The sequence below is a fragment of the Mycobacterium sp. E802 genome, assembly GCF_001666875.1.
In the GTDB taxonomy this organism is placed as follows: Bacteria; Actinomycetota; Actinomycetes; order Mycobacteriales; family Mycobacteriaceae; genus Mycobacterium.
In genome coordinates, this window is sequence record NZ_LZJD01000046.1 from 115343 (window position 1) to 166144 (window position 50802).

Here is a 50802-nt window from a genome sequence, read left to right on the forward strand (position 1 = left end):
CGGAGCCATTCTCGTCACCGCAATCGCACATCGGCGCGGGATGGAACCCGCACTGATCATCGTGGTGATCGGCAGCGCGGTATCGTTCCTCCCCGGCTTCGAACCCCCCGAACTGGATTCGCACATCCTGCTGACGGTGGTGCTGCCACCGCTGCTGTATTCGGCGGCGCTGGACTTCTCGTTCCCCACCTTCTTCCGCAACATCCGCCCGATCCTGGGTCTCGGTGTCGGCTTGGTCGTCGTGACGGCCTTCGCGGTGGCCGCGGTGTCGTCGTGGTTGGTGTTGGTGCCGTTGACGTTCGGGTTGGCGTTGGTGCTGGGCGCCATCGTGGCGCCACCCGACGCCGTCACCGCCGTCGCGGTGGGACGCAAGCTCGGCCTGCCCAAGCGGGTCATGGCCATCCTCACCGGCGAGAGCCTGATCAACGACGCGGCCGCGCTGACCCTGTTCTCCATCGCCGTAGCCCAAGTGGCCGGCAGCCACACTTTCATCGAGAATCCGTTTCTGTTGTTCGGGTATAGCGCCACGGTCGGGCCGTTGGTCGGTGCGCTGTTGGGCTATGTGACGTTGTGGATCCGCAAGCACCTGGACAACCCGGGACTGGAAACCGTGCAGGGACTGGTGGTTCCGTTCGCCGCGTTCATCACCGCCGAGGAGTTCCATGCCTCCGGTGTGCTGGCAGTGGTGGTGGCGGGCTTCGTCGTGGGCAACGGGGCGATGGGTGCCGGCTACCAGACGCGCCTGCAGGAACGCTATGTCTGGAATTCGGTGGACGTGCTGCTGGAAGCGTTCGTGTTCGCCTACATCGGGCTGCATCTGCGTTTCGTGCTGCAGGATCTCAACGAGGCCCACGAATCGTTGGCGGTGGTCGCCGTGGCCTCGATCATCGTCCTGCTGATCGTGTTGGTGATCCGCCCGCTGTCGGTGTTCCTGATGTTCGGACGCAACAAGCTGTCCAGCCACGTGGAGAGCAAGTTCTCCACCCCCGGTACGCGTACGCGAAAACCCAAGGCGCGCTGGCGCAGAATGATCGACCGCCGCTCGCTCAGCTGGCGGGAGAACGTCGTGGTGTCCTGGACCGGGATGCGCGGCGTGGTGACCCTGGCCGCGGCTGCCGCGATCCCGGTCACCACCGCCTCAGGCGAACCGTTTCCCGAACGCGCCACGATCCAGGCCATCGCCTTCGCGGTGAGCGTGGGCACCCTGTTGATCCAGGGCTGGACACTGCCGTTGCTGATCCGTCAGCTCAACCTGTCGCGGTTCTGTGACGACCACGCCGCGGACCGGGCAGAGGAGATCAAGGCCGAGCAAGTGGTACATGACGCGGCCGACGAGGTGCTCGACGCGTTCGAGGCCGACCCTCCCGAAGGCCTGGATCCCGGTGTGGTGACCGAGATTCGCGCGGTGATCGCACGGCATTCCCAGGACGCCGACGAGATGCCCGATCCTGAAGCACTGACCAAACGGGCCGCGGTGTTCTCGGGTCTCTATCGCGATGTACTCGCGGCCCAACGGGGCGCGTTGATCGCCGAGCGTGACGAGGGCCGGATCGAGGATGAGGCGGTGCGGGCCATGTTGGAGCGTCTCGATCTGCAGGAGGCCGGCGTGTCGGCGCGACTGGAGAGCCGCCTCTAGCCCTCACGCGAACAGACGCAAACCGGTACCTGTTCGCATGAAAATGTCAGGGTTTGCGTCTGCTCGGCAGGGGTCAGAAGCCGCCGAAATCTCCACCGAAATCGCCGAAACCACCGTCGTCGAACCCGCCGCCGTCCCAGCCGCCGGCGTCGGTACCACCCCAGTCGCCGCCGGCGTCACCGCCGTCCTGGCCCGCGGCGAAACCGTCGGAATAGCCGTCACCGTAACCACTTTCGAAGCCCTGGGCGCCGTAGTCGACTCCGTGCATGCCCGAGAACAACGCGTCGAACAGCAGCACTGAACCCAGGCCCCACGCGCCGGCCACCAGAGCCGGCTTCCACCATGGTTCGGAATACCAGCCGGCGGGCACCGGCCGTCCGGCCACCCGGCCGCCGGGGTAGTAGTTCGGCGTGCGTTGCGAGGGCGTGGGGGAGGCCTCGATCTCGCGGCCCTCGAAGTTGATCCGCCGGTCCTCGGTGACGGCGCCGGCCGAGCGCTGCCCGCTCAACGACTCCAGCTCCGGACCCGGATCCATGCCCATCGCGGTGCGGGCCGCGCGCACGTAGTACAGCCCCTCGATGGCGCTCTCCTTGGCCAGCGCAGCCTGCTTGACCGTGGTGGCCTGATCGATCTGCGACGACGCTGCGGTGTAGCGCTCGGAGGCATCGGCCATGGCCTGCTTGGACGCATCGTCGGAGCCGGTGAGGTTGAGCACCTGCCCGCCGAGACGCTCGATCAGCCGGCGGGCATCAGCTTTGGCGTCGGCCAGTGACTCCGCGGAACGGCGGCTGTTCGCCTGCGACGAGCTGTAGACAGCGAACGCGATCGCGGCGATGACGAGGACGATGAGGACCAGCAAGACGCCGTTCATGGGACCCAGCGTACCGACGGGAAATGCCGAAACCCGGTCTGAAGAGCGAACTCAAATTACGCCGAGAGCGGAGTAAACCTCATTGGACAACGCGACGGTCCGCGGGTCGGCGTTGCACTTGGTGGCGTCGAAATAGTTCATCACGTACGCGTAGCCGATCCGGTGCTCCAGGTCGACGAACGCGAACGAACCACCCGAACCGCCGTGCCCGAACGTGCCGGTGTTGGGTCCGGCCACGCCTCGCTGATTGAGCATGTAGCCCAGGCCCCAACCGTGATCGGCCACTCGTGGGCCGAGGACCACGTCGGCGTCGTAGCCGCCCTGAGAGACCCGGCACCGTTCCATGTGCTCGCGGCTGAGCAGTTTCTCTTGAGCCAGAGCGTTGTAGAACGTCGCCATGCCGAGCGCGGACACATGTGCGTTGGTGCTCGGGAACTCCGCTGCGCGCCAGGCATCAATGGCGTGCACACCCAACTCATCGTCGGGCACGAAGTCCATCGACACCGCCCAGCCGGCCATCGGATGGTCACCGAGCGAGCCCGGCGGTTCGTTGACCCCGTTGTCGGCCAGCAGGCTGCGCACCGACGGTTTGTTCACCATCTCCGCGCACCGATGATGTTCGGCCGCCGGTAGCCCGATGTGGATGTCGGCGCCCAGCGGCTCGGCGATCTCGGTGCGTAGGTACTGGCCCATCGTGCGGCCGGTGACGCGACGCACCACCTCGCCGAGGATGAACCCGAACGTCACCACCTGGTAGCCCTGTGCGCTGCCCGGTGGCCACCAGGGCGTCGCGGCCGCGATCCGCGTGCAGACCGCGTCCCAGTCGGTCACCTGCTGCCAGTCCATCGGTTCGCGCGGGCCGATCACACCCGAACGGTGGCCCAGCACCATCGCAATCGTGATGGTCTGCTTTCCGGCTTGGCCGAACTCGGGCCAGTACCGGGCCACCGGGGCGTTCAGGTCGATCTCACCGCGGTCGGCCAGCAGGTGGATGCAGGTGCTCGCCAGGCCCTTCGATCCGGAATACACGCTGGCCAAGGTGTCGTGCTGCCAGGGCCGGGTGCCGGCGGCGTCGGCCGATCCGCCCCACAGGTTGACCACCAGATCGCCCTCGACGAAGACCGCGACCGCGGCACCGACCTCACTGCGCTCGACGAAGTTCGATTCGAAGGCCTGCCGGACGCCGTCGAACTCCGGTGCGCACGTGCCGGCGATGCGGCTCATTACGGGCATACGGCTCCTGCACAGGTGCGGCATTACGGCGGCGATGCGCGAAACTCGACGCGCCTCATGTTCAAGATCGGCTGGTGGACCCCACCCGTTACTCACGGTAGGCCGACCGCAACCAATGAGCATCCCCCACGGCATGGATCGCAAGCCATTCGAGATGGGGCCGTGATGGTTGCCGTTTGTGTTTGCCGTTATCGGCGCCGTTTGCCGCGCCGACTTCTACGCCAGGGTCGTCGATCTCGTCGGACCACGGCCCTCAGGTAGAAATCGGCGTGGCGATGTGCGGTGGTTGCGTACCTTTACGCCGATTTCGACGCCAGGGTTGTTGATCTTGTCGAACCACGACCCTGAGGTGGAAATCGGCGCGGCGACGTGCAGCGGTTGCGTACCTTTACGCCGACTTCTACGCCAGGGTCGTCGATCTCGTCGGACCACGACCCTCAGGTGGAAATCGGCGTGGTCATCGCCGACAGAGGTCGGCCAGACCCGGCCCGGACAGCTCGGCGGCAACAGCCTGGGCGCGGCCGGTCATCGCCAGGAGCAACGCCTCTCCCGGACCGTGGACCTCAGGCCCGCGGCCGGCTGACCAGTCGAGGTCGGTCGCGATCAGCCGCACACCTCTGGTGCGCCAGGCACCGCCGATCACCGGGCTGACCCGCGCGTAGGTCAGTGATGCGAACAGCGCTTCTGTGGAAAGCACGCGAGGCAACCCAAGCGGATGCCGGATGTCCTGTTGATGAATCAGGCATTCGATGAGCGCGACCCGGCAGCCGTATAGCGCGCCCGCGCCCGACGGCTCGGCACCCGATCTCATGCGCGCGCGCAGTTCGTCGGGCCCGGATGCGGCGGCCAGCAGCGCACGGTCGTTGAGTCGGTCGACCCGCCCGCGAGCGGCCAGCATCGCGGCAGTCAGGCTCAGCCGGCTCTGCCCGAGGTAGGCGACGGTGTGGGCGACGACGTCGCGGACGGTCCAGCCCGCGCACAATGTCGGTGCCTGCCATTGTTGGGGAGTCAGGCCGTCGAGCAGGTCGGCGAACTGCAGGCGTTCTCGGAGGGCGAGTGCGCGGACGTTGAGCCTCATCCCCAGCCCTGACCGCCCTGCGGATAGTTCATGCGCGCCCCCCGTCGCTGAAAACCTGACCCGATCACACGATCTAAGCAGGCAAGGAGAGCACGCCCGGCAGTCGCCGCGGGGAAAAGGCAGAAGACAGCTCCGCCGATCGAGGGGTGGATCGGCGGAGCCTGTATCTCCTACTCAGTGACCGACGGGAGTGCCGCGTCGCCCCGTGAGGCCGGTGTAGACCGCGATCAACACGATCGCCACCACAACGCCGACCACGAACGGGATGATCTGGAACCCGCCGTTGGAGTTGCTGTACCCGAAGGCAGAAGTGAGCCAGGAACCGAGCAACGCTCCGGCGATGCCGAGCAGCACCGTCATGATTGCGCTCACGTTCTGTCTACCGGGCATGATGAGCCGCGCAACGATGCCGATAATCGCTCCGACGACGATTGCGCTGATAATTGCACCGATCATCTCGTTGCCTTTCCTTCAGACCGATTTGCTTGTCATCGGTGTGATGTACCCCACTTTCCTCCAAATCTGCACTTTCGCCCAGTGGCGAGATGTAGGCGATGCACAGCAGTGGCCTACTCGTGAGCCGGCTCGAAACGGATGTGGAAAGCGGCGACCGCGGGATAATCGGCATCATGTCCGCCGTCCTCTGGGTGCTTGTCGGCGTGTTCGCCGTCGGGGTCATCGCCGGCGGGTTGTTACGGATTCGTGCCTGGCTGGCCAAGCCGGTGCCGCCCGAAGTGATCGAGGCGGCACATCGCGATGACGACAAAGACGGCTGACGCCATGAAATCCATGCTCGTCGGGATTCTGGCGGCAGGCGCTCTGTGGGGCGCGGCGCCGGCCGCTCATGCCGATCGAGTGCTGGCGCCCGTCGAGCCGCCACCAGGCGGCTCTCCATAGCCGCTGGGAAAACAAAAGAACCGCCCATCAGGGCGGTTCTCGTGGAGCGGGCGACGGGAATCGAACCCGCGTAGCTAGTTTGGCCACTCTGGGGTTATGGACGTTCAAAGTCGTTCATAAAAGTGTTGTGCAGCAACAGGTCTCGCGGTTACCCGATACGGGTTGATACAGATAAGTTCACAACGATTTGGAGAGGTTTTTGCGGGGAAAATACGGAGTAGCCGCAACCGCTTCGGCATGCCAAAGTGAGCACGTGAGCGATAGCCGTTTCTGGGGTGACCTTCATCTGGTGCCGGTCGACCAGTACGTCCCGGCGACGGTGCAGGCCCTGCTACGGCACCTGCACCTCGACACGGCCGCCGCTGCCGACCAGGAGGCCGGGATCCGCGACTGGCTGGCCACGCACCCACCCGGGCCGATGATGACCTACTCGCTCCGTGACTCCGGGTTGGGGCATCTACTCAGCTGAGACAGGCTCGCACGGGTCCCAGTTGCCGCTGAATCGCAGCTCGGTGGTCAGCCCGGGGGCGTCGACCCAGCGGTCACGCTTGGCGTTGTACGTCTGGACCTGGGCGCTCGAGAATGCCGGTCCGAACGGGGCGTCGGTGTGCACCCGGGCATAGTGGCCGGCGCCATCGGTGAAGTACCGCATCACATCCCCAATCAGTCGGGGGTTCCCCCTCTGGAAGACGACGTGTCAAGGTCTCTTCCAGTGTCGCACCACGCAGACGAGCAGGGCGTTGACCCCGCCCGTTCAGACGTCCTGTTATTTCAAGGATGAGGCGGGAGCGCCCTGCTCCACTCGAAGACTACTCTCGGGCGGGCAATTACCCGCCCGACCTTGACCAGCCACGTTGTCGGCGCCGACAAGCTGGCTGACCTGACTTTTTGACTGTTGACCCTGAAAACTCAGTCGGGTGGTTCGCACGGCCGCACGGTGTCATCCGGTCGGATCTCGAACCACTCGAACGCCTGGTCTCGGCGCAACTCCAACCACGGCCGCAACCGCCGGCCCTCCAGCCGCACCGGCTCGCCAGCCTCCAACGCTTCGAGCAGCTTCCCGGACCGAGCCCCGGTCTGCACCACGGTCAGCTCACCGGTGGTGGCCTTGTTGAACCGCTCCATCGTCCGCGGATCAATCCTTGAGCAGTAGGCCCGCTCACGCTCAAATATGGCCGCGTACAGGCCCGCCGTGCTGCTGACAGGGTCGCGTTCGTCGTCACTGAACCACGGCATCTACGAACTCATCCCCCAACGAGTGTTGGCGGCCTTCGCAGCTTTCTTGCTCCGGGTGCTCGGCTCCACAGGCATGTCCACCTTGATGTGTCGCAGCATCCGATCGATGGACGCGGCCAGGAGCCGGATCTCAGCCGACAGGCTCAACTGCTCACGCAACGTCAGCTCATCGGGCTTGGCGAGGATGCGTTTTAGGCGTGCTTTCTCGTCGATTTGATCCAGAATTTGCCCCAAAAGCTGCGCTTCTGCAGGGGTGAAATCGACCTTCCGGCCATGACGGCGAGACGCCGCCGCGAGGTATTCGTCATAGCGGGCCAACAACTTTCGCGCTTCAGCCGAACGCGCCACGTCTGGGCCTCCTATCAGATCGGGTCGAAACTGTGCGTTTATGCGTGCACAGATGGGAATTTGCAGTGCGTTGCGTGTGTTGGCTGAGGGCCCGGGGGGAGGGTGGACGGCCTGGGGTCATCGACGTCGTGCTGGTTGTCGGTCTTCGGTGCGGCCTTTGTGTTCGTTGCAGGGGCGGCAGGCTGCGCGGAGGTTGTCGGGGTCGAGTGCGAGGTCTGGTCGTCGGGCTGCGGGTTGGATCTTGTCGACTGTGGTGGCGCGGCCGGTGCAGCGGCCTGGGTATTGGATCTGGCATTGGTGGCCGTCGCGGTCGAGCACCTCGAGTCGCAGCTTCCGCCACTGTGAGGTGTTGACCACACCTGAGCTGGCTGTGCGGGGTCCGGACCAGCTCGGTGTGTGGTCTTCGCAGTAGCGTTGGGCGCCGCGGATGAGGTTGTCGCAGTCGGCTGCTGGGCATTGGCGTGGCGCTCTGGGCATGGATCAGGGGGTTTCGAGTGCGATGACTCTGGTTTCGAGTGCGTGGATGGCGTCGAGCAGCGCGGCTTCTCGGGGGCTGATGGATGGCTGGTGGCCGTACCGGCTGGCGGATGGGCCGTAGGTTTCCACGATGGCCCTGGTGAGTGGTGGCAGTGTTGCGGGGTCCTGCTGGTAGGTGTTGGCCATGTTCAGTTCCTTTCTGGCGGTGATGGTTTAGACGTAGTCCACCATCGTTTGGGAGCGTTGCTGCTCGTAGAGGCGTTGCTTTTCGACGAAGTCGCGCGGGTCGTTGGCTGACACGTCACCGAACATGGTGCGGGCGTCGATCGAGCGGGCGGGCTGCGGCGGTGCGGATAGCAGCGGGGCGCCGTATGCGCCGGATGTGGTGTTGTCGCCGAGGTTGCCGACTAGCGCCGAGGAGAAGACGTTGACGACGTTCTTGCCGATCTTCCCGACTTGCTGGAACAGGCCAGCCACCATCGACGAGGCGAGCGCACCGCCAGCGCCGCCACCCATCCCGGCAGTTCCCCCGGCCGCGCCCATCGACATCGCGGTGGCCGCGATGTTGCCGAGAGTGGATGCAGTGGAGTCGATCGCGGTGTCAATCCAGGGCAGGTTGTGGTTGAGCTGTGACGGCGCCGAACCGGGTCCAGGTCCGCCGATCCGCGACTGGAGCGGCGCGCCTTGCTGCTGTGCCGGTTCGCCGGGTTGCGGTGCGGGGGGTGCGGCTGGCGCAGGCCCTTGCGCCACGGGTGCCGGCCGGGGTGCAAGCTGTGCTGGTGCGGCGCCCGCGGCAGGGCGGGGGGTCATCGGCTTGATGTCGGGGATCTGCGGCCGCGGCGGTGTGGGGTTGCGCAGCAGCGCCATGGCCGGGTCGCCGCCGTTGAGGAACTGCGGCAACGAGCCCGGGTCGACCGCCCCCTGATTCAGGGCGTGCAGGAACGAATCTGGCACGGTGGCGCGGCCGCGCGCGGAGATGACGAACTCATCGCCGTGCAGGATGGCCGGGTAGGCGGTCGAGCGGCCGGGTGGGGTGGGCCCACCGGCGTAGTAGCCCACACCGCGGCCGATCTGCAGCGGTGCCCCAGAGGAGTCGGTGCCGTATTTCTTTGCGACGTAGGGGATCATCGCGGCGATCTGCGCGTAGGGGTCGAGGTAGTCGCCGCCGGTGATGTTGTTGGCGTCGAACGTCGAGCGCAGGAATTGCCCGATGCCTTGCACGACCTGGCGGCCGCCGCGGCCGTTGCTGTCGTTGCCGTTGTAGGCGCCCGGGTCGCCGCCGCTCTCGGTGGCCAGTTGGCGGACCATGGCGTCTTCCCACGCGGAGACGTTGGTGATGCCGAACTGTGGCCCGTAGGTGGCCAGGGCCTGCCGCACGGCCGGCCGCCACCGCTCCACACCGGTGCCCGCGGGGGCGGACATCCCGGTCTGATAGGCGCCCGCGGATTGGGTGGCGCCACTGAACAGGGTGGTGAGGTCGGAACGGGCCTGTGCGGCTTCGCGTTCGGCCTTGGCCAGTGCGTTCTGTCGGGTGGTGCGGGTGGATTCGCTGGCGTTGGCGGGCAGTTCGGCCAGGCGTTGCTTCTGCTCGGCGACCGCCGCGTCCTTGTCGCTGACCTTGTCCTGCGCCTCCCGAATCTTCTTCGGGTCCATGGTCTTCCGGCTGTCTGAATCTGCCGCGCCAGCACCTGGGTTGGCGCCGAGCAGCTTGCCGAGCGGGCCATCGCTTCCGAACGCGAACTGACCGACGGACTGGCCAGCCAGGTTCCACGGGTTGTCCGGCGACAGAATCGAGTTCTCCAGACCGAAGATCCCCAGAGCGCCCTTCCACAGCGACGTCGCGAAGCTGCCGACGGTGCGGGCGGTGAAGTTGCCCAGCCACTGCCCGGTCTGCTCACCCCACGCCATCAGGTTCTTGCCGGGATCGGAACTGGCCATCGAGCCGACCAGACCCCACAGGCCGGGGATCCCCGCGGCACGGTCCGCCAGCGACAGCGGCGCGGCGCCGCCGGGCAGGATCGTGCCAGCACCGTGCTGCGTCTGCAGACCGGGAATCGCGCCTTCCGCGCCGGCCTGGCTACCCAGGTTCGCCAGACTGGCGCCCAGTGCGATCGGACCCTGCAGGCCAGACACCAGTGGACCGAAGATCCCCGCTATGCCGCCGCCTTGGTACGGGTTGGGTGCGATCGATGGCGCCGCGGCGCCCGGGCCGGGCGCGGCGCCGGGGGTCACCGGGTTGCCGTACGGGTCGATGTAGCCGCCCTGATCGAACTTGCGGCCCTTGGTGAGTGCCCACAGTGCCTGGTCGCCGACGGCGGCGCGCGCGTGCGCGGGTAGAACCCATTCGTCGCCGTGGACCTCGGCCAGCCAGCCGCCCGTGGGGCCGGGGCCGCGGCCGGCCGGTGTCGGACCTCCGGCACGCTTGGGGCCTTGGTATCCGGGGATCAGCGTGTACGGGTCCTGGGGTGGCGCGGCCGGCTGCTGTGGGCCAGCGTCGGTGGGCAGCGCGCCGCCGGTGGGATCCTTGACCGGCCCGCGACCATGCGGCCCGTTGCCGGTGCCGAACGGTCCGCCCTTGGGAATGGCCGGCGGTTTCTCGTTGATGCCCAGCGGGTCGCCCGGGAGGACGGGGAGAGCGGCGTTGCCCGAACGACTCCGGTCGGTGGGAGCTACTGGCAGGCCCCGTTTCTCCAGCTCCTGGTTGATGGAATCGTCGGTCTTGTACATCAACCAGGTCAGCCATGCCGGGACAGCGACGCGGGCCAGCGCGGCGCTAATACCGGACGCACCGGTATTGGCGGCGCCCGGCAGATCGACGCCGAGCATGGTCTTCACAGTGCCCAGCGACCCCAGCAGGCTCGTGATGCCGTCGATCGTCTTCCACGCGAGGAACATCTCAGCGACGGCCTGGATCAGGTGTGGGTGATCAGCGAGCACACCAGTGATGGCCTGCAGTGGGGGTAGCAGGGCGTCGGTCCACTGTTTGGATGCTTCGTAGATGCTGCCGAAGATCGGCACGAGGTTCTGCAGGATCGGCAGCCACTGGCTGAGCTGTTGCTTGCCCTCGTTGAAGAACCGGGTCAGTTTCTCCTGTCCCCCAGCGGAATTCACGAATGCCGACAGCTTCGCGGCGCCCTGATCGAGCATCGCCAGCAAGCCTTCGCCGCCGCCGGCTGCCTTCGTGATGCCGGCGAATGTCTTGCCGAGGTCGAGCACGATCGAGCCGAGGTGTTCGACACCCTTGATGCCGTCGTCGATCCACTTATCGAGTCGACCGTCAGCGTCGGCGGTGGTGATGAACTGGTTGAACCGGTCGGCCAGGGCGCCGACGCCATCGGCCATCGTGGGCAGGGTGTCGGAGCCGGCCGCGGTGAGCGTACCCAGCGCGTGCACCAGCGGGTCGATGGCCTTGGTCAACCGGGATTGTGCGTCACCGGTGTTGCCCAAGATCCGGCCGAGCAAGCCTTGCGACGACTCCGACCCGGCCGACGCCGCCAGTTGCCGCAGGTTCTGATTCAGCGCCGTGGAGATGCCACCGAGCCCGGCCTTCAGCGTGGGGAGTTGCTTGCCGGTCAGATCCTTGATGCTGTCGTCAAGGCCGGCGAAGAAGTTGTTCTGCACCGTGCCCTGGAGATCGTCGAACTCGGGCTTGAGCCCGGCCAGGGCGGTGACGAACGCGCGGGCATTGGGCGCCAACTGCGCCATGGCGGCGTTGGCCTTCTCGATGCTGGCCGCCGAACCGTCCGACGACTCCACGACGGCCTTGAACGCATCCGACACCCCGGACACTGCGAGCTTGGCGGTACCCGCTGACGAGAGGACCCCGGCGAACACCCCGGGCATCACCAGCCCGGCCTGACTGACCTGCTGCAGCGATCCCGCGACAGCGGCCAGCGCCGTGCCCATCGCCGGGAGGCTGCCGATACCGAGTGCCCCGGCGTTCCACTTCAGCGCAGAGAGTGCCTTGCCACCGGCGCCGGCCAACGAGTTGAGTTCGCGCGTGGCCCGGGAGACAGAGTTGGTGTCGACGTTGACCGGGATGTCGATCGAATTGCGCTCTTCCTGCGCCCGCCATCGGGCCAGATCGGCTTGCGCCTGAGCGAGATTCGGATGGACCGCGACACCGAGCTGGGCATCGATCTTCTTCAGATCAGCTTCCAGCTCGGCGACGAACCCCTTCAGGCTCGGCCGAATGTTGATCGAGGCATCACCAGCGTCGTACGTCGCCATGACAGTCCCTTCCTGCTACCACCCCGCCTGGGCCGGGTTAGCTCACTCGGTTGCCGCGCACGCTGGCCTGCTTGCGCCGCTCCTCGATGCGCGCCTGCGTCAGTGTGTTCAGTTGGTCCGGAGTGGGAATCCACGGCCGGGCGCCGCTCGTTGCCGCCCAGATCAGTTGCTCCACCTCGTCGGCCGGCCATGGCTCGGCGCGGCCCGCACCGGGATCCGGCCGAGCTGCGTTCCTGTTCGTGCAGCCGGGCCACACCTGATCCAGGTTGGACAGGTAGCAGTCGCTGGCCGGGGCCTCGATCGACCACGCCGAACTGTGTGCGGCCAGAAGATCCTGATACGAGTTGGCCATGACTTTTTTCTGAGCTGACCTGATCACTTTGTGGCGCTCGTTGAGGCTCTGAAGGTCCGCCCACGCGGCTGTGGTGCCGTTGGCGATCGCCTCCCCCGCACTGCGAGCCCCCTTCAGATCGGCAGCCGTGGCACGAACCTCCTCGAGCAATCCGGCAAGGTCTACCGCGAACGTGCGGAGAAGCACATCGCCGTTGAGCTCGACAACATCGACGGCTTCCGATTGCGCCTGTTCGATCAGGGTTTCCAGGATCCGTTGGCGCCGTCGCAGCTCACCAACGGCCAGCTCTTGTTCGACCGCAGCGTCGAGCCATTCCATCGTCACCCGGCCGGTAGCCAGCGGTGAATCAACGGGTTTCGTTGAGGCGGTCAGATCCTTGAGCAGTGCCTTGGCCTGGGCAGCGACGTCGATGCACCGGGTCAGACCATCGAGGCCACGCAGCGCGTCAGCGAGGTATCCACCGGCGTCCATGACGTCGGTGAGTGCGCGGGGGTTCATCATCGGTTGTTGCCTCCATGCGTCGGTCGGCCGTCCTGGTCGATGAAGCCACGGCGGTATGCCTCTTCCTGGCCGGCGTTCTTGAACCGGCGCTTGCCGGTTTCGATCTCGTCTGCGCGCTTCTGCTGCTGGGCGTAGGTGTCAGGCGGAGGTGCTTTGGTGCGCACCCGCGACGAGAGTGCTTCCCATTCGGAATCGCTCAGACTCCGCAGATGCTGCTCGAATGCTTCGGATAGTTCACCGGCCATGTCGTCGCTCCTGTGCGTATTCGGTAACGGTGGACCGTTTGAAAACGATTCGGCCACTGATGTTTTCGCCGTCCAGGTCGGCGGTGAGGCGGCGAACTTGTCTGGTCGACAGGCCCAGCAGGTCCGCCGCCTCGTTGGTGCCAATCAAGGACGACTCCAATGCTGAACTACCACTGTCAGATTCATGTCCCGTAGGGGACATTCCGCTGGTCAGAGACGTGAGGTTGAATCTGTTGGCGAGTGGAATCATCCACGGCAGTATCGGCATGTGGTGGCGTTGTCGGAATGAAAGGGCCTCGTTCACTGCGAACAGCAGGTGCTCGATATCGTCGTCGGACAAGCGCACTGATCAACCGCCATCCGGATTCTCCGCAGCGGCGCGTGCGGCAGCGAGCTCCAGTTCCAGCGCCATCACCGCGTCCGGCACATGGGTTTTGAAGAGGTCCGCAGCCCCGCCGGCCACCGCGCACAGCGTCGTCGCAAGGCACTGCTGGCAGCCCGCCATCTCAGCGATTACCGCGGCGCCGGCCGCGCCGTCGCCTTTCAGGCCCGCCAACACCAGTGCCAGCACGCGGGACTCGGTCACCGGGCCGATACCGCCTGTGTCCGACAGATCCGGATCGCACCGATGCGCGCTCACCATGGTTCATCTTCCGTGTGGCGGCGGGGCTCGGCGAAGTCCACCGGATCTGGGCAGTCGGTGCGCAGTGGGATCACTGGGGCGACTGCTGCTGTCGGCCGGTGGACACATGGCACTCGGCGGACCCGGCCAGTGATCGGATTGGTGCACCACGTGTTCGGCGCAGCCTTGCATTCTGGGCATGGCTTGGACATGTCGCAGTCGGCGTAGGCGTCCCAGATCGCGCGGCCTTTCACGACGCCTCCGGCAGCGGTCTCAAGGTCCAGACGACGTCACGTAGTGATCCGGTCGCACCCTGTTGGACACCGACGCGGGGATGAGCTCGGATCGCTTTCCGGAGGTTGTCCCAGGAGTAGCCAGCGGCTTCACCCCTGGCCCGGAAGTCGGCCTTGTCAACGTCGGCGCGGTCGCCTGACAGGCTGTCGATGTAGTTCGCTACCCAGGCGCTGGCAGGTTGGTACTCGACCTGCTGGTTGGGGTCGATGGACCAGGTGACTCCGGTCGGGCCGCGGCTGACGATCCGTAGGTCTGGGTGTCGTGACGCGGCAGCGACGATCGCGGTTCTGGTGTAGCACGCGGCTTCGGCGGCGGTGTACACAGCAAACGAGTCAGCGGTGAGTTTCCCGGCCTGGCGTAGCTCATTGATGTGCCGATCGAGCCATTCCGGACATGACTGCCTCGGTTCGGTCGAACTGGGAGTATCTGAGTCTGTGACGATATGAACGCGGTCAGGGTGACCTACCGGGTCGGGGTCTTTGACCTGCGAATATATACCCTGACCATCGTGGTCACCCTGACCACTCAGCCGATACCGGACACCCCGCTGCGAACCGGGCGCCGACGACACCAAACCTTCGTCCTCCAGCAAACCAATTGCTTGCTCGAAGAGCTCCCGCTTCTCCTTGCGTCCAAGTCGGGACCGGAGCACATTGCCCTGCTGCTCGCCATCGCGGTCAAGCATCCTGATGATGCTGCGCTTCACCGTTTCAAGTCGGCTGGAGTCGTAGAACTCCTCGCCAGCGGCGCGGGCTGCAGCCCGTTCCTTGATCTTCGCTCGAGCGGCTTGCTGGGCTTGCTGCACCAGCCAGTTCCGGGTGCGATCGGACACTGCCATGACGGTCTCGGATAGTTGCCAGTCCAGGTCGGAGACGACCGTGCGGTGATGCATGATCGCGATGGCCGCGGCAGTCTTGAGCCGGGTCAACATCCAGTGGCCGTCGAGGGCCTTGCCTTCGCCGCGTTGGCGGGCCAGGTGCGCGGCAATGATTTCCTTCCGGATTTCGTCGGGTCCGTAGACGATCTCGGTGATGATGTCGGGGTCGTCGTGGCGGCGGGTCAGCAGACCGGGCAGTGCGTGGTTGAGCGGTTCGGGGTCAGCGACGGGGTTGTCGGGCATGTCTGGGTCGATGGTCAGCGCCCACAGGAACCGTTGGGGCGTGCCGCCGGTCGCATCGTTGAAGATGACTCCGGTGTGGCCCGGTTGGGCGCTCACCGATAGGCAGCCGCGGTAGGAGTGGGCGGGCACGTTGCGGGAGTTGGCCTTGGACGCGTTGGTGGAGCCGAGTTGTTCGCCCATTGCGAAGGCCTTCAATGTGCCCAGGATCGTTGATCCTTGGCGTGATTCGAGGCCGGTCAGAATGTCGATCTCGGGGCAGTTGAAGATGGCGTTGGTGATCCGCTCGTTGTCTTCGGATTCCTTGCCGCGCATGGTGAATGTTTCGGCGATGCCCTCACCGGATCCGATCGGTAGTTCCTTGATGCTGGCCGGCCAGGCCAGGCGGGCTACCTTCTCGCTGATCCCTTTGCCGCCACCGGATGGGGCGACGAACGCGCACAGCAGGTTCAGTGATGCGCGGCCGCCGATCACACCAGGCAGTTGCACGTGCGGGCCGGTGCTGGCCGCCACGCGGAGCAGGACGGCGAAGAACACGGCCCAGGGTGCGGCGTAGCGGGCGCGGGCCCACTGGTGGATCTGGGCGAGTTCGTCGGTGGTTGACCAGAAATCGGATTCGTCGATCAAGATGCTCTCCGGGGGATGTAGGCGCGGCCGCGGCCCTGGGCGATGCGGCGAGCGAGGGCGGACCAGTCGGCGCTGGTAGCGATCTTCTTGCTGGCGTCGGCAAGATGTTCTTGCGCGGCATCGTGATTGAGTGCTTCGCGGACTCCGCCGAGGACCAGGGCGAGGAGCTTGCGGGCGTCGTCGTCGTCCATGCCGCACCATGCCGGGGTGCCGGGCAGGGGCAGATGGTCGAGGCCGACATCGTGGCTGGTGGCCAGTCGTTCAGCGAAGCGGTACACCTCGAACCACGAAACTTGGCGAGACTGCGGAGAACCCGCCCCGATGGTGTCGGGGCGGGCCTCCACGTTCCGATCACCGGTCATATGCCGGATTTCGGTCGACCGATGATGCGACCGCCACGCACGCCGTAGTCGAGCGTGGCCTCGTTGACGGCCGCTTCGGCGTTCTCCTCGGCGGTCTGGCAATCCGGGCAGATCAATCCGATGATGCGCCCGGACTCGAGGATTACGTTCCAGTCGTGTGCAGATGAGACGCTGCGCAGCCGACTCCCACACCGGGAGCAGGGCTTGAATCGCCGCTTGGCCACTACGCACCGCCGATCAGGTCGACCGCGGCACGTAGGGCGTTGATCAAATCGGCAGCCTCGCTGGGGTATAGCGAGATTTCCGCGATGTCGGGCAGCGGGTCGTTGTCCGCGTATTTGCGGGTAGCAACACCGATCGTCGGTATGCCGTCGCCGTCGATTTTCGTGCGGACACAGACACTGGCAGGGACCAGAGTCTCCCCGTCGAGATCGCGGCCGCGCGAGCGTCGCGATGCCACGTGCACCCAGTTGGATCTGTAGTACGAATTCGCCGGGCTGGTGCCGATGAAGTCGTTGTTCGGGGGAGCCCACGGCGGTCGCGGAAGCTTGATCACCTTCTCGACGTCGCCGAAGTGATCGATCCCGTGGTACCGATGGGTGAGTTCTCTCCACCGGACCAGGGCAGGGTCGGGTGGATCCAGTTCGACCGGTGTCGAGTCGACTACCGCGTACTCGACGCCGTCGATCGTCTTGTTCTCGCTCACTTGGTCACCGCCTGGGTGTCGTCAGTCAGGCGGCAGTGCGGTGCGTGGCTACCGATCGACATGCAGCACGGGTAGACGGTGGAATCGACTTTCTGGGCCCAGGCGGGTAGCTCGATGGACAGTGACAGCTGATTGAGATCCGCAACCGCAAGCTGGTCGGTGACCTTGTCGACCAGGGCCACGGCCTTGCGTAGGTGGCCGATTGCACGCACCAGGTCAACGTGCACCCACAGTGAAGTCGCATCGGGCAGTTGAGGCATGAGCTGGGAGAGATCACCGCGGGCCAGGCTGGCCATGTTGACGCACGTGTCGAGCATCAAGGCGATGTCCGAGAGCTGGGGTACCCCTGAGGGGGTGTTGATGGGTACAGTCACGTTCTAGAACTCCTGTCTTGTGATGAGTGGGTTGTTCGGATCGGTCCCCGCCAGGTGTTGGCGCACCTGGGGTTCGGGGGCCGATTTGCGTAAGTCCTCGGTGCGGTCCTGGTCGGGCACGATGCCCAGATCCGCGTGCTGTTCCTGCGGCAGAGACCGCATTAGGCGGCACTTTCTTCTTCAAGCCGCTTGATGTAGTCCTCGATCTGCCTATCGGTGCTGAACCGGCGACCGCCGATCTTCACCGAACCCAGCTCACCGGTCTTCCAGAGCCGGAACACCACCGTCCGGCCGACACCACCGAGCTTCCCGCCCGTGGCCTTGTAATCGTTCACGTTCATAACCCTCCTGTTGTGTCTCGGACGCGACATTTTTGGTGTACGTCCTGTCGCGTCTGAGACATTAACACGTACTGATGCGCACGCAACAGGACGACATGCGAAAATGTCGCTATGTCGACAGCATGGAGCCGCCAAATAGGCGTGGCGATCAAGGCAGCGAGAGAGAGCGCCGGCCTCAAGTGGGTTGGGCTCGACACGAAAACCAGGGACCTGGGTGTACCCGTTCACCGGGTTGCGTTGCGCAACATCGAGGACGGGCAGCGGGACATAACTGTCAGTGAATTGGTTGCTGTCGCTGCGGCGTTGAACGTTCCACCGATGCGGCTACTGTTCCCGAATATCCTTGAGCTGGTGGAGGTTTTGCCTGATGTCGAGCTGACAGGCGTGGACGCATTGGCGGCGTTCATCGGGATTTCGGCTAGCCCGGATTCTCGGGCATTGTTCGGAGAGGGTGACGACGCGATGGTGATCGCGATCGAAATCGTCGAGATTCTGAAATCGGTACGGACACAACTCGATAACCGTGCACGCAACCAAAGGGCGCTGGAGCTCGAAGAAGCATCTGGATCCTTGTCCGCTGCAAAGCGCAAGCATCGAACCGACACGATCGATCATTACCGGAGGCAGATCGACCTGCTGATAGAGGAACTCAACCGCCTGGCAGCCGTCTATCAGGAGCAGGTCAGGACCCAGTCGTACACGGGCGAGCCGGACCTTTACGAGCTGGTGGACGGGCAACTCAGGCGGCTGGACGACGACGATCCGCGGCGTCAACAGATTGAGAAGGACGACGATGCCTAGGCAGCGGTTGGCGCCCGGTGAGCACGGGAAGATCACGGATGCCCGACGCGGTGAACTCTTCTACGCCACAACGTATGTGCGCTTGCACAGCGGCAAGCTGCGCGAGCGTGAAGCGTCGTCGCGGAAGTCGGCCGAGGATGCCCGGCGCGAGTTGAAACGGCGGATCACGGCTGAGTTGGATGCAGGGGAACCGACCGGCGTGATCACATCCAAGACGACGCTGGCGGAGCTTTTCGGGGTGTGGCTGCCGGCCAAAGTCGCCGAGGATCGGATAGGGGACCGGACCGCGACCCTGTACCGCGACACTTGGCGACTGCACGGAGAGCAACAGTTGGGCGCGCTGCGCATTACAGAGCTTGTGACTAGCAGGGCAGACGGCCATCTGAAGGCGCTGCCGCCGTCGGCCGCCGTCTACATGCGCATCATCCTGACAGGCATGTACAGCCTCGCGGCCCGGTTCGACGTCGTGAAGCACAACCCGATGCGGGAGACCAAGACAGCCAAGGTCGAACGCAAGGCTGCGCGTGCACTCACCTCCATGGAGTTCGAGCGGGTACGGCGGGCCGTCGAGACGTTCTGTAGCCGCAAGGGACCGGGACCGCGGCGGGGCCTGATGCTGCCCGCGTTTGTCGAACTCTTGGCGGCTACCGGCGTGCGGCCGGGTGAGGTGCTCGCGATCCAATGGCCGGACGTCGACCTGCTCGGCAAGCCGCCGACCGTGACCGTCACCGGCACCGTTGTGGACTCCGGTCGGATTACCGGCAAGCCTCTGCATCGGCAGGATGAGCGCAAGGGGCGCGCGCCCGCGCACACGGTCACGCTGCCTCGGTTCGGAGTCCAGGTGCTCACAGAGCTCTACGGAATGACGGGTCCTGACGGCACGGTGCTGAAGAACCGGGACGGCGGTCTGGTGAGCCTGTCGAATATCCGGTCATCGCTGCGGGAGGCGCTTGCGCCGCACGAGGATCTCCGATGGATCACACCGCACAGCTTCCGGCGCACCACAGGAACGGTTGTCAGGGACGGGCTCGGCGTCGAGGCGGCGCAGCAGCAGCTCGGACACGCGCAGCTCGCGACGACAGAGGGGCACTACGTGCAGCGAGTGACTGCAGGTCCGGATACCCGCGCTGTGCTGGACAAATGGGCCAGCAATGAGGCTGGCTGAACCAATTTACGGGGAAAGTACGGAAAAGAGCCGCATCGAGTTTGCTCGCAAACGTCGATACGGCCCTGACCTGCTTGTTTGGAGCGGGCGACGGGAATCGAACCCGCGTAGCTAGTTTGGAAGACTAGGGCTCTACCATTGAGCTACGCCCGCAAGTGCAGCACCAGCACTGTACCGGTGAGTCCCCGGTCAAATCCAATTGGAGCCTTCAGGCGGTCAGGCCGTAGTATCTCGCGTGGTCCTTTCGCACATCGCCGTCTGCGGATCGATCAGCACACGGGGTGTAGCGCAGCTTGGTAGCGCATCCGCTTTGGGAGCGGAAGGCCGCAGGTTCAAATCCTGTCACCCCGACCACCTCGACGAAGGCCGCCATGACCCATCACGCCCGCGGCGTCGGCCTGTCGGTACTGGCCAGCGGTCTGTTCGGATTGATCTTCTACCTCTCGGGTGTTGTCGACGCCTCGCCCGAGGCGGTGTTCGGCTGGCGCATGCTCATCATGACGGCGTGCTATTGCCTGACGCTGGCCAGCCGGGCCGGACGTCGTTTACTCGCCGAACTGTGGCGCACGCTGACCCGGGCGTGGTGGTTGCCGCTCGTGTTCGTCGCGACGAGTTTCCTTGTCGCAGCCCAGATGTGGTTGTTCAGCTGGGCTCCGGTTCACGGGCGCGCGCTCGACGCGTCGCTGGGTTATCTACTGCTCCCGATCGTGCTGGTGCTGGTCGGTCGCATCATCTTCAAGGAGTCGGTGACGGGTTTGCAGTGGGCGGCAGCGGCACTGGCAGTGGCCGCGGTGGCCCTGAAAATCGTTGCCACCGCAGCGATTTCGTGGGTCACGTTCACCATCTGCCTCGGCTACGCGCTGTATTTCGCCCTCCGTCGACGCTACGGTTTGGACAACCCCGCCGCCTTCCCGGTCGAGGTGACGCTCACGGTTCCGGTGTCGGTGTGGTTCGTCATCGTGTGCCAGGGCCCGTCGTCGTTCAGCGGCTACACGGCCGTGCTGGTCGTGGGCCTGGCCGGCGCGGTGGCGATGGCCGCCTACGTCGCGGCCTCCAGCTTGCTGAGCATGCCGGTCTTCGGACTGCTGACCTACGTCGAACCGGTGCTGTTGTTCGGCGTGGCACTGCTGCTCGGCGAGCGGTTGACGGGGCTCGACGTGGTGGTCTACGCACTGCTGGCGGTTTCGCTGGTGGTCCTGGCCGTCGGCGGCTTCCGGCGCGGAGGCGAAAACCCGTCCCACCGGTGGACGGCGACGACGGTAACGAGGAAGGATGCCGATTACGGGGGGTCGCGCCGAGTCAACTACCCTGGTCGCGAACTACGGGCGTCGTTAGAGAGAACCAATCGTGTCTCTCCGACTCGACCGCCGGTACGACAAAGACATCCAGAGAAAGATATCTAGGAGCACAAGAGTGAAGAGCACGGTCGAGCAGTTGAGCCCCACCCGGGTGCGCATCAATGTGGAGGTGCCCTTCACCGAGCTTGAGCCCGATTTCGATCGCGCCTTCAAGGCGCTGGCCCAGCAGGTCCGTCTGCCCGGCTTCCGTCCCGGCAAGGCCCCGCGCAAGCTGCTGGAGGCCCGCATCGGCCGCGGCGCGGTCCTGGAGCAGGTCGTCAACGACGCGCTTCCGAGCCGCTACAGCGAGGCCGTCACCGCCTCGGACGTCAAGCCGTTGGGTCAGCCCGAGATCGAGGTGACCAAGCTGGAGGACGGTCAGGAGCTGGCCTTCACCGCTGAAGTGGACGTGCGCCCGGAGATCACCCTGCCCGACTTCGAAGCACTGAAGATCACGGTCGACCCGATCGAGGTCAAGGACGAGGAGGTCGACGCCGAGCTGCAGTCGCTGCGGGCCCGCTTCGGCACCCTGACCGGGGTCGAGCGCGGTGCCCAGGAGGGTGACTTCGTCTCGATCGACCTGTCGGCCACCGTCGACGGCACCGAGGTGCCCGAGGCTGCCACCGAGGGTCTGTCGCACGAGGTCGGTTCCGGTCAGCTGATCGAAGGCCTCGACGAGGCCATCACCGGTCTGAAGGCCGGCGAGTCCAAGGTCTTCACCACCAAGCTGGCGGCCGGCGAGCATGCCGGCAAGGACGCCGAGGTGACGGTGACCGTGAAGTCCGTCAAGGAGCGCGAACTTCCCGAGGCTGATGACGACTTCGCCCAGCTGGCAAGCGAATTCGACACCATCGACGAGCTCAAGGAGAGCCTCGTCGAGCAGGTGAAGCGGGTCAAGAGCGTGCAGCAGGCCGAGCAGATCCGCGACAAGGCGATCGAGGCACTGCTGGAGCAGACCGAGGTTCCGTTGCCGGAGAACATCGTTCAGGCTCAGGTCGACGATGTGCTGCACAACGCGATCCACGGTCTCGATCACGACGAGGACAAGTTCGCCGAGCAGCTGGCCGAACAGGGCAGCAGCCGTGAGGAATTCGACGCCGACACCCGCAGCAATGCCGAGAAGGCCGTCAAGACCCAGCTGCTGATGGATGCCGTCGCCGACAAGCTCGACATCCAGGTCGGTCAGAACGACCTCACCGAGCGCCTGGTGCTGATGTCGCGTCAGTACGGCATCGAGCCGCAGCAGCTGATCCAGATCCTGCAGCAGAACAACCAGCTGCCGGCCATATTCGCCGACGTGCGTCGCGGGCTGACCATCGCCGCCGTGGTGCACGCCGCCACCGTCACCGACACCGACGGCACCGTGGTCGACACCACGGAGTTCTTCGGTCCGGCCGAGACACAGCAGGCCGAGGGCGACGACGCGGCTGCTGACGAGTCCGCCGACGCCGACGCCGAGAAGGGCGCTGACACCGCCGAGTGACGCTGTGAGCGAACGCGCCCCCGTACGGGAGTGCGTGACGCCCCAGTTTCGTTAGTGTCGTCAGTGCCAATGCGTTTATCAAAGACGTGGAAGAAAGCAGGTATCCAGTCGTGACTGACATGCGTTCGAACGGGAGCGGGTTCAGCCTCGTCGACTCCGTCTATGAGCGCTTGCTCGCCGAGCGCATCATCTTCCTGGGGTCACAGGTCGACGACGACATCGCGAACAAGCTCTGCGCGCAGATTCTTCTGCTTTCGGCGGAGGATCCGACCAAGGACATCCACCTCTACATCAACTCGCCCGGCGGGTCGATCAGTGCCGGGATGGCCATCTACGACACGATGGTGTTGGCGCCGTGCGACGTCGCCACCTACGCCATGGGCATGGCGGCCTCGATGGGTGAGTTCCTGCTCGCCGCGGGCACCAAGGGCAAGCGTCACGCCTTGCCGCACGCCCGGGTTCTGATGCACCAGCCGCTCGGCGGTGTCACCGGTAGCGCCGCGGACATCGCCATCCAGGCCGAGCAGTTCCATGTCATCAAGAAGGAAATGTTCCGGCTGAACGCCGAGTTCACCGGCAAGTCCATCGAGCAGATCGAGGCCGACTCCGACCGCGATCGCTGGTTCACCGCGCAGGAGGCACTGGAGTACGGGTTCGTCGACCACATCATCACCAGCGCCAACATCAACGGCGCCGGACCGGGAGCAGGACTAGACAAATGACCGAGAACATTCATCCGGCATTGGACGCCCGCGTGCAGCCGCAGGCCCGCTACATCCTTCCGTCGTTCATCGAGCACTCCAGCTTCGGTGTCAAGGAATCCAACCCGTACAACAAGCTGTTCGAGGAACGCATCATCTTCCTCGGCGTGCAGGTGGACGATGCCTCGGCCAACGACATCATGGCCCAGCTGCTGGTGCTGGAGTCGTTGGATCCCGATCGCGACATCACGATGTACATCAACTCGCCCGGTGGCTCGTTCACCTCGTTGATGGCGATCTACGACACCATGCAGTACGTGCGCGCCGACATCCAGACGGTGTGCCTGGGGCAGGCCGCATCGGCCGCAGCCGTGCTGCTGGCTGCCGGAACCCCCGGCAAGCGCCTGGCCCTGCCCAACGCCCGGGTCCTGATCCATCAGCCGTCGCTGGGCGGCGTGATCCAGGGCCAGTTCTCCGACCTGGAGATCCAGGCCGCCGAGATCGAGCGGATGCGCACCCTGATGGAGACCACCCTGGCCCGTCATACCGGTAAGGACCCCGAGGTCATCCGCAAGGACACTGACCGCGACAAAATCCTCACCGCCGAGCAGGCCAAGGATTACGGGATCATCGACACCGTCCTGGAATACCGGAAACTGTCCGCGCAGAACAGCTGACGTCGCCTTCCAGCGACAACCCAAGTTCGATGGCACACGCCCTGCCCGGCCTCCCCGGTGCGGGGCGTGTGTCGTCAAAGGGATGGAAGAACTAGCCGCAAATGGTCCTGACCTGCACAAACGTCGACGCACGGTATCGTCGGCCATGGCAAATGCCAGGCAGGGACCACGTTGCGCGGCTATTCGCCTTCGCCTCACGACGACACGCCATGGTCACAGTCAGCGTGCCGACGGGTGGCGAGCCTCCAGGAGAGATATGTTCTCCTGCACATGAACAAATACCACCGGAGCGATTCGGCCCTATCGGTCGCACCGCGACGGAACGAACGGGTAGCGTCGGGTTTACGCCCGAGGTAACCCAGCAAGTGGCGTTACGACCGACTGCGAACAGGAAGTAGGACCCCCCCACATGGCGCGCATTGGAGACGGCGGTGACCTGCTGAAGTGCTCGTTCTGCGGCAAGAGTCAAAAGCAGGTCAAGAAGCTCATTGCCGGCCCGGGCGTGTACATCTGCGACGAGTGCATCGATCTGTGCAACGAGATCATCGAGGAGGAACTCGCCGACGCTGACGACGTCAAGCTCGACGAGTTGCCCAAGCCCGCGGAGATCCGGGAGTTCCTCGAGGGTTACGTCATCGGTCAGGACACCGCGAAGCGAACGCTGGCCGTTGCGGTCTACAACCACTACAAGCGGATCCAGGCGGGGGAGAAGTCCCGCGATTCGCGCTCCGAGCCGGTCGAGTTGACCAAGTCCAACATCTTGATGCTCGGCCCCACCGGCTGCGGTAAGACCTACCTGGCCCAGACGCTGGCCAAGATGCTCAACGTGCCGTTCGCCATCGCCGATGCCACGGCGCTGACCGAGGCCGGCTATGTGGGCGAGGACGTCGAGAACATCCTGCTCAAGCTGATCCAGGCCGCCGACTACGACGTCAAGCGCGCCGAGACCGGCATCATCTACATCGACGAGGTCGACAAGATCGCCCGCAAGAGCGAGAACCCGTCGATCACCCGCGATGTCTCCGGCGAGGGCGTGCAGCAGGCGCTGCTGAAGATCCTGGAAGGCACCCAGGCCTCGGTTCCGCCGCAGGGCGGTCGCAAGCATCCGCACCAGGAGTTCATCCAGATCGACACCACCAACGTGCTGTTCATCGTGGCGGGCGCATTCGCGGGCCTGGAGAAGATCGTCTCCGACCGGGTCGGCAAGCGCGGCCTGGGCTTCGGTGCCGAGGTGCGGTCCAAGGCCGAGATCGACACCCAGGACCACTTCGCCGAGGTGATGCCCGAAGACCTGATCAAGTTCGGTCTGATCCCCGAGTTCATCGGCCGTCTGCCGGTCGTAGCCTCGGTGACCAACCTGGACAAGGAATCCCTGGTCAAGATCCTCTCCGAGCCCAAGAACGCTCTGGTCAAGCAGTACGTCCGGCTGTTCGAGATGGACGGTGTGGAGTTGGAGTTCACCGACGAGGCGTTGGAGGCGATCGCCGATCAGGCCATCCACCGCGGCACCGGTGCCCGCGGCCTGCGCGCCATCATGGAAGAGGTCCTGCTGCCGGTGATGTACGACATCCCCAGCCGCGACGACGTCGCCAAGGTGGTCGTCACCAAGGAGACCGTGCAGGACAACGTGCTGCCGACCATCGTGCCGCGCAAGCCGTCGCGTTCCGAGCGTCGCGACAAGAGCGCATAACAGGCAGAAGCAAAAGCCCCGCTACGGCGGGGCTTTTTGCATTCGGCGGGTTCAGGTGATGACGCGGTCCGGGCGGGTGTAGACGTTCATCGAATCGCCCCGGAGGAACGCCACGAGGGTCAGTCCGGATTGGCTGGCCAGATCGACCGCAAGCGAAGACGGTGCCGAGACAGCGGCCAGGATCGGGATGCCCGCCATGACCGCCTTCTGGGTGAGCTCGAACGAGGCGCGGCCACTGACCAGAAGCACGGTGCCCGTTGACGGAATCCGGTTGTGCTCCAGTGCCCAGCCGATCACCTTGTCGACGGCGTTGTGCCGGCCGATGTCTTCGCGGACGACGAGCGTGGTGCCGTCGGTGGTGAACAGCGCTGCGGCGTGCAGGCCGCCGGTGCTGGCGAAAACCTTCTGGGCGGCGCGCAGCTGCGCGGGCATCGCCGAGAGCACGTCGGCCGGGACCGTCGACGGATCGTCGCCAGGACAGTGCTTGCTGCTCAAGCGCACCGCGTCGAGGGAGGCTTTACCGCACACCCCGCACGACGAGGTGGTGTAGAAGTTGCGGGTCACATCCACCTCAGGCTTCGGCACGCCGGCGGCCAGCGTCGCGTCGAGGACGTTGTACGTGTTCACCCCCTCCTCGTCGGCGCCCCGGCAGTAGCGCACCGACACCAGATCCTCGCGCTGACTGATCAACCCCTCGGTCAACAGAAAGCCCTGCGCCAACTCGATGTCGGCGCCTGGGGTGCGCATCGTGACGGTGATGGGTGTGCCGTCGACCCGGATCTCCAACGGCTCCTCGACCACGAGGGTTTCCGGGCGGGCGACCGCCTGCGCACCGGTGAGATGGTGCGCACGGCGGCGCGCGGTTACCCGGCCCACTACGGTGCGCCTGTCTCGCGGCGCTGCAACCGGATCACGACGGCCTTGGACACCGGGGTGTTGGACTTCGCGGCGGTGTGGTCCAGCGGCACCAGGGGATTGGTCTCCGGATAGTAGGCCGCGGCGTTGCCGGCCGGCGTCGAGTACGGCACCAGCAGGAAGTCGTCGGCGCGCCGTTCCTGCCCGTCGAACTCCGAGATCAAATCGACGCGGTCGCCTGCCTTGAACCCCAACCGCTCGATGTCGGTGGGGTTGACGAACACCACCCGGCGCCCGCCCTTGACCCCGCGGTAGCGGTCGTCGAGGCCGTAGATGGTGGTGTTGTACTGGTCATGGCTGCGCATGGTCTGCAGCACCAGCCGCCCTTCGGGCACCGGTACCCACTCCAGCGGGTTCACCGCGAAGTTGGCTTTGCCTGTGCTGGTGCGGAATTCGCGTGAGTCACGCGGCGGGTGGGGGAGCTGGAATCCGTCGGGTTGGCGCACCCTGGCGTTGTAGTTCTCGCAGCCTGGCACCACGTCGGCGATCGCGTCGCGGACCCGGTCATAGTCGGCGGTGAACTCTTCCCACGGCACCGGGTGCTCCGGCCCCAGCACGGCGCGCGCCAGCTGGCACACGATCGCGACCTCGCTACGCAACTGGTCGCTGGGCGGGGTCAGGTTGCCCCGGGACAGATGGACCATGGACATCGAATCCTCGACCGACACCAGCTGCTTGCCGGCGGCCTGGAAGTCCTTGTCGGTGCGGCCCAGGGTGGGCAGGATCAGCGCGGTCCGGCCGTGCACCACGTGGCTGCGGTTGAGTTTCGTCGAAACCTGAACGGTCAGTGCGCAATTGCGCAACGCGGCTTCGGTGACCTTGGTGTCGGGGGTGGCCGAGACGAAGTTGCCGCCCATGCCGATGAACACGCCGGCCCGGCCGTCGCGCATGGCGCGGATGGCGTCGACGGTGTCGTAGCCGTGCTTGCGCGGGCTGGTGATGCCGAACCGGGTGTCCAGCGCGTCCAGGAATGTGTTGGGCATCTTCTCCCAGATACCCATGGTCCGGTCGCCCTGGACATTGGAATGGCCGCGCACCGGACACACCCCGGCACCGGGCTTGCCGATCATGCCGCGCAGGAACAGCAGATTCGTGGCCTCCCCGATGGTGGCCACCGCGTGGCGCTGCTGGGTCAAGCCCATCGCCCAGCACAGCACGGTGCGCTGGGAGCCGGCCAGCAGGTCGGCGACCCGCTGCAGCTGGGCCCGGTCCACCCCGCTGGCCTCGGTCACGGTGTCGAGGTTCACCGCACGGGTTTGGGCGGCGTACTCGTCGTATCCGGCGCAGTGGGCGGCGATGAACTCGTGGTCGACGACGGTGCCGGGGGCTCGGTCCTCGGCTTCCAGGAGCAGCCGGCCCAACCCGGCGAACAGGGCCATGTCACCGCCGATGCGGATCTGCACGAACTCGTCGGCGATCGGCACACCGTGCCCGACGACGCCGTGCACCTTCTGCGGATCCTTGAACCGGATCAGCCCGGCCTCGGGCAGCGGGTTGATCGCAACGATCTTGGCGCCGTTGGCTTTTGCCTTCTCCAGCACCGAGAGCATGCGCGGATGGTTGGTGCCCGGATTCTGCCCGGCAATCAGGATCAGATCGGCCTCGGTGACGTCCTCGACAGTCACCGAGCCCTTCCCGATACCGATCGACTCGGTGAGCGCGGTGCCGGAGGATTCGTGGCACATGTTCGAACAGTCCGGCAGGTTGTTGGTGCCGAAGCTGCGGACCATCAGCTGATACAGGAAGGCGGCCTCGTTGCTCGTGCGCCCCGAGGTGTAGAACAGGGCCTCGTCGGGGGAGTCCAGAGCGTTGAGATGATCGGCGATCAAGCGGTAGGCGTTGTCCCACGAGATCGGCAGGTAATGGTCGTGGCCGGGAGTCAACACCATCGGATGGGTGAGCCGACCCTGTTGGGACAGCCAGTATTCGGGTTTCGTTTCGAGTTCGGTGACGCTGTGTCGTGCGAAGAACTCGGGGGTGACGACGCGTTTGGTGGCTTCCTCGGCGACCGCTTTGGCACCGTTCTCGCAGAACTCGGCGAGCTTGCGCCCGCCGTGTTCCTCGGGCCAGGCGCACCCAGGGCAGTCGAAACCGTGACGCTGGTTGAGCCGGGTGAGCGCGGCCGCCGTTCGCAACGGCCCCATCTGCTCGACGGTGCGCTGCATCGACACCATGACGGCCTTCACTCCGGCGGCTTCCTGTTTGGCCCCGGAGGTAACGACGTCGTGGTCGTCGTAGTCGGCGATGACGTCCTCGGTGCTGCTCATGCTCCCAATCTAGCCCCTGGACCAGTCGGCCCACGCGCCGCGGAGGCGCCGCAGTATTGCCATTTCACATGCAGTGATAGACGGTAGCTATCAAGATCCGACGATTCGGAGGACCGATGGCGAGTGACGTGCAGCTGCAACATCTGGACTACCTGTTGGCGCTCGCCGCCGAGCGGCACTTCGCGCGAGCGGCCGCACGATGTCATGTCAGTCAGCCGACCCTCTCGGTCGCCATCCGTCGGCTGGAGCGGGATCTGGGCATCGTCATCGTGCAGCGGGGCCACCGGTTCGAGGGGTTCACCGAGGAAGGCCGGCGGGTGGTGACCTGGGCCCAGCGGATCACCGCCGAGCGTGATGAGATGCTCGCCGACCTCGAACGCATGCGCGGCCGGCTGACCGTCACCGCGCGCCTCGGTGCGATCCCGACCGCGGTGCCGGCCAGCCCGTTCCTCACCGCCGAGTTTCTTCGGCGCAACCCCGCGGCCTCGGTACGCATCGAGGCGTTGTCGTCGCGCGAAATCGCAAGGAAGCTCGCGGATTTCGAGATCGACGCGGGATTGACCTACCTGGACGACGAGGCTCCGCCGGGAACGCGGTCGGTCGAGCTGTACCGGGAGCGCTACGTCCTGGTCGCGCCCGCCGAGGACCGCTTGTTGTCCGCGTCCGAGGTGAGTTGGTCGGAGGCCGCGGCACTCGAGCTCTGCGTGCTCACCCCCACGATGCGCAATCGGCGCATCCTCGACGCCAACATGGCCGTCGAAGGGGTTGAGTACCGGCCGGTGGTCGAGGCGGATTCGGTCGACGCGCTCTACGCCCACCTCACCCATTCGCGGCGCGCGACCATCGCCTCCACGGCGTGGCTGCCGCGGTTGGGCGTACCACCGGGTTTCCTGGTACGGCCGATGGTCCAGCACGGCCCCCAGCCCGCGATCGGACTCGTGGTGCTCGATCGTTCCCCGGCTTCCATCGTGGCGGCCGCTCTCGCCGAGGTGGCCACCGATATGGATCTCGGCGCACGTATCGATGACTGGTGGGGCGAGATCGGGGTCGCAACCACCGGACGTGCGTGAGCATCACGCAACACCCGACCCACGACAATCCCTGGCGCGCTCAGCCCGGCTCGGCCGTGGGCGCGGGCTCGGCCTTGACCGGTGGCGTGGCCGCGGGGGTGTCGGGTTCGGACGGCGGTGCGGACTGCGTGACGGTCTGGCCGAAGTGCATGGTGGCTTGGGCCTCGGGCACGCTGAGCCCGGAGGAGTCACCGGGGGCGGTGGACTGCAGGCCGAGGACGGTGAAGGCCGTCGCAGCCGCCACGCCGGCGGTGCTGAGGAGCAGTTTCGTTCTCGTTTTCGTGTGCGCTTCCGTATGCATTGAGGAATACCTCTCACCATCACATCGATTACCTATGTGATTTGGAATGTCGATCCGTCGCGAGACATTCCCTTCTCGGGCTGTGATCCACGTTTCGGCGGGCGGCGGGGCACACTTCACCCATGCCAACAGAGTTCGCCCCCGGCGTGACCGTGCTGGGCAATCTGGCCGTCGACGTCATCGACGGCGCGGCACCCAGCCCGGGCGGTTGCGCCTCGTTCGCCGGACTGGCCCTGCAGGCCGCCGGAGTGCCGGGGCGGATCGTCGCCATGGCCGGCGATCACGATGTGTTCGCCCCGCTGCCGGCGCGGCTCGGGTCCGCGCTGCGCATCTTGCGGTCTGACACCACGAGTGCATTTCGGCTCGACTATGACGACACGGACCACCGGAGGTTGTCGGTCGAGGCGATCGGCCCGGTGTGGAGCATCGAGGACATCGCCGCGGCCGATCCGCAGACCACCTGGGTTCACCTCGCGCCGCTGTTGCGTACCGATTTTCCCGACGCTGCGCTGGCCGCTCTCAAAGCCCGCGATCACCGCATCTCTTACGACGGACAAGGGCTGGTGCGCGCTGCTCGGCTGGGTCCATTGGTCGAAGACCGTGAGTATCCGCGCGGCCTGTTGGATCACATCGACATCCTGAAACTGGCCGAGGACGAGGCGGTCACGGTCGCCGGCGGAATGTTCGATGCGGCGGCGGCCGAGCGGCTCGGGGTGCCCGAGATCCTGGTGACCTATGGCTCCGAAGGCTGCGACATCTACCTGGGGGAGCGCGTCATTCGAGTTCCGGCAGCGTGGCGGGTGCTCGGCGTCCAAACCACCGGTGCCGGCGACATGTTCACCACCTGTTACGTGGCGCGCCGGGCGGTTGGGGCGGCGCCTCAGGAAGCCGCCGAGTTCGCCAGCCGGGTCGTCGCCGGTGAGTTGGACAACCGGGCGCGCGTCGAGAGAGCGTCGGACCGGCGGCAGGCGCACGACGCGGGCTACACTTGACGCATGTCAAGTTTCTGCTTGCCGGTGCTAGCCAAGAGCTACCGGCGAGTAGTGTTTTCCTTAGAGAATGACATTCTCCTAAACGTGACGAAAACCACAGTTTTGTCTCAAACTGGGCTTGTTCACGCCCGCGAACAGCATCTTCGTCCGCGGTCCCCCCGCGTGTCGGGGGTCGCCGCGGTGAAGTGCAGCCTAAGAGGAGTGCAATAATCGGTACTGGTAGTGACATCAAAATTCGGTGGACGTTCGATCCGGCGGCGCGTCACGCGACAGCGGCCCGGGAAGACGTGGTCAAAGTACGTGTGAAAGGCGGTAGCCGTGGGTGAGAACGGCAACGGCAATGGCGCCGCGCCGCGGCAGAAGCTCGAGAAGGTCGTCATCCGCTTCGCCGGCGACTCCGGCGACGGTATGCAGCTGACCGGTGACCGCTTCACTTCTGAAGCTGCACTGTTCGGCAACGACCTGGCGACCCAGCCCAATTACCCCGCTGAGATCCGTGCGCCACAGGGCACGTTGCCCGGTGTGTCGTCGTTCCAGATCCAGATCGCCGACTACGACATCCTCACCGCCGGTGACCGCCCGGACGTGCTGGTCGCGATGAACCCGGCCGCGCTGAAGGCCAATGTCTCGGACCTGCCGCGCGGCGGTCTGATCATCGCCAACTCCGATGAGTTCACCAAACGCAACCTCGCCAAGGTCGGATACGACAGCAATCCGTTAGAGGATGACACGTTGTCGGACTACGTGGTGCAGTCCGTTGCGATGACGACGCTGACGCTCGGTGCCGTCGAGGCGATCGGCGCCACCAAGAAGGACGGCCAGCGCGCCAAGAACATGTTCGCCCTCGGTCTGCTGTCGTGGATGTACGGCCGCGAGCTCGAGCACAGTGAGTCGTTCATCCGGGAGAAGTTCTCCCGCAAGCCCGATGTGGCCGAGGCCAACATCCTGGCCTTGAAGGCCGGTTGGAATTACGGCGAGACCACCGAGGCATTCGCGACCACCTACGAGGTGTCACCGGCCAAGCTGAAGTCCGGTGAGTACCGGCAGATCTCGGGCAACACCGCGTTGGCCTACGGGATCGTGGCCGCCGGACACCTCGCCCAGATCCAGGTCGTCCTGGGCACGTACCCCATCACCCCGGCCTCGGACATCCTCCACGAACTGTCCAAGCACAAGAACTTCAACGTGCTGACGTTCCAGGCCGAGGACGAGATCGCCGGTATCGGCGCGGCCATCGGCGCCTCCTACGGCGGTGCGTTGGGCGTGACGAGCACGTCCGGTCCGGGTGTCTCGCTCAAGTCCGAGGCGATCGGCTTGGCCGTGATGACCGAGCTGCCACTGGTCATCATCGACGTGCAGCGTGGCGGGCCGTCGACGGGTCTGCCCACCAAGACCGAGCAGGCCGACCTGTTGCAGGCGTTGTTCGGCCGCAACGGCGAGTCGCCGGTGGCGGTCCTGGCGCCGCGGTCACCGTCTGATTGCTTCGACATCGCGGTGGAGGCCTCACGCATCGCGGTCGATTACCACACCCCGGTCATCATCCTTTCCGACGGCGCGGTCGCCAACGGCTCGGAGCCGTGGCAGATCCCGGACATCAGCAGCTACCCGCCGATCGAGCACAAGTTCGCCAAGACCGGTGAGCCGTTCGCGCCGTATGCTCGCGACCCCGAGACCCTGGCCCGCCAGTTCGCAGTGCCGGGTACCGCAGGGCTCGAGCACCGGATCGGTGGTCTTGAGGCCGCCAACGGCTCGGGTAACATCTCCTACGAACCCAAGAACCACGACCTCATGGTGCGGCTGCGCCAGGAAAAGGTCGCCGGCATCGCCGTGCCGGACCTGGAGGTCGACGACCCGACGGGCGACGCCGAACTGCTCATGCTGGGCTGGGGCAGCAGCTACGGACCCATCGGCGAGGCTTGCCGGCGCGCCCGGCGCAAGGGCATCAAGGTGGCTCAGGCCCATCTGCGCCACCTCAACCCCTTCCCGGCCAACCTCGGGGAGGTGCTGCGCCGCTACCCGAAGGTCGTGGTGCCGGAGATGAATCTCGGCCAGCTGGCGCTGCTGCTGCGCGGCAAGTACCTGGTCGACGTGCAGTCGGTGACCAAGGTGGAGGGCATGGCCTTCCTCGCCGACGAGGTCGAGGGCATCATCGATGCGGCGCTGGACGGCACGCTCGGTGAGAAGGAAGCGGACAAGGCCAAGTTCGCGCGGCTGGCAGCAGCCACCATCGAGGAACCTACTGAGTCGAATGCTGTGGGAGCGAACGCATGACTGACTTGATCGGCGCAGACCTGGGGCTGACAGAGGCTCTGACCAAGAACTCCCTGGTCCCCACGACCGACCAGCCGCAGAAGGGTAAGGACTTCACCAGTGACCAGGAGGTCCGCTGGTGCCCCGGTTGCGGTGACTACGTCATCCTCAACACCATCCGTAATTTCCTGCCGGAGCTGGGTCTCAAGCGCGAGAACATCGCGTTCATCAGCGGCATCGGCTGCTCCAGCCGGTTCCCGTACTACCTGGAGACCTACGGCTTCCACTCGATCCACGGGCGTGCCCCGACGATCGCCACCGGTCTGGCGCTGGCTCGCCCGGACCTTTCGGTGTGGGTCGTCACCGGTGACGGCGACTCGCTGTCGATCGGTGGCAACCACCTGATCCACGCCTTGCGTCGCAACGTCAACCTGACCATCCTGCTGTTCAACAACCGGATCTACGGGCTGACCAAGGGGCAGTACTCGCCGACCTCCGAGACCGGCAAGGTCACCAAGTCCACCCCGATGGGCTCGTTGGACTACCCGTTCAACCCGGTGTCGTTGGCGCTGGGTGCCGAGGCCACGTTCGTCGGCCGCGCGCTGGACTCCGACCGCAAGGGCCTGACCGAGGTGCTGCGCGGGGCGGCCGAGCACCGCGGTGCCGCGCTGGTGGAGATCATGCAGGATTGCCCGATCTTCAACGACGGCTCGTTCGACGCCCTGCGCAAGGAAGGCGCCGAGGAGCGGCTGATCAACGTCAGCCACGGCCAGCCCATCACGTTCGGCGCCGACGGCGAATACTGCGTCGTCAAGTCCGGTTTCGGTCTCGAGGTGGCCAAGACCGCCGACGTCGCAGCCGCCGACATCGTGGTGCACGATGCGCAGATGGACGATCCGGCCTACGCGTTCGCGCTGTCGCGCCTGTCCGAGCAGAACCTCGACCACATGGTCATGGGTATCTTCCGCCAGGTGAACAAGCCGACCTACGACGACGCCGCGCGCCAGCAGGTCAACACGGCGATCGAATCCAAGCCCCATGACACGGCGGCTCTGCAATCCTTGCTGCGTGGCAAAGACACCTGGACTGTCGACTAGTTGCGCTGAGAAGACCGAACAACAAGATCTGAGCACAGCCCCGCTCGCCGCGGTAGTTCTGGCGGGCGGGGCTTCGCGTCGTATGGGGCGCGACAAGGCGACGTTGCCTTTTGACGGCTCGACGATGGTCGAACGCGTGGTGGCCGCGGTGAGCGTGCGTTGTGCGCCGGTCTTCGTGATCGCTGCCCCGGGCCAGCCGTTACCCGAGCTGACCGCCGAGGTATTGCGCGACGAGGTGCGTGGGGTGGGGCCGCTGGTCGCGACAGGTCGTGGGCTGCGTGCCGCGGCGAAGGCCGGCCTGGACCGGGCGTTCGTCTGCGCGGTGGACATGCCGTACCTGCAGTCGGACCTGATCGACCGCCTCGCGTCGTCGGCCGAACAGATCCCGGCCGACATCGTGCTGCCCTGGGACGGCCGGGATCATTACCTGGCCGGGATCTATCGCAGCGCGCTCGCCGAGCAGATCGCCGTGCTGGTCCGCGATGGCCACCGCAGCATGCGGTCGCTGGCCCTGGCTGTCGACACGCAACGCATCGTCATGGAGCCGCAGCGCGCGTTGACCAATGTCAACACCACGGGTGATCTCCCGACTACCTGACTATTGGGTGGTTCCGTCCAGCAAATTGCGAATTACGCGCGCAACGGCGCCGAATTCATCGTTCACATCGTGTTGATAGATAATTCGTCCATATTTGGAGCGGCGCAACCGGGTTCAATTCAGGACGCGGCGGTCGCCGCGGTGTGCCGGTAGTGGATGAAACCCGCTGGCATTCAGTGCCTTTCGGCATCATATGCTAACGGGAAATGCGGCGTGAGTTTGACGTTCGGGGGTGCTGAGCATGTCTAATTTTGTGTCTTACCGGCTCTGACCGTTGGGTTTGCCTCGCGGCGCGGCTGGCGCATCTGCGGGGTGGTAAGTCGAGAATGGATCGGTGGATCGCACCGAAGGCTGAAATGCCGTGCGGTGCAGTCTCATAGGAGTTCGCCGTATATCGGCGCCGGCGCGACACTGGGTGCGGCGTACGGTGGCGAGCGTACCTCGGACGGGTCGAAATATGTTGGGGCCCAACTTGTTCAAGACGGATGGTCGGTGCCCGGAGCGGTTCCCGCGGTAGCGAACAGATTTCACAGCGCCACGAGGCGATCTGACACCGCCCAATGGCATCTACCTGCGCTTTCGTGCTTCCGACGGCGAACGCCCTTGTTTGCCGAGGGGAAAGCAAGTGGGCCACCTCACAAAAACTCGGTGATCTGCCTCACCTTTTGTTTGCGCCGATCACGAAACGGTAACGGCCCGATATCGGCGGCTGACCTGCGCAAATGGACTGTCTTGGGTCTTGTTATCTGTCCGTGATCTTTCCGCTATTGCTTCTAGATCGGGATGACTTCCGTCCGAGACCTTTGTACGGTCCAAAGCGACTCCGATACGGAGCAAACAATTTCAACACCAAGAACCTGCGTGTGAGTGGGGCCGCGGTGGCGAAGACGCCCGACGCGGGGGCCCGGGCCTGATCCCGGGCCGGGCACTGTGGCCCTCCCTTTTGCGCCTGACCGAGACGGCGCGAACCACCCCCTCCGGCCTGGATACAGGCTGCCGCACCCGCGTGAGCGGGTGTTGTTGGCGCGCGCTTGGCGAAAGGAACGAAGTGAAGAACATCCGCAAGACGTTTGGGCTGGGCATCATCGCTGGAGCGCTGGCTGTGGCTCCGGTGGCACTGGGTGCCGGCACCGCCAATGCGGACAGCGTGAACTGGGACGCCGTCGCGGCCTGCGAGTCCGGTGGCAACTGGGCGATCAACACCGGTAACGGCTACTACGGCGGTCTGCAGTTCACCATGGGCACCTGGCGGGCCAACGGTGGATCGGGCTCGCCGCACCATGCCTCCCGCGCGGAACAGATCCGCGTGGCCGAGAACGTGCTGCGCACCCAGGGCATCGGCGCCTGGCCGGTGTGTGGCAAGCGCGGCTAGTACAGGCGGCGATACGCCGACGACTACGCGTCAGGAAGCGGTGTCAGGTCAATGACCTGACACCGCTTCCTTTCATCTCCAGGCCCTCGGGTTACTTCAGCCCCCGCAACCACGGAAGTTTTCACAAACATCGGTAAAAAACTTCAGCCCCGCCTGTAACGCGTGACGTTGCTCACACGAACACATTGGTGACCGCACAGATGCACGATCGTGATCGATATCTGCAGCGGTCCTGGTGTCAAAGGTCGGGGAAGGACCGCGAGATGACCATACGAAAGGCGTTGACCAGGGCAATCTGGCTTGCTGCGGCTTCGGCCGGGCTCATGCTGTCGCCGCTGTTCGCCGCGACGGCGACCGCCGGGGCCGACACCGTGAACTGGGATGCGATCGCCGACTGTGAGTCGGGAGGCAACTGGTCGACGGATACCGGCAACGGGCACTACGGCGGTCTGCAGTTCAAGCCGACCACCTGGGCCGCCCACGGCGGTATCGGCTCACCCGCCATGGCGTCCCGTGAAGAGCAGATCCGGGTGGCCGAGAACGTGCTGGCGACCCAGGGGATCGGGGCCTGGCCGAAGTGTGGCGCCCGGGCCGGAATGCCGGCCGGTTGGTCGGCACCCAGCGCCCCCACCGGCTGCCAGGCGGTGCGCCCCGGGGCCGTGCTGGGAATCTTCGACCTGCGTCGCATCTGCACGACGTTCCTCGACCCGCTGGGCGCCTTCGGAGTACCGCGCTGAACGGGAGCCGAACCGAGCTCAGCGCACGGGCGTGAACGCGCTTCGCGCCGCGATCGAGCCGAGGTGCCAGGTCAACAGCGATTCCGGGACGAGCACGGTAGCGCGCAACACGGCCGCACCCAGCGCCTGCGGACGCAGGTTCACCGCCCGGCCGATGAACCGTGACTCCCGGACGATCCCGCTGACCCGTTTCCGTCGCAGCGTCTCGAACCGGGAGAAAGCGCTCGCCAGGTCAGAACCCTGTGCCGCAAGCGCGGCCAGCGTCGCCGCGTCCTCCAGCCCCTGACAACCACCCTGGCCCAGGTGCGGGCGCATCGGATGAGCGGCATCACCGGCGATCACCACCGGCCCGCGCGCCCAGTGCCGGGCAGGCGCCCGGTCGTACAGATCGTTGCGCAGCACCTGATCGGGATCGGTCGCGGCCAGTAGCGCCGGAATCGGCGCGGCCCACGAACCGAACTGCCGTTGCAGATAGGACAGCTCACCCTCGGGGGCTCGCTGAGCCTGCGGCGCCTGTTCGGTGGCGAACCAATATGTGTGGTCACCGCCGAGCGGCACATGTCCGACCTCCCGGCCCGGGGCCAGCGTCTCTCCCGACAGTTCCGGGTCCAGCGGGCAGTCGGCCACGCCTCGCCACGCCGTGTAGCCGGCGTAGCGCCGGGGTAGCGGGCCATTGAGATGCCGTGCCACCACCGACTCGACACCGTCGGCACCGATCACGCCGTCTGCCGCGCGGACTGAGCCGTCGGAGAACCGCACGCGCACGCCGGACCCGGCGATCGCGATGTCCTCGGCGGTGAGCCCGAATCGGACCGTTCCCGGCCGCAGGGCCCCGCTGAGAATCTCAGTCAGCACCGATCGCCTGATCACCACGAGCGGTTCGCCCAGCGCCCGGGTGAACCGCTGCGCTGCAGGCCGCCGCAGCCACGAGCCGTCACGCCATCGCAGCGCCCCGGCGGTCACTCGTCCGCCGGCGTCGCGCACCTGGTCACCGAGGCCGATCTCGTCCAGTGCGGCCAGGGCATTGGGCCAGATGCTGATCCCGGCTCCCGACGCCACATCATGACGGGCCTCTGCCACGCAGACGTCATACCCCTGGCGCTGCATGGCGACCGCGGTCGCCAGACCGGTGATACCCGCGCCGATGACGAGGACAGACGGTGTCATCGGTCGAATGTATCGAGGCCCCTGCGGTACGCCGCGCCGTGTCCAGGACCGGAGCGGTAACCTTCCAGCGTTCACACAGCGTGTGGACAGGTTCCCGAGCCGAGGAGCGCCGGGACGAGATGAATTGAGAGGACCCGATGAACCCCACCCGCTTCGCGATCTCGCTCGGCGCGGCACTCGTTGCCGCCTCGGCCCTGAGTGGTTGCGCCAAGGCCACCGAGCTCAGGGACGCCGCCGCGGGAGCGGCCGAGAAGGTCGTTTCGACGGGTACGGAGAAGATCACCGAAGCGGTCTCGGGCAATTTGTTCACCGCCGAGGGCATCGACAACGCCTACGCGGCGATCGCCGAGAAGGTCGGCGCCAACCCGATGCAGGTGGTCGAGATCTCCATCGCCCCGGGCGTGCTCAGCCTAGAAGCCATCGACCCCAATGCTCCGACCGAGCTCAACCAATGGAGCTACACCTCCGGCGCGGTCGGACCGTCGCGGCCCATCGATTACGACGACGACACCGAGGCACTGCAGCAGAACCTGTTCGCCATCACCGATGTGCCCGCCAGTGCGATCGCCACCGCGATCGACGGCGCCGTCGCGGCCAGCGAGATCCCTGACGGCGAGGTCCAGACCGTGAGCATCAAGCGCAACATCCCGTTCGATGCCAACGTGATCATGTTCATCAACGTCCAGGGCGAGCGCAGCAGCAAGCAGGTGTGGGCCGACGTCGCCGGGCAGATCACCGAGGTGGTCTGAACCCAGTCTGAACCCACTGAGGCGTCAGCCCGCGCGGCCCGTACCGGACTCCGGTACGGGCCGCGCTATTACGGTGGGGAGCCATGACGGTGTTCGACGATCTCGACGACTACTTCGCGTTGCCCCGGGTGGCCGGGCTTGCAGTGTCACCCGATGGCGCCCGGGTAGTCACCACGGTGAGCACCCTCAACGAGAAGCGCACCGAATTCCTCAGCGCCATCTGGGAATTGGATCCCTCGGGCGGTGCTCCGGCCCGCCGCCTCACCCGCGGCCTCAAGGGGGAGTCGGCGCCGACGTTCACCGCCGACGGTGATCTGCTGTTCGTCGCGGCCCGGCCGGGCGAGGGGGAAGACAAAGGGCCGGCCTCGTTGTGGCGACTTCCGGCAGCCGGTGGTGAGGCTTTCGAAGAGCTGGCCGTCCCCGGCGGCGTCACCGGTGTGGTGAGTGCGCGCAGCGCCGATGCCACCGTCGTGGCCGCACCGCTGCTGCCGCTGTCGGAGGGAATCGACGACGACAAGGCCCGGCGGCAGGCGCGCAAGGACAAGAACGTCTCGGCCATCCTGCACACCGGCTATCCGGTCCGGTACTGGGACCACGACCTCGGGCCGGACGTACTCCACCTTTTCGACGCCGACGGACCGCGCGACCTGACCGGTGCCGCGGGAACGGCGTTGCAGGAAGCGGCATTCGACCTCAGCGCCGACAGCGAGTTCCTGGTGACGACGTGGCGTCGGTCCGGTCCGGGTGCGCAGGTCCGGGTGAGCCTCGTGCGCATCGACCGCGCCACCGGTGAGCGCACCACGATCGCCGACGATCCCGACGCCGACTTCGGCCATCCGACCATCGCACCGGATGGCACCGCGGTGGCCTACACCCGAGAAACCCATTCCACCCCGACATCACCTCCGCGGATCACCCTGTACTGCAAGCGCTTCGACGGTGATCCGGTGGAGTTGGCCGGTGATTGGGATCGCTGGCCGTCGTCGGTCGCCTGGTCGGCTGATTCGTCGGTGCTCGTCGTCACCGCCGACGACGGCGGTCGCGGTCCGATCTTCCGTGTCGACCCCGCCTCCGGGACGGTCACCCGACTGACCGACGACGACTTCACCTACACCGACGTGCGGCCCGCACCGGGCGGGGTGATCTACGCCTTGCGTAGTTCCTACGCCGCGCCGCCGCATCCCGTGCGGATCGATGCCGACGGCACCGTCACCGTGCTGCCGTGTCTGGATGCACCGGCATTGCCCGGCACCCTCACCGAGGTGAGCGCGACGGCCGCCGACGGCACGCCGATCCGGTCCTGGCTCACCGTGCCGGCCGGTGACGAGCCGGCCCCGCTGGTGTTGTGGATTCACGGTGGCCCGCTGGGAAGTTGGAACAGCTGGCACTGGCGGTGGAATCCCTGGCTGCTCACCGCGCAGGGTTATGCGGTGCTGATGCCGGATCCGGGCCTGTCCACCGGCTACGGGCAGGACTTCATCGCCCGCGGCTGGGGCGCCTGGGGCGACGCGCCGTACGCCGACCTGATGGCGGCCACCGATGCCGCCTGTGCGCACCCGCGGGTGGACGCGTCCCGGACCGCGGCGATGGGCGGATCCTTCGGTGGCTACATGGCGAACTGGATCGCCGGGCACACCGACCGTTTCGACGCGATCGTCACCCATGCCAGCCTGTGGGCCTTGGACCAGTTCGGGCCCACCACGGACGGCGCCTACTGGTGGGCGCGTGAGATGACACCCGATATGGCGCAGCGCAATTCGCCACATCGCTTCGTCGGGGAGATCACCACCCCGATGTTGGTCATCCACGGCGACAAGGACTATCGCGTACCGATCGGTGAGGCGCTGCGACTGTGGTACGAGCTGCTTGCCCACTCCGGACTGCCCGCCGACGAGAACGGCGAGAGCCCGCACCGGTTCCTGTACTACCCGACCGAGAACCACTGGGTGCTGGCTCCGCAACACGCCAAGATCTGGTACCAGGTGGTGCTCGCCTTCCTGGGGGAGCACCTAGGCGGTCAACCCGCAGAACTGCCCGACCTGCTCGGGTAGCGTCGGCATGGTGACACAGCGTGAGTTCGATCTGGTGCTGTACGGCGCCACAGGATTCGTCGGCAAGCTGACCGCGGAATATCTGGCTCGCGCCGGGGGATCTGCCCGCATCGCGCTCGCCGGGCGTTCCGAGGCGCGGCTACGGGTGATCCGCGACGGCCTCGGTCCGGCCGCGCAAGCGTGGCCGCTGGTGATCGCGGACGCCGGCGATCCGGCTTCGCTCGACGCGATGGCCGCGCGCACCCAGGTGGTGGTGACCACGGTGGGGCCCTACGCGCGTTACGGCCTGCCGCTGGTGGCGGCGTGCGCCGCGGCCGGCACCGACTATGCCGATCTGACCGGTGAGACGACGTTCATCCGCGACAGCATCGACCTGCATCACAAACAGGCCGTCGATACCGGGGCGCGGATCGTGCACTCCTGCGGATTCGATTCGGTGCCATCCGATCTCACGGTGTACGCGCTGTACAAGCGGGCCGCTGCGGACGACGCGGGCGAGCTCGGCGACACCAACCTGGTGGTGCGTACGTTCGCCGGCGGCGTCTCGGGCGGCACCGTGGCCTCGATGCTGGAATTACTCAAGACGTTGTCCTCCGATCCGGAGGCCAGGGCGCTGATGAACGACCCGTACACCCTGAGCCCGGACCGGACAGCCGAGCCCGAACTCGGTGCCCAGCCCGACGTGCGGTGGCGTCGCGGCGCCGAGATCGCCCCAGAACTGGCCGGGTACTGGACCGGTGCCTTCGCCATGGCGGCGCCGAACACCCGAATCGTCCGGCGCAGCAACGCATTATTGGACTACGCCTATGGGCGCAGGTTCGAGTACGCCGAACAGATGAGCGTGGGCAGATCGCCCGTCGCACCGCTGGCCGCTGCGGTGGTGACCGGATCCAACGCCTTCACCCTCGGCGTGGGTGGCCGCTACTTCAACCGCCTCCCCGGCGGATTGGTCGAGCGGTTGGTGCCCAAACCGGGAACCGGGCCCAGTGAGCGGACCCGCGAGCGCGGGCACTACCGCGTCGAGACCTACACCACGACCACATCGGGCGCCCGTTACGTGACAAGCATGGCCCAGCAAGGAGATCCCGGATACAAGGCGACCGCGGTGTTGCTCGGCGAATGCGGGCTGGCCCTGGCTACCGACCGCGACGCGCTTTCGGGGCTGCGCGGTGTGCTGACGCCCGTGGCGGCGATGGGTGATGCATTGCTGAGCCGGCTACCTGCTGCCGGGGTGATGTTGGAGACCACCGCGCTGACCTGAGTCGAACACCTGTGGGACAAGATCACATTCGACTAGTGTCCTTTCGAAGGACTTCCAGTACGCCAGCAACGAAGGTGGGATGAAAAATGGCCGGTCTCGATGATCTGTTCGCGCAGATCCCTGTGGCGGATATCGCAAACAAACTGGGTGCCGATGAAGGCGAGGTGAGCGCCGCCATCAAGACCCTGGTGCCCGCCCTCGTCGGTGGTGTCGCAGAGAACGTGCAAGCCGACAACATCGATTCGAGTGATCTGGAGTCCGCCGTCACCGCGCAGGGGGCCAGCGGCCTGCTCGACGGCGGCGTGAGCGTCGACCAGGTCGACGCCAACGAAGGAAACCAGATCGTCTCGAAGATCTTCGGCGGTAACGACAGCACCCAGGTCGCCTCGGCATTGTCCGGTGCCGGAGCCGGTGGCAGCAATCTGATCAAGCAGCTGTTGCCGATCCTGGCCCCGATCGTGCTGGCCTACATCGGCAAGCAGTTCGCCCAGAACAATGCGCCGGCGCAGTCGGCGCCCCAGCCGCAGGCCTCCAGCGGCGGGCTCGGCGACATCCTCGGCAGCATCCTCGGCGGGGCGGCCGGTGGTGGCGGCGGCTCGAACAACCCGCTGGGCAGCATTCTGGGCAGCGTGCTCGGCGGTGGCGGTGGCCAGGGCAACGCCATCGGTGAGATCCTCGGCGGCCTGCTCGGCGGCAAGAAGTAACCACCGCCGCGAACAGCGGGAGAGCCCCCGACGCCCAGCGAACGCACCGGGCGTCGGGGGCTTTCGCTTATTGGGGCACGTACTTCTTAGAATGGCTCGGTGACTCCCACCCCTGAGAACCGTGCCGATGCCCTCCCCAAATCCTGGGATCCGGCCGCGGTAGAAGCCGACCTGTACCAGGGCTGGGTTGACGCCGGATACTTCACGGCCGATCCGGCCAGTGAGAAGCCGCCGTACTCGATCGTGCTCCCGCCGCCGAACGTGACCGGCAGCCTGCACATGGGTCACGCGCTCGACCACACGCTGATGGATGCGCTGACCCGGCGCAAGCGCATGCAGGGCTATGAGGTGTTGTGGCTGCCAGGCATGGACCACGCGGGCATCGCCACCCAGACCGTGGTGGAAAAGCAGCTCGCCGTCGAAGGTAAGACCAAAGAAGACTTCGGTCGCGAGGCCTTTGTCGAAAAGGTGTGGGACTGGAAGCGTGAGTCCGGCGGCACCATCGGCGGGCAGATGCGCCGCCTGGGTGACGGTGTGGACTGGAGCCGCGATCGCTTCACCATGGACGAGGGCCTGTCGCGGGCGGTGCGCACCATCTTCAAGCGGCTCTTCGATGCGGGGCTGATCTATCAGGCTGAGCGGTTGGTCAACTGGTCACCCGTGTTGGAGACCGCGATCAGCGATCTTGAGGTCAAGTACGAGGATGTCGAAGGCGAGCTGGTCTCGTTCCGCTACGGCTCGATGAATGACGACGAACCCCACATCATCGTGGCCACCACCCGCGTCGAGACGATGCTCGGTGACACCGCGATCGCGGTGCACCCTGACGACGAGCGGTACCGCCACCTGGTCGGCAAGACCCTGCCGCACCCGTTCGTCGATCACGAGATGATCATTGTGGCCGACACCCACGTCGACCCCGAATTCGGTACCGGCGCAGTGAAAGTCACGCCGGCACACGACCCCAACGACTTCGAGATCGGCATGCGTCATCAGCTGCCGATGCCCACCATCATGGACGCCAAGGGCCGGATCGCCGATACCGGAACGCAATTCGACGGTATGGACCGCTTCGAGGCCCGGGTCAAGGTGCGTGAGGCGCTGGCCGAACAGGGCCGGATCGTCGAAGAGAAGCGCCCCTACCTGCACAGCGTCGGGCACTCCGAGCGCAGCGGCGAGCCGATCGAGCCGCGGCTGTCCCTACAGTGGTGGGTCAGGGTGGACGGCCTGGCGAAAGCCGCCGGTGACGCGGTGCGCAACGGCGACACCGTGATTCATCCGCCGAGCCTGGAGCCGCGTTGGTTCGCCTGGGTGGACAACATGCACGATTGGTGTATTTCCCGGCAGCTGTGGTGGGGCCACCGGATCCCGATCTGGCACGGGCCCAACGGCGAGACCGTGTGTGTCGGTCCCGACGAGACCCCGCCGGCCGGCTGGGAGCAGGACTCCGACGTCCTCGACACCTGGTTCTCCTCGGCACTGTGGCCGTTCTCCACGATGGGTTGGCCGGACCACACCCCGGATCTGGCCAAGTTCTATCCAACCTCGGTGTTGGTCACCGGTTACGACATCCTGTTCTTCTGGGTGGCCCGGATGATGATGTTCGGGATGTTCGTCGCCGGCGATCCGGCCATCACCTTCGACGGTCAGCGCCCGCCGCAGGTGCCGTTCCAAAACGTCTTCCTGCACGGCCTGATCCGTGACGAGTTCGGCCGCAAGATGAGCAAGTCCCGCGGCAACGGCATCGATCCACTGGACTGGGTGGAGAAGTTCGGTGCCGACGCGTTGCGGTTCACCCTGGCCCGCGGCGCCAGCCCGGGCGGTGACCTGTCCATCGGCGAGGACCATGCCCGCGCGTCGCGCAACTTCGCCACCAAGCTGTTCAACGCGACCCGCTTTGCGTTGATGAACGGTGCCGCACCCGCGCTGCTTCCCGACCTCGCTGCACTGACCGACGCCGACCGCTGGATCCTGGGCCGCCTCGAAGAGGTCCGCGCCGAGGTGGATGCGGCGCTCGACAGCTACGAGTTCAGCCGGGCCTGCGAATCGCTGTACCACTTCGCGTGGGACGAGTTCTGCGACTGGTACGTGGAATTGGCCAAGGTGCAGCTGGGGCAGGAGGACCACACGGCCTACACGACCGGGGTGCTCGCCTACGTGCTCGACGCGCTGCTCAAACTGCTGCATCCGGTGATGCCGTTCGTCACCGAGACGCTGTGGAAGACACTGACCGATGGTGAGTCGATCGTGATCGCGCAGTGGCCGCAACCGTCTGGTATCGCGCTGGATCAGGTCGCCGCACAACACATTTCCGACATGCAGAAGCTGATCACCGAGGTGCGGCGCTTCCGCAGCGATCAAGGCCTGGCCGACCGGCAGCGCGTCCCGGCCCGGCTCTCGGCCATCGCCGAGGCCGGCCTGACCGAGCAACTGCCCGCGATCACCGCGTTGGCCTGGCTGACCGACGCCGGCGACGGGTTCACCCCCTCGGCTTCCGTCGAGGTGCGCCTGACGCAGGCCACGGTGCTCGTCGAGGTGGACACCTCGGGCACCGTCGACGTTGCGGCCGAACGGCGTCGGCTGGAAAAGGATCTGGCCGCGGCGCAAAAGGAACTGGCCACCACCACGGCCAAACTCGGTAACGAGGCCTTCCTGGCCAAGGCGCCGGAGAACGTCGTCGACAAGATCCGGGCCCGTCAGCAGTTGGCCGACGAGGAGGTCGAGCGGATCACCGCACGCCTGGCCGGACTCGCCCAATGACCGATCCGGTCCCTTCGCCGGACGAGATCGCGGCGCTGCTGCAGGTCGAGCACCTGCTCGATCAGCGGTGGCCCGAGACCAAGCTGGACCCGAGCACGGCGCGGATCGCGGCGCTGTTGGAGTTGCTCGGTTCGCCGCAGCAGGCCTACCCGTCGATCCACGTGGCGGGGACCAACGGCAAGACCTCGGTGGCGCGCATCATCGATGCGTTGTTGACCGCGCTGCATCGGCGCACCGGCCGTACCACCAGCCCGCACCTGCAGTCGGCGGTCGAGCGCATCTCGATCGACGGAAAGCCCATCACCCCAGCGCAATACGTCGAGACCTACACCGAGATCGAACCCTTTGTGCAGCTGGTCGACCAGCAGTCCGAAGCTGCCGGGGGCCCCAAGATGAGCAAGTTCGAGGTGCTCACCGCGATGGCCTTCGCGGCGTTCGCGGACGCGCCCGTGGACGTTGCGGTCGTCGAGGTCGGGATGGGCGGCCGATGGGACGCCACCAACGTCGTCAACGCCCCCGTCGCGGTGATCACTCCGATCGGAATGGACCACACCGATTACCTCGGTGACACGATCGCCGCCATTGCCGGAGAGAAGGCCGGCATCATCACCCGGCAGCCCGACGCCCTGGTGCCGACCGACACTGTGGCGGTCATCGGCCAGCAGGTCCCCGAGGCCATGGAGGTGCTGCTGGAGGAGGCGGTGCGGGCCGACGCCGCTGTGGCCCGTGAGGATTCCGAGTTCGCCGTACTCGGCCGCCAGGTCGCGATCGGCGGGCAGCTGCTGACCTTGCAGGGCCTGGGCGGGGTGTACTCCGATGTGTTCCTGCCACTGCACGGCGAGCATCAGGCTCACAACGCCGTTGTCGCGCTGGCCGCGGTGGAGGCGTTCTTCGGTGCGGGTGCGGACCGCCAACTCGACATCGACGCGGTTCGAGCCGGTTTCGCCGCCGTATACAGTCCCGGTCGGATGGAGCGCATGCGCAGCGCGCCAACGGTTTTCATCGATGCGGCACACAATCCGGCCGGCGCCGCGGCGCTGGCGCAGACCCTGCAGCAGGAGTTCGATTTCCGCTTTCTGGTCGGGGTGGTATCGGTGATGGGGGACAAGGACGTCGGCGGCATCCTCAATGCGCTCGAGCCGGCATTCGATCAGATCGTGGTGACCCACAACGGTTCGCCGCGGGCGATGGACGTCGAATCGCTGGCGTTGCTGGCCGAGGAGCGGTTCGGGCCGGATCGGGTGATCACCGCCGCGACGCTGGCCGACGCCATCGAGACGGCCACGGCTTTGGTCGAGGAGTCCGGCGCGGACGAAGGACTGTCCGGCGCCGGCATCGTAATCACGGGTTCGGTGGTGACCGCCGGCGCGGCCCGAACCCTGTTCGGACGGGACCCACAGTGAGCACTCAGAACGACAAGCCGACACCGACCGATCCCTGGAAGAGCTTCCGCGGCGTGATGGCCGCGACGCTGATCCTCGAAGCCATCGTCGTGCTGCTGGCCCTGCCGGTCGTCGGCGTCAGCGCCGCCGGCCTCACCTGGACGTCGGGCGGGTTCGTGGTGGGTCTGGCCGTCGTGCTGATCCTGATGTCGGGCCTACAGGGCCGGCCCTGGGCCATCTGGGCGAACCTCGGCATCCAACTGGTGGTGATCGCCGGTGCGCTCGTGCACGGCGCGATCGGCTTCATCGGCGTCATCTTCGCGGTGGTCTGGCTGTTGATCGTCTACCTGCGGGCTGAGGTCAAACGCCGGCAGGACCGCGGTCTGCTGCCCGGCCAGCAACCTCCCGCCGAATAGCCGAGGCGCAGCGCAAACCCGGTCGGGGGGCCGCCGTCGCCGGGTGCGGCTACCGACCGGTACGCTCTCTGCCGTGACTGAGCGGACCCTTGTTTTGATCAAGCCCGACGGCGTGCAGCGCCACCTGGTCGGGGAGATCCTCGGCCGGATCGAGCGCAAGGGGCTGACCCTGGCCGCGCTGGAGCTGAAGAACGTCAGCATTGAACTGGCCAAGCAGCATTACGCCGAGCACGACGGCAAGCCCTTCTTCGATTCACTGCTGGAGTTCATCACCTCCGGTCCCGTCGTGGCCGCGATCGTCGAGGGACCGCGCGCCATCGCGGCGTTCCGTCAGATCGCCGGCGGCACCGATCCGGTGGAGAAGGCCGTGCCCGGCACCATCCGTGGTGACCTGGCGCTTGTCACGCAGGACAACCTCGTGCACGGGTCGGATTCTGCGGAGTCGGCGGCCCGCGAGATCGCCCTGTGGTTCCCCGGCGAAGCTTCGGCCTGACAATCCTTCTTCGCAGTCTGGTCAGTACCGCGTCAGTGATGTGGGATACTGGTTGCGGGTAGCCGGCCTCAACCGAGGCCGAACACCCGAATGAAGACTTCGACGAGCGCGACCACCGCAATCCGGTGCGGCGCCGACCGTCCAGCCATCATTCAGCCAGGCACCGGGTGGGTTCGGTAGCGAGCCGCTCGGAGCGAGACCACAACAAGTCCGGGGAAAGTGTCCCGGGCCAATAGCGGAAGCCCTCGCGTGGCCGCGTCGTTCGACGCGCCCGGGGGCTTGAGGAGAATTCGTGGCCGAAGATGCCCAGAATGACGACCTATCAACCCAGACTCCGCAGCAGGAGGGACTCCCAGAGCGGCTGAGAGTCCATTCCCTGGCGCGGGTACTCGGCACCACCAGCAGGCGGGTGCTGGATGCCCTCGCCGAGTTCGACGGACGCCAGCGCAGCGCGCACTCCACCGTCGACAAGGTGGATGCCGAGCGAGTCCGTGACGCGCTGGCTCTCGGAGCGGCCGAGGTCATCCCCGAACAGGCCGCTGAGCAACCCCCCGGAGAACCGCCCGCGTCAGAACCGGTCCAGGTTGAAGCGGTGGCCGTCACTGTGACCGGAGCGGTCACCGCCACGGTCCAGACGTCGGACGAGGCGCCGGAATCCGAGACGCCGGTTGACGCCCCGCTGGCCGAGACCGAGTCCGAGACTTCCACGGAGTCGACGTCCGAGGCCGTGCTCGTCGGCGATGAGCCGGAGTCGCGACTGATCCTGGAGACCGCGAACATCCCGCCCGCCCGCGAATCGCACACCGAGCGAGCCGACTACCTGCCATTGTTCGTCGCCCCACAACCGATCAGTTTCGAACCGGTCGCTGTCGAAGACGACGAGGAAGACGACGACAACGGCAGCGATTCCGAGTCCGACTCAGAATCCGACGACGAGCAGGCCGATCGCCCGGCCGCGCGGCGTCGGCGACGCGGCCGTCGTGGTCGTGGTCGTGGCCGCGGTGAACAGCTGGATGACAACGGGTCCGAATCCGGCCCGGACTCCGAGACCGACACCGGCGACGAGCAGAGCGAGTCCGACCAGGATTCCGACGACGACGCCGATGAGTCGGATGAAGGCAGCGACGAGGAAGCCACGGGTACCGACGGCAGCACCCGCCGTCGCCGCCGTCGCCGGCGCCGCAAGTCCGGATCGGGTGACAGCGACGACGCTGGTTCGCCGGATGACCCGCCCAATACGGTCGTCCATGAGCGCACCCCGCGTTCCGAGCGGGCCGGCAAAGGCAGCGATGACTCCGAGATCCAGGGGATCAGCGGATCGACCCGCTTGGAGGCCAAGCGTCAGCGCCGCCGTGACGGTCGCGACGCCGGCCGTCGTCGGCCGCCGATCCTGAGCGAAGCCGAGTTTCTGGCCCGGCGTGAAGCGGTCGAACGCACCATGATCGTCCGCGACAAGGTGCGTACCGAGCCACCGCACGAGGGCGCCCGCTATACGCAGATCGCCGTGCTGGAAGACGGCGTCGTCGTCGAGCACTTCGTGACGTCGGCGGCGTCGGCGAGCCTCGTCGGCAACATCTATCTCGGCATCGTGCAGAACGTGCTGCCCTCGATGGAGGCCGCGTTTGTCGACATCGGCCGGGGCCGCAACGGTGTGCTCTATGCCGGCGAGGTCAACTGGGAGGCCGCCGGTCTCGGCGGGTCGAACCGCAAGATCGAGCAGGCCCTCAAGCCCGGCGACTATGTCGTCGTCCAGGTCAGCAAGGACCCGGTCGGCCACAAGGGCGCCCGGCTGACCACGCAGGTTTCGCTGGCCGGCCGCTATCTGGTCTATGTGCCCGGCGCCTCGTCGACGGGCATCAGCCGCAAGCTGCCCGACACCGAGCGGCAGCGGCTCAAGGAGATCCTCAAGGAGGTCGTGCCTGCCGATGCGGGTGTGATCATCCGCACCGCCTCTGAGGGCGTCAAAGAAGAGGACATCCGCTCCGACGTCGAGCGGTTGCAGCAGCGCTGGACCGAGATCGACGCGAAGGCCGCCGAGGTCACCGCGAAGAAGGCCGGTGCCGCTGTCGCGCTCTACGAGGAGCCCGATGTTCTGGTCAAGGTGATCCGCGACCTGTTCAACGAAGATTTCTCGGGCCTGATCGTCTCCGGTGACGAGGCGTGGAACACCATCAATTCGTACGTCGAGACCGTGGCCCCCGACTTGATGGGGCGGCTGACCAAGTACGAGCCGGCCGGTGGCGCGGACGCGCCCGATGTGTTCGCCGTGCACCGCATCGACGAACAGTTGGCCAAGGCGATGGACCGCAAGGTGTGGCTGCCTTCGGGCGGGACCCTGGTGATCGACCGCACCGAGGCGATGACCGTGGTTGACGTCAACACCGGCAAGTTCACCGGTGCCGGCGGCAACCTCGAGCAGACCGTCACGCGTAACAACCTCGAAGCGGCCGAGGAGATCGTGCGCCAGCTCCGGTTGCGTGACATCGGCGGCATCGTGGTCATCGACTTCATCGACATGGTGCTCGAGTCGAACCGGGATCTGGTGCTGCGCCGGTTGACCGAGGCGCTCGGCCGCGACCGCACCCGCCATCAGGTCTCCGAGGTGACCTCGCTGGGCCTCGTGCAGCTGACCCGAAAGAAGCTGGGCACCGGTCTGGTCGAGGCATTTTCGACCACCTGCACGCATTGCGCCGGTCGCGGCATCGTGCTGCACGGTGATCCGGTCGACACGGCCTCGGCCAACACTGCGCGCAAGAACGAGCCCAGCGGTGGGGGCCGCCGCAGCAAGCGCGGCAAGAAGGGCAACTCCCAGACCGACA

General features: G+C 66.1%; 50 protein-coding genes, 2 tRNA genes and 1 pseudogene (1 of these 53 running past the window's edge). 27 read left to right on the forward strand and 26 right to left on the reverse strand.

Going from position 1 to position 50802, the window contains the following annotated elements; translation table 11 throughout:
• Nucleotides 1-1636, forward strand: the 3' portion of a protein-coding gene (locus A5699_RS06915) for a sodium:proton antiporter (protein ID WP_067767327.1). Its footprint begins 23 nt before the window's first position; only the last 1636 of its 1659 coding nucleotides appear in the window; its start codon lies off the left edge, out of view; its stop codon occupies nucleotides 1634-1636.
• 73 nt (nucleotides 1637-1709) lie between these two features.
• Here A5699_RS06915 and A5699_RS06920 read toward each other — a convergent pair whose 3' ends face one another.
• From A5699_RS06920 to A5699_RS06935, 4 genes are all read right to left on the reverse strand, one after another.
• Nucleotides 1710-2507 carry a hypothetical protein gene (locus A5699_RS06920; protein ID WP_067767330.1) on the reverse strand — a complete coding sequence of 266 codons (798 nt, stop codon included), beginning with the start codon at nucleotides 2505-2507 and terminating at the stop codon, nucleotides 1710-1712.
• A gap of 51 nt (nucleotides 2508-2558) precedes the next feature.
• Complete coding sequence (locus A5699_RS06925; protein WP_369806667.1) at nucleotides 2559-3740, reverse strand: serine hydrolase domain-containing protein; 1182 nt, start codon at nucleotides 3738-3740, stop codon at nucleotides 2559-2561.
• Nucleotides 3741-4197: 457 nt separating this feature from the next.
• The gene (locus A5699_RS06930; RefSeq protein ID WP_067767335.1) at nucleotides 4198-4818 is read right to left on the reverse strand and encodes a maleylpyruvate isomerase family mycothiol-dependent enzyme; all 621 of its coding nucleotides are present in this window, start codon (nucleotides 4816-4818) and stop codon (nucleotides 4198-4200) included.
• 174 nt (nucleotides 4819-4992) lie between these two features.
• Nucleotides 4993-5274 carry a GlsB/YeaQ/YmgE family stress response membrane protein gene (locus tag A5699_RS06935; RefSeq protein WP_067767337.1) on the reverse strand — a complete coding sequence of 94 codons (282 nt, stop codon included), beginning with the start codon at nucleotides 5272-5274 and terminating at the stop codon, nucleotides 4993-4995.
• A 173-nt stretch (nucleotides 5275-5447) separates the two neighbouring features.
• On the opposite strand from A5699_RS06935, the gene A5699_RS29495 reads away from it, so the two are divergent.
• Both A5699_RS29495 and A5699_RS06945 read left to right on the forward strand, forming a co-directional pair.
• Nucleotides 5448-5594: a hypothetical protein gene (locus A5699_RS29495; RefSeq protein WP_175616374.1), complete on the forward strand. Its 147-nt coding sequence runs from the start codon at nucleotides 5448-5450 to the stop codon at nucleotides 5592-5594.
• A gap of 374 nt (nucleotides 5595-5968) precedes the next feature.
• Nucleotides 5969-6184 (forward strand): hypothetical protein, encoded by a 216-nt coding sequence (locus A5699_RS06945; RefSeq protein WP_067767343.1) that lies wholly within the window; start codon nucleotides 5969-5971, stop codon nucleotides 6182-6184.
• Here the strand turns inward: A5699_RS06945 and A5699_RS06950 are convergent.
• The 17 genes from A5699_RS06950 to A5699_RS07025 form a co-directional block, all read right to left on the reverse strand.
• Nucleotides 6173-6367: a hypothetical protein gene (locus A5699_RS06950; protein WP_067767349.1), complete on the reverse strand. Its 195-nt coding sequence runs from the start codon at nucleotides 6365-6367 to the stop codon at nucleotides 6173-6175. The two genes, A5699_RS06945 and A5699_RS06950, sit on opposite strands and share 12 nt — an antisense overlap.
• 257 nt (nucleotides 6368-6624) lie before the next feature.
• Nucleotides 6625-6951 (reverse strand): hypothetical protein, encoded by a 327-nt coding sequence (locus tag A5699_RS06955; protein ID WP_067767352.1) that lies wholly within the window; start codon nucleotides 6949-6951, stop codon nucleotides 6625-6627.
• A complete protein-coding gene (locus A5699_RS06960) occupies nucleotides 6952-7299 on the reverse strand; it encodes a hypothetical protein (protein ID WP_067767355.1) in 348 nt (115 codons plus the stop codon).
• Nucleotides 7300-7416: 117 nt separating this feature from the next.
• Complete coding sequence (locus A5699_RS28400) at nucleotides 7417-7776, reverse strand: HNH endonuclease (protein WP_082957606.1); 360 nt, start codon at nucleotides 7774-7776, stop codon at nucleotides 7417-7419.
• A 3-nt stretch (nucleotides 7777-7779) separates the two neighbouring features.
• On the reverse strand, nucleotides 7780-7962 hold the full coding sequence (locus A5699_RS06970; protein ID WP_067767361.1) for a hypothetical protein: 183 nt from the start codon (nucleotides 7960-7962) through the stop codon (nucleotides 7780-7782).
• A 27-nt stretch (nucleotides 7963-7989) separates the two neighbouring features.
• Entirely contained in the window at nucleotides 7990-12006 is a 4017-nt protein-coding gene (locus tag A5699_RS06975; protein WP_067767363.1) for a hypothetical protein, read from the reverse strand.
• Between the two features lie 37 nt (nucleotides 12007-12043).
• A complete protein-coding gene (locus A5699_RS06980; RefSeq protein WP_067767366.1) occupies nucleotides 12044-12856 on the reverse strand; it encodes a hypothetical protein in 813 nt (270 codons plus the stop codon).
• On the reverse strand, nucleotides 12856-13104 hold the full coding sequence (locus A5699_RS06985) for a hypothetical protein (protein WP_067767369.1): 249 nt from the start codon (nucleotides 13102-13104) through the stop codon (nucleotides 12856-12858). Before A5699_RS06985 ends, A5699_RS06980 begins: the two co-directional genes overlap by 1 nt.
• Nucleotides 13094-13444: a helix-turn-helix domain-containing protein gene (locus tag A5699_RS06990; RefSeq protein WP_157561127.1), complete on the reverse strand. Its 351-nt coding sequence runs from the start codon at nucleotides 13442-13444 to the stop codon at nucleotides 13094-13096. The genes A5699_RS06985 and A5699_RS06990 overlap by 11 nt, the downstream gene beginning before the upstream one ends.
• A gap of 9 nt (nucleotides 13445-13453) precedes the next feature.
• Nucleotides 13454-13744, reverse strand: coding sequence for a hypothetical protein (locus A5699_RS06995; RefSeq protein ID WP_197508213.1), 291 nt, complete (start codon nucleotides 13742-13744; stop codon nucleotides 13454-13456).
• Between the two features lie 232 nt (nucleotides 13745-13976).
• Nucleotides 13977-15764 (reverse strand): hypothetical protein, encoded by a 1788-nt coding sequence (locus A5699_RS07000; protein ID WP_231965631.1) that lies wholly within the window; start codon nucleotides 15762-15764, stop codon nucleotides 13977-13979.
• Entirely contained in the window at nucleotides 15761-16126 is a 366-nt protein-coding gene (locus tag A5699_RS07005) for a DUF2742 domain-containing protein (RefSeq protein WP_082957607.1), read from the reverse strand. Before A5699_RS07005 ends, A5699_RS07000 begins: the two co-directional genes overlap by 4 nt.
• Nucleotides 16123-16350: a hypothetical protein gene (locus A5699_RS07010; protein ID WP_231965632.1), complete on the reverse strand. Its 228-nt coding sequence runs from the start codon at nucleotides 16348-16350 to the stop codon at nucleotides 16123-16125. The genes A5699_RS07005 and A5699_RS07010 overlap by 4 nt, the downstream gene beginning before the upstream one ends.
• A complete protein-coding gene (locus A5699_RS07015) occupies nucleotides 16350-16832 on the reverse strand; it encodes a hypothetical protein (protein WP_067767378.1) in 483 nt (160 codons plus the stop codon). Before A5699_RS07015 ends, A5699_RS07010 begins: the two co-directional genes overlap by 1 nt.
• Nucleotides 16829-17206, reverse strand: coding sequence for a hypothetical protein (locus A5699_RS07020; protein ID WP_157561128.1), 378 nt, complete (start codon nucleotides 17204-17206; stop codon nucleotides 16829-16831). The genes A5699_RS07015 and A5699_RS07020 overlap by 4 nt, the downstream gene beginning before the upstream one ends.
• Nucleotides 17207-17209: 3 nt before the next feature.
• Nucleotides 17210-17368, reverse strand: a complete 159-nt coding sequence (locus A5699_RS29000; RefSeq protein WP_157561129.1) for a hypothetical protein — start codon at nucleotides 17366-17368, stop codon at nucleotides 17210-17212.
• A complete protein-coding gene (locus A5699_RS07025; protein ID WP_067767384.1) occupies nucleotides 17368-17547 on the reverse strand; it encodes a hypothetical protein in 180 nt (59 codons plus the stop codon). Before A5699_RS07025 ends, A5699_RS29000 begins: the two co-directional genes overlap by 1 nt.
• Before the next feature lie 141 nt (nucleotides 17548-17688).
• On the opposite strand from A5699_RS07025, the gene A5699_RS07030 reads away from it, so the two are divergent.
• Both A5699_RS07030 and A5699_RS07035 read left to right on the forward strand, forming a co-directional pair.
• Nucleotides 17689-18348, forward strand: a complete 660-nt coding sequence (locus tag A5699_RS07030; protein WP_067767386.1) for a helix-turn-helix transcriptional regulator — start codon at nucleotides 17689-17691, stop codon at nucleotides 18346-18348.
• Nucleotides 18341-19513, forward strand: a complete 1173-nt coding sequence (locus A5699_RS07035) for a site-specific integrase (protein ID WP_067767388.1) — start codon at nucleotides 18341-18343, stop codon at nucleotides 19511-19513. Before A5699_RS07030 ends, A5699_RS07035 begins: the two co-directional genes overlap by 8 nt.
• Nucleotides 19514-19592: 79 nt before the next feature.
• On the opposite strand, the gene A5699_RS07040 is transcribed toward A5699_RS07035, so the two are convergent.
• Nucleotides 19593-19666, reverse strand: a tRNA-Gly gene (locus tag A5699_RS07040).
• Between the two features lie 124 nt (nucleotides 19667-19790).
• Here A5699_RS07040 and A5699_RS07045 point away from each other — a divergent pair.
• The 6 genes from A5699_RS07045 (at nucleotide 19791) to clpX (ending at nucleotide 25401) form a co-directional block, all read left to right on the forward strand.
• A tRNA-Pro gene (locus tag A5699_RS07045) sits at nucleotides 19791-19867 on the forward strand.
• Nucleotides 19868-19884: 17 nt separating this feature from the next.
• On the forward strand, nucleotides 19885-20916 hold the full coding sequence (rarD, locus tag A5699_RS07050) for an EamA family transporter RarD (RefSeq protein ID WP_067767390.1): 1032 nt from the start codon (nucleotides 19885-19887) through the stop codon (nucleotides 20914-20916).
• A gap of 10 nt (nucleotides 20917-20926) precedes the next feature.
• On the forward strand, nucleotides 20927-22333 hold the full coding sequence (tig, locus tag A5699_RS07055) for a trigger factor (protein WP_067767397.1): 1407 nt from the start codon (nucleotides 20927-20929) through the stop codon (nucleotides 22331-22333).
• Between the two features lie 119 nt (nucleotides 22334-22452).
• On the forward strand, nucleotides 22453-23055 hold the full coding sequence (locus tag A5699_RS07060) for an ATP-dependent Clp protease proteolytic subunit (RefSeq protein WP_067767400.1): 603 nt from the start codon (nucleotides 22453-22455) through the stop codon (nucleotides 23053-23055).
• Nucleotides 23052-23711, forward strand: a complete 660-nt coding sequence (clpP2, locus tag A5699_RS07065) for an ATP-dependent CLP protease proteolytic subunit ClpP2 (protein ID WP_067767403.1) — start codon at nucleotides 23052-23054, stop codon at nucleotides 23709-23711. Before A5699_RS07060 ends, clpP2 begins: the two co-directional genes overlap by 4 nt.
• 409 nt (nucleotides 23712-24120) lie before the next feature.
• Nucleotides 24121-25401, forward strand: coding sequence for an ATP-dependent Clp protease ATP-binding subunit ClpX (gene clpX / locus A5699_RS07070; RefSeq protein ID WP_066898342.1), 1281 nt, complete (start codon nucleotides 24121-24123; stop codon nucleotides 25399-25401).
• A 51-nt stretch (nucleotides 25402-25452) separates the two neighbouring features.
• Here clpX and fdhD read toward each other — a convergent pair whose 3' ends face one another.
• Nucleotides 25453-26277, reverse strand: a complete 825-nt coding sequence (gene fdhD / locus A5699_RS07075) for a formate dehydrogenase accessory sulfurtransferase FdhD (RefSeq protein WP_067767405.1) — start codon at nucleotides 26275-26277, stop codon at nucleotides 25453-25455.
• A complete protein-coding gene (locus tag A5699_RS07080; protein ID WP_067767407.1) occupies nucleotides 26277-28583 on the reverse strand; it encodes an FdhF/YdeP family oxidoreductase in 2307 nt (768 codons plus the stop codon). The genes fdhD and A5699_RS07080 overlap by 1 nt, the downstream gene beginning before the upstream one ends.
• A 116-nt stretch (nucleotides 28584-28699) precedes the next feature.
• Between A5699_RS07080 and A5699_RS07085 the strand changes: the two genes are divergently transcribed.
• Nucleotides 28700-29653 carry a LysR family transcriptional regulator gene (locus A5699_RS07085; protein ID WP_067767409.1) on the forward strand — a complete coding sequence of 318 codons (954 nt, stop codon included), beginning with the start codon at nucleotides 28700-28702 and terminating at the stop codon, nucleotides 29651-29653.
• A gap of 40 nt (nucleotides 29654-29693) precedes the next feature.
• Here A5699_RS07085 and A5699_RS07090 read toward each other — a convergent pair whose 3' ends face one another.
• The gene (locus A5699_RS07090) at nucleotides 29694-29897 is read right to left on the reverse strand and encodes a hypothetical protein (protein WP_142254143.1); all 204 of its coding nucleotides are present in this window, start codon (nucleotides 29895-29897) and stop codon (nucleotides 29694-29696) included.
• A 179-nt stretch (nucleotides 29898-30076) separates the two neighbouring features.
• On the opposite strand from A5699_RS07090, the gene A5699_RS07095 reads away from it, so the two are divergent.
• The 6 genes and pseudogenes from A5699_RS07095 to A5699_RS07120 all read left to right on the forward strand — a co-directional run bounded on the left by A5699_RS07095 (nucleotide 30077) and on the right by A5699_RS07120 (nucleotide 37000).
• Nucleotides 30077-30946 carry a PfkB family carbohydrate kinase gene (locus A5699_RS07095; RefSeq protein WP_231965633.1) on the forward strand — a complete coding sequence of 290 codons (870 nt, stop codon included), beginning with the start codon at nucleotides 30077-30079 and terminating at the stop codon, nucleotides 30944-30946.
• A 318-nt stretch (nucleotides 30947-31264) separates the two neighbouring features.
• Nucleotides 31265-33217 carry a 2-oxoacid:acceptor oxidoreductase subunit alpha gene (locus tag A5699_RS07100; protein ID WP_067767414.1) on the forward strand — a complete coding sequence of 651 codons (1953 nt, stop codon included), beginning with the start codon at nucleotides 31265-31267 and terminating at the stop codon, nucleotides 33215-33217.
• Nucleotides 33214-34293 (forward strand): 2-oxoacid:ferredoxin oxidoreductase subunit beta, encoded by a 1080-nt coding sequence (locus A5699_RS07105; RefSeq protein ID WP_067767416.1) that lies wholly within the window; start codon nucleotides 33214-33216, stop codon nucleotides 34291-34293. The genes A5699_RS07100 and A5699_RS07105 overlap by 4 nt, the downstream gene beginning before the upstream one ends.
• Before the next feature lie 28 nt (nucleotides 34294-34321).
• Nucleotides 34322-34891: a molybdenum cofactor guanylyltransferase gene (gene mobA / locus A5699_RS07110; RefSeq protein WP_157561134.1), complete on the forward strand. Its 570-nt coding sequence runs from the start codon at nucleotides 34322-34324 to the stop codon at nucleotides 34889-34891.
• A 1138-nt stretch (nucleotides 34892-36029) separates the two neighbouring features.
• Nucleotides 36030-36263: pseudogene (locus A5699_RS07115) on the forward strand (transglycosylase family protein); the annotation flags it as partial.
• A gap of 263 nt (nucleotides 36264-36526) precedes the next feature.
• The gene (locus A5699_RS07120; protein ID WP_197508214.1) at nucleotides 36527-37000 is read left to right on the forward strand and encodes a transglycosylase family protein; all 474 of its coding nucleotides are present in this window, start codon (nucleotides 36527-36529) and stop codon (nucleotides 36998-37000) included.
• A gap of 18 nt (nucleotides 37001-37018) precedes the next feature.
• Here the strand turns inward: A5699_RS07120 and A5699_RS07125 are convergent, their stop codons facing one another.
• Nucleotides 37019-38167, reverse strand: coding sequence for an FAD-dependent oxidoreductase (locus tag A5699_RS07125; RefSeq protein ID WP_067767425.1), 1149 nt, complete (start codon nucleotides 38165-38167; stop codon nucleotides 37019-37021).
• 137 nt (nucleotides 38168-38304) lie between these two features.
• On the opposite strand from A5699_RS07125, the gene A5699_RS07130 reads away from it, so the two are divergent.
• The 9 genes from A5699_RS07130 to A5699_RS07170 form a co-directional block, all read left to right on the forward strand.
• The gene (locus A5699_RS07130) at nucleotides 38305-38916 is read left to right on the forward strand and encodes a hypothetical protein (protein WP_067767429.1); all 612 of its coding nucleotides are present in this window, start codon (nucleotides 38305-38307) and stop codon (nucleotides 38914-38916) included.
• 83 nt (nucleotides 38917-38999) lie between these two features.
• On the forward strand, nucleotides 39000-40967 hold the full coding sequence (locus A5699_RS07135; RefSeq protein WP_067767432.1) for a S9 family peptidase: 1968 nt from the start codon (nucleotides 39000-39002) through the stop codon (nucleotides 40965-40967).
• A gap of 7 nt (nucleotides 40968-40974) precedes the next feature.
• The gene (locus A5699_RS07140; RefSeq protein ID WP_197508215.1) at nucleotides 40975-42228 is read left to right on the forward strand and encodes a trans-acting enoyl reductase family protein; all 1254 of its coding nucleotides are present in this window, start codon (nucleotides 40975-40977) and stop codon (nucleotides 42226-42228) included.
• Between the two features lie 86 nt (nucleotides 42229-42314).
• On the forward strand, nucleotides 42315-42932 hold the full coding sequence (locus tag A5699_RS07145) for a DUF937 domain-containing protein (RefSeq protein WP_067767434.1): 618 nt from the start codon (nucleotides 42315-42317) through the stop codon (nucleotides 42930-42932).
• Between the two features lie 99 nt (nucleotides 42933-43031).
• On the forward strand, nucleotides 43032-45692 hold the full coding sequence (locus A5699_RS07150; RefSeq protein ID WP_067767437.1) for a valine--tRNA ligase: 2661 nt from the start codon (nucleotides 43032-43034) through the stop codon (nucleotides 45690-45692).
• Nucleotides 45689-47095 (forward strand): folylpolyglutamate synthase/dihydrofolate synthase family protein, encoded by a 1407-nt coding sequence (locus A5699_RS07155; protein ID WP_067767440.1) that lies wholly within the window; start codon nucleotides 45689-45691, stop codon nucleotides 47093-47095. Before A5699_RS07150 ends, A5699_RS07155 begins: the two co-directional genes overlap by 4 nt.
• Before the next feature lie 56 nt (nucleotides 47096-47151).
• Nucleotides 47152-47490 carry a DUF4233 domain-containing protein gene (locus A5699_RS07160; RefSeq protein ID WP_082957612.1) on the forward strand — a complete coding sequence of 113 codons (339 nt, stop codon included), beginning with the start codon at nucleotides 47152-47154 and terminating at the stop codon, nucleotides 47488-47490.
• Nucleotides 47491-47563: 73 nt separating this feature from the next.
• On the forward strand, nucleotides 47564-47983 hold the full coding sequence (gene ndk, locus A5699_RS07165) for a nucleoside-diphosphate kinase (protein WP_067767447.1): 420 nt from the start codon (nucleotides 47564-47566) through the stop codon (nucleotides 47981-47983).
• Nucleotides 47984-48275: 292 nt separating this feature from the next.
• Nucleotides 48276-50802 (forward strand): Rne/Rng family ribonuclease (locus A5699_RS07170; RefSeq protein ID WP_067767527.1); only part of this gene is annotated, 2527 nt, incomplete at its 3' end.

Bases quoted from the DNA above. Each gene is read 5' to 3' on its own strand.
- A5699_RS29495 (WP_175616374.1), top strand. From the start codon at position 5,448: ATGTCCGCCGTCCTCTGGGTGCTTGTCGGCGTGTTCGCCGTCGGGGTC.
- A5699_RS06955 (WP_067767352.1), bottom strand. From the start codon at position 6,951: ATGCCGTGGTTCAGTGACGACGAACGCGACCCTGTCAGCAGCACGGCG.
- A5699_RS06975 (WP_067767363.1), bottom strand. From the start codon at position 12,006: ATGGCGACGTACGACGCTGGTGATGCCTCGATCAACATTCGGCCGAGC.
- A5699_RS06930 (WP_067767335.1), bottom strand. From the start codon at position 4,818: ATGAGGCTCAACGTCCGCGCACTCGCCCTCCGAGAACGCCTGCAGTTC.
- A5699_RS28400 (WP_082957606.1), bottom strand. From the start codon at position 7,776: ATGCCCAGAGCGCCACGCCAATGCCCAGCAGCCGACTGCGACAACCTC.
- clpX (WP_066898342.1), top strand. From the start codon at position 24,121: ATGGCGCGCATTGGAGACGGCGGTGACCTGCTGAAGTGCTCGTTCTGC.
- A5699_RS07130 (WP_067767429.1), top strand. From the start codon at position 38,305: ATGAACCCCACCCGCTTCGCGATCTCGCTCGGCGCGGCACTCGTTGCC.
- A5699_RS07120 (WP_197508214.1), top strand. From the start codon at position 36,527: ATGACCATACGAAAGGCGTTGACCAGGGCAATCTGGCTTGCTGCGGCT.
- A5699_RS07035 (WP_067767388.1), top strand. From the start codon at position 18,341: ATGCCTAGGCAGCGGTTGGCGCCCGGTGAGCACGGGAAGATCACGGAT.
- A5699_RS07005 (WP_082957607.1), bottom strand. From the start codon at position 16,126: ATGACCGGTGATCGGAACGTGGAGGCCCGCCCCGACACCATCGGGGCG.
- A5699_RS06935 (WP_067767337.1), bottom strand. From the start codon at position 5,274: ATGATCGGTGCAATTATCAGCGCAATCGTCGTCGGAGCGATTATCGGC.
- A5699_RS07105 (WP_067767416.1), top strand. From the start codon at position 33,214: ATGACTGACTTGATCGGCGCAGACCTGGGGCTGACAGAGGCTCTGACC.
- A5699_RS07095 (WP_231965633.1), top strand. From the start codon at position 30,077: ATGCCAACAGAGTTCGCCCCCGGCGTGACCGTGCTGGGCAATCTGGCC.
- rarD (WP_067767390.1), top strand. From the start codon at position 19,885: ATGACCCATCACGCCCGCGGCGTCGGCCTGTCGGTACTGGCCAGCGGT.
- clpP2 (WP_067767403.1), top strand. From the start codon at position 23,052: ATGACCGAGAACATTCATCCGGCATTGGACGCCCGCGTGCAGCCGCAG.
- A5699_RS07160 (WP_082957612.1), top strand. From the start codon at position 47,152: ATGGCCGCGACGCTGATCCTCGAAGCCATCGTCGTGCTGCTGGCCCTG.
- A5699_RS06950 (WP_067767349.1), bottom strand. From the start codon at position 6,367: ATGCGGTACTTCACCGATGGCGCCGGCCACTATGCCCGGGTGCACACC.
- A5699_RS07060 (WP_067767400.1), top strand. From the start codon at position 22,453: ATGCGTTCGAACGGGAGCGGGTTCAGCCTCGTCGACTCCGTCTATGAG.
- A5699_RS06970 (WP_067767361.1), bottom strand. From the start codon at position 7,962: ATGGCCAACACCTACCAGCAGGACCCCGCAACACTGCCACCACTCACC.
- A5699_RS06925 (WP_369806667.1), bottom strand. From the start codon at position 3,740: ATGCCCGTAATGAGCCGCATCGCCGGCACGTGCGCACCGGAGTTCGAC.
- A5699_RS06980 (WP_067767366.1), bottom strand. From the start codon at position 12,856: ATGAACCCCCGCGCACTCACCGACGTCATGGACGCCGGTGGATACCTC.
- A5699_RS06920 (WP_067767330.1), bottom strand. From the start codon at position 2,507: ATGAACGGCGTCTTGCTGGTCCTCATCGTCCTCGTCATCGCCGCGATC.
- A5699_RS07125 (WP_067767425.1), bottom strand. From the start codon at position 38,167: ATGACACCGTCTGTCCTCGTCATCGGCGCGGGTATCACCGGTCTGGCG.
- A5699_RS07135 (WP_067767432.1), top strand. From the start codon at position 39,000: ATGACGGTGTTCGACGATCTCGACGACTACTTCGCGTTGCCCCGGGTG.
- A5699_RS06985 (WP_067767369.1), bottom strand. From the start codon at position 13,104: ATGGCCGGTGAACTATCCGAAGCATTCGAGCAGCATCTGCGGAGTCTG.
- A5699_RS29000 (WP_157561129.1), bottom strand. From the start codon at position 17,368: ATGCGGTCTCTGCCGCAGGAACAGCACGCGGATCTGGGCATCGTGCCC.
- A5699_RS07025 (WP_067767384.1), bottom strand. From the start codon at position 17,547: ATGAACGTGAACGATTACAAGGCCACGGGCGGGAAGCTCGGTGGTGTC.
- A5699_RS07145 (WP_067767434.1), top strand. From the start codon at position 42,315: ATGGCCGGTCTCGATGATCTGTTCGCGCAGATCCCTGTGGCGGATATC.
- A5699_RS07080 (WP_067767407.1), bottom strand. From the start codon at position 28,583: ATGAGCAGCACCGAGGACGTCATCGCCGACTACGACGACCACGACGTC.
- A5699_RS07155 (WP_067767440.1), top strand. From the start codon at position 45,689: ATGACCGATCCGGTCCCTTCGCCGGACGAGATCGCGGCGCTGCTGCAG.
- A5699_RS07140 (WP_197508215.1), top strand. From the start codon at position 40,975: ATGGTGACACAGCGTGAGTTCGATCTGGTGCTGTACGGCGCCACAGGA.
- A5699_RS07085 (WP_067767409.1), top strand. From the start codon at position 28,700: ATGGCGAGTGACGTGCAGCTGCAACATCTGGACTACCTGTTGGCGCTC.